The organism is Cryobacterium sp. N21 (genome assembly GCF_002929575.1).
GTDB lineage: Bacteria > Actinomycetota > Actinomycetes > Actinomycetales > Microbacteriaceae > Cryobacterium > Cryobacterium flavum.
Genome location: NZ_PJJQ01000031.1, coordinates 57774 through 115444 on the forward strand (window position 1 = coordinate 57774; position 57671 = coordinate 115444).

Sequence of the window (57671 nt, forward strand, 5' to 3'; positions counted from 1 at the left end):
TGGTGAACGGCCACGAGCAGATTTGGGTGGAACGCTTCGGCCGGCTGTCCCGCAGCGATACCCACTTCACGAGCGAGGCCCAGCTTCGCCGGGTGATCGAGCGCATCGTGTCCAAGGTCGGTCGCCGCATCGACGAATCGTCTCCGCTCGTCGATGCCCGCCTGGCCGACGGTTCCCGGGTGAACGCCATCATCCCGCCGCTCGCTGTGGACGGCTCCTCCCTGACCATCCGCAAATTCGCCCGGGAACCGTTCACGGTGACCGACCTCATCCGCTTGGGAACGATGAGCATCGAAATGGCACAGGTGCTCGACGCCTGCGTCAAGGCACAACTGAACATCATCGTGTCGGGTGGAACGGGGACTGGTAAAACGACCCTGCTCAACGTACTGTCCGGGTTCATTCCAGAGCGAGAGCGCATCGTGACCATCGAGGATGCGGTCGAGCTGCAACTGCAGCAGGAACACGTCATCCGCCTCGAATCCCGCCCAGCCAACATCGAGGGCAAGGGCGAGGTCACCATTCGTGACCTTGTGCGCAACTCCCTGCGCATGCGGCCCGACCGCATCGTCATCGGTGAGTGCCGTGGTGGCGAGACCCTTGACATGCTTCAGGCCATGAACACCGGGCATGAGGGGTCGATTTCCACGGTGCACTCCAATTCGCCGCGCGATGCGATCGCGCGCATGGAGACACTCGTGCTGATGGCGGGCATGGACCTGCCGGTGCGGGCGATCCGCGAGCAGATCTCTTCCGCCATCGACGTGATCGTGCAGATCAGCCGTATGAAAGACGGCTCTCGGCGCATTACCCATGTCACCGAGGTGCAGACCATGGAGGGGGAGATCGTCACCCTTCAGGAGGTGTTCGTGTTCGATCACCACGCCGGGGTCGATCCTGCGGGAAACCTGCTCGGTCGCGCGATAGCCACTGGCGTTCGGCCACGTTTCGCCGATCGCTTCGCCGACCTCGGTATCGTTTTGGACCCGAGTGTGTTCCAGGCCGACCTGCTGACCCGCAGCGCGAAGGCACTGCGATGAGTACCGCGATCTTTGCGTTCGGTGTGCTGTGCGTTGTTGCCGCACTGCTCGTGGTCGTGCTTCTTGTCATTGCGCCGCCGATGCTTCGCGTGCCGCTGGATCGTCGCCGCGCTCCCGGCGCGGTAGAGGTGTCCGGGCTGACCCGGCTCACCGACCGCACCGTCGGAGCAATCGACCGAGTGATCCGGCGACGCAACGTGGTGCCGTTCACCGCAGCCGAGCTGGAGCAGGCTGGGATCCGAATGCAGCCATCCGCTTTTGTGCTCATGGTGATTTCCGCAGCGGCGGTGGCAGCCCTGCTCGGCCTGCTTCTCGGTGACGGCACCGTTTGGATGGTGCCCCTCATGATTTTGTTCGCGGCACTCGCCGTCGTCGGCGCCAAGGTCTGGCTCCGGTTGCGCACAGGGCACCGCCGCGCCAAATTCGCCGATCAGCTTGACGAATCACTCGGGCTGCTGGCCGGCGGACTGCGCGCCGGGCACAGCCTGATGCGGGCAGTGGATGCCGTCAGCCACGAAACCGAACAGCCCACGTCCGATGAATTTGCGCGCATCGTGAACGAAACACGCATCGGCCGTGACCTGAGCGACTCGCTCGAGAGTACGGCAGTGCGCATGCGCAGTGAGGATTTTCAGTGGGTCGCCCAGGCCATCTCGATTAACCGCGAGGCTGGTGGCAACCTCTCAGAGGTGCTCGACCAGGTGGGTCACACCATTCGGGAACGCAATCAGGTTCGGCGTCAGGTCAAATCCCTCGCCGCTGAGGGAAAGCTCTCGGCTTGGGTGCTCGTGCTCCTGCCGATCGGAGTGTTCGCGTTCCTGCTCATCAGCCAGCCCAATTATTTCAACGGGTTCCTCGGCAACATCATCGGAATCATCGCGATCATCGTGGCCGCCGTTCTGCTCATTGTCGGTTCGCTCTGGATGATGGCCGTCGTCAAAGTGAAATTCTAAGGAGAAGCGGATGCCCCCGATACTCACCTTTTTCGCCGCCCTTGCTGTGGCCGGCGGCCTCGCCGCTGTCGTAGCCATTCTGGTCGGAGCCCGCCGAACCGACCCGGTCGCCGACGCGGTCATTGTGCTGCCCGGATTGGGTCGGCCGGGCCTGCTGCCTCATCGCTCGGGACTGCTCGCGGCCAGTTGTGAGTTGGCACCAAAGGGGTACGTGGGCTTTCTTGACCACCGCCTCGCCCTGGCCGGCCGCCCCGCCGCCTGGACCATCGATAAGATCTTCATCGCCAAACCAGCCCTGGCCGGAGCCGGCCTGCTGCTCGCGGTGCTGTGGATCACCAACGACCCCGTTCCGCTGCGCATCCTGGTCGGAAGCCTGCTCGTGGTGATCTGCTTCTTCGTGCCCGACCTGCTGCTGTACAGCCGTGGTCAGGAACGCCAGGCAGCCATGCAGAACGCGCTCGCCGACACGCTTGACCAGATGACCATTTCGGTCGAGGCCGGCCTCGGCTTTGAGGCGGCGATGAGCAAGGCCGGAACCAATGGGTCCGGGCCGCTGGCTGAGGAGCTCATCCGCACTCTGCAGGACATGAGCATCGGCCGCAGCCGCAAGGATGCCTACCTCGCGCTCGCCGATCGCACCGATTCCGCCGATCTGCGCCGCTTCACACGGTCGGTCATCCAGGCCGACACCTACGGCATCGCAATCGCCGACGTCCTACGGGTGCAGGCAGGGGAGATGCGTCTGCGCCGCCGTCAGCGTGCGGAGGAGCAGGCGATGAAGGTGCCGGTCAAGGTCATCTTCCCGCTCGTGTTCTGCATCCTGCCGGTGCTGTTCATCGTGCTGCTGACGCCCGCGGTGATCAACATCATGAAGGTCTTCTCGCTCTGAGCCCGGGGAGATCGTGACCAGGCGTGGACAGAACCGCCTCCGCTGCAGCAGGGGAGGCGGTTCTGTGTGGGTGGGCCCTGGATCAGGCGAGGTTGCAGGTCACCTTACTGTTGCCGGGGTTGACCGTGGCGAGATAAGTTGCCGCCGGTGCCGTCCAGTTGGTGAAGTGCCGAGCGGCCACGACGATTGTGAAGCCGACGCCACGTAGCCGTCGTCGGTGAACAGCGCAAAAGTCATTACGGCGCTCAGCCCGAGAACGGCGCCAGCCGTGAGAACGGCTTGGGCACGTACCGGGGACTTCTTGGGTAGAAAACTACGGTGCTAATCACGGGTTGCGCCTCACCTTGCGGGAGACACGCAGAACCGAAGCCATCTGGCTTCGGTCCCTTCAATTGGGAGGGGTCGACGGGAATCGAACCCGCGTCATAAGTTTGGAAAACTCAGGCTCTACCATTGAGCTACGACCCCACGCCCAACATTCGGGCACTGGAATAGCGTAGTACAAGAAACCGGGCACCGGATGCCAGTGCGGGCGTATCCGCTCGAATGCCGTGCATTAGACTGACTGAGGTCAATCCGGCTGTCGCAAGCTTCTGCCTGCGCCGACAGATTGATTCCCCAACAAAAGTAGTACCAGCGGATCGAACGATCCGGGGCGTAGCTCAGCTTGGTAGAGCGCTCGTTTTGGGGGCGAGAAGTCGCAGGTTCAACTCCTGTCGCCCCGACATTACCCGCAGCACACCGTTTCAATACACAGGAGAGTCTCGAGTGAAGTCCACGGTCGAAAAACTGAGCCCCACGCGCGCCAAGCTCACCATCACGGTGAGCCCCGACGAGCTGAAGCCAGCCATCACCCACGCCTACGGCCACATTGCCGAAGACATCAACATCCCCGGTTTTCGTAAGGGAAAGATCCCGCCCGCGATCATCGACCAGCGCGTCGGCAAGGCTGCCGTTCTGGAACACGCCGTCAACGAGGGCCTCGACGGTTTCTACCGCGCCGCCGTCGAAGAGAACAAGCTGCGCCCGCTGGGTCGCCCCGAAGCCGACATCGTCGAATGGCCGAGCAACACCGACTTCTCCGGTGATCTGCTTCTCGCCATCGAGGTTGACGTGCGCCCCGAGATCGACCTGCCCGACTACGCCGGCCTCAAGCTCACCGTCGATGCTGTCTCGGTCTCCGACGAAGAAGTCGCGGAAGAACTCGACAAGCTGCGCAGCCGTTTCGGCACGCTTATCACCGTTGACCGCCCCGCCAAGACCGGCGACTTCGCCCAGATCGACCTGAACGCCGCGATCGACGGCGACGAGGTTGACACCGCCAGCGGAATTTCCTACGAGGTCGGCTCCGGCGACCTCATCGACGGCATCGACGAGGCGCTCGATTCGCTCAGCGCCGGCGAGACCACCACCTTCAACTCCGACCTCATGGGCGGAGACCACGAGGGTGAGACGGCCGAGATCACGATTACGGTCATCGCTGTCAAGGAGCGCGAACTGCCAGAGGCCAACGACGACTTCGCTCAGATCTCGAGCGAGTTCGACACGATCGCCGAGTTGACCGAGAGCCTCAAGGTTCAGGTCGAGAATTCCAAGGCCTTCGGCCAGGGCAGCCAGGCCCGCGAGCGTCTCATTGAGACGCTGCTTGGTTCGGTCGACGTTCCGATCCCCGCCGCGATCATCCTCGACGAGGTGAACCGTCACCTCGAGGGCGAAAGCCGACTCGAAGACGACACCCACCGCGCCGAGGTCACCGAGGCTAGCGAGAAGACGTTCCGTCAGCAGATTCTGCTCGACACGATCGCCGAAGCGGAGCAGGTCAAGGTCAGCCAGGACGAGCTGACCCAGTACCTCATCCAGGGCGCCAGCCAGTACGGCATGGACCCGAGCGAGTTCGTACAGACGCTCAACACCAACGGTCAGATTCCGTCGATGGTCGCCGAGGTTGCCCGTAACAAGGCCCTCGCCATCGCCCTGGGCAAGGCCGAGGTCGTTGACTCCAACGGCAAGCCGGTCGACCTGAGCGAATTCACCGGCCCGGTCGCTGATGATTCCGCCGACGACGCCGCTGTCGAAGCGGATGCCGCCACCAGCGACGACGACGCCCCCGTCGTCGAAGCCGACGCCGAGGTTGAAGAGAAGCCCAAGAAGAAGAAGGCCGCTGCCAAGAAGTAGCGGTTGTTTGCGTGAAAGGGCCGGCTGGAATCTTCCCAGTCGGCCTTTTGCATGCTGAGGGAGCCGTGTGCGCGGCCCGGTAATCTGCCGAGGGCGAACAGAGCCGTTTTCGCTCGCGCGCTCCGATAGATTCATTGAGAAGCGACAACTGAAACGGAGCACGACATGGCCGACCCGACACCCACCAACGGTGTATTTGACCGACTGCTGAAGGACCGCATCATCTGGCTCGGCTCAGAGGTCCGTGACGAAAATGCCAACGAGATCTGCGCCAAGATCCTGTTGCTGGCAGCCGAAGACTCGAAGCGAGACATCTACCTCTACATCAACTCACCCGGTGGTTCGATCACCGCCGGAATGGCAATCTACGACACGATGCAGTTCGTACCCAACGATATTGTCACCGTCGGTATCGGCATGGCCGCCTCGATGGGGCAGTTCCTGCTGACCAGTGGAACCAAGGGCAAGCGGTACATCACCCCGAACGCCCGGGTGCTGCTGCACCAGCCGTCCGGAGGATTCGGCGGCACGGCTGCCGACATCCAGACCCAGGCGCGCCTCATTCTCGACATGAAGCAGCGACTGTCGGAGATCACGGCCGCGCAGACCGGCAAGACGCCAGAGCAGATCAACGCCGACGGTGACCGCGACAACTGGTTCAGCGCTCAGGAAGCCCTCGAATATGGTTTCGTCGATCACCTCCGCGCATCCGCTTCGGATGTCATCGGCGGCGGCGGCACTGACCCCGACGCGGCAGTCACCAAGTAGTCCACCGAAACTGAACAGGAAGAAATCATGACTATCCCCACATTCGGTGGAACGGCCTACAGCTCGATGGGCGGCTCGACCAAGAACGCTCCTGAATCTCGCTACATTCTCCCCACCTTCGAAGAGCGCACCGCCTACGGCTACAAGCGCCAGGACCCTTACGCCAAGCTGTTCGAAGACCGCATCATCTTTCTCGGTGTGCAGGTCGACGACGCCTCGGCCGATGACGTCATGGCCCAGCTCCTCGTGCTCGAGAGTCAGGACCCCGACCGCGACATCACCATGTACATCAACTCGCCCGGCGGTTCGTTCACCGCTATGACGGCGATCTACGACACCATGCAGTACATTCGTCCGCACGTGATGACCGTGTGCCTCGGCCAGGCGGCATCCGCTGCCGCAGTGCTGCTTGCCGGTGGTACAGCGGGCAAGCGTCTCGCCCTGCCGAACGCGCGCATCCTCATTCACCAGCCCTCGGTTGGTGGCCAGGGCGGCGGCCAGGCCTCGGACATCGAGATTCAGGCAGCCGAGATTCTGCGCATGCGCGTTTGGCTTGAAGAGACCCTCGCTCACCACTCCAACCGGAGCGTGGAGCAAGTCAACAAGGACATTGACCGCGACAAGATCATGAGCGCGGCCGAGGCCCTCGAATACGGCCTGATCGACCAGGTTCTGACCAGCCGCAAAAACCTTCCGATGCTGGTCAAATAGCCTGTGACCTGAACCGGTACGACCGGCGCGTCGCCTGCGGGCGGCGCGCCATTTCGGTTTATGGCGTGCTGCACGTAACTGTCACACGCACAGGCTAGGCTCAATTGCAGCGAGACCAATGGAGGAGGCTGACATGGCCCGAATCGGTGAAAGTGCCGACCTGCTCAAATGTTCCTTCTGCGGAAAGAGCCAGAAGCAGGTGCAACAGCTCATCGCCGGCCCCGGCGTGTACATCTGCGACGAATGCGTCGAGCTGTGCAACGAAATCATCGAAGAGCGACTGGCTGAAGCCGGCTCTGAAGCCATCGCCGGCGAGTTCGACCTCCCCAAGCCCAAAGAAATCTTCGGCTTCCTCGAGGAATACGTCATCGGGCAAGAACCCGCCAAGCGTGCCCTCGCCGTCGCCGTGTACAACCACTACAAGCGCGTGCGGTCACGAGCCACGCTCACCGCCGCTGAGGCCATTCACGACGACGTTGAGATCGCCAAGTCCAACATCCTGCTGATCGGCCCCACCGGCTGCGGCAAAACCTATCTCGCCCAGACTCTGGCCAAGCGCCTCAACGTCCCCTTCGCCGTAGCGGATGCGACGGCCCTCACCGAAGCCGGCTACGTCGGTGAAGACGTCGAGAACATTCTGCTGAAGCTCATTCAGGCCGCCGACTACGACGTCAAGCGGGCCGAGACCGGCATCATCTACATCGACGAGATCGACAAGATCGCGCGCAAGGCCGAGAACCCGTCCATCACCCGCGACGTGTCGGGCGAGGGCGTGCAGCAGGCGCTGCTGAAGATTCTCGAGGGCACCATCGCGTCGGTCCCCCCGCAGGGCGGGCGCAAGCATCCGCATCAAGAGTTCATTCAAATCGACACCACGAACGTGCTGTTCATCGTGGCCGGTGCGTTCGCCGGGCTCGAAGACATCATCTCGTCCCGCGCCGGCAAGAAGGGCATCGGCTTCGGGGCACCCCTGCACATCAAGGGCGACGACATCAACCTGTTCAGCGAAGTGCTGCCCGAAGACCTGCACAAATTCGGGCTGATCCCCGAGTTCATCGGCCGACTTCCCGTCGTCACGACCGTCACCCAGCTCGACCAGGTGGCCCTCATGCAGATTCTGACCGTTCCCAAGAACGCCCTGGTGCGTCAGTACCAGCGCATGTTCGAACTCGACGGGGTGGAGCTCGAGTTCGAGCAGCCGGCCCTCGAGGCCATCGCCGACCTCGCCGTGCTGCGCAAGACCGGTGCCCGTGGGCTGCGAGCCATCCTCGAAGAGGTACTCGGCCCGGTCATGTTCGAGGTGCCGTCCAGCACCGACGTGGAGCGGGTCATCATCACCCGCGACACCGTGCTGAACAACGCTCCGGCGGAGATGGTGCTGCACAAGACCCGCCAGGTCAAGTCCGCCTAGCAGCGTACGCGTTCAGGTGCGTCAACCTCCGGGTTGAGCGAGGCCGGCACTGTCCTGCCGCCGCGGTGGGCAGGGCATAGTGCATTCGGTGTGTGTGCCGTAGTCTGCGGGGGTGCTCAGTCGACATGTGAGGTGTTGCGGCGTATCTGGCTGACCTCGAATCGGGTACGCACGACGATGCCGGCCGTGGTGCGTTCGATACTGAGCGCGGCAAGAGTTGCGGCGAGGGCCAGCAGCGCTCCGGCTGCCTCAAGACTCTCCTCAACGCCCAGCAGGACGTGGTATTCGAGGCTCGCACGAGCGAGGTCATCCTGGCGCCCGCCAACGATGTACCCGCTGAGTGCTTCGATTCCGACCGCGCCGAGCAGGTAGATCGTGCCCGCGACGATGAGCCGCCGCCGAAGACGGCGGTCAAGTCGTCGAGCAATCCACAACACCACCAAGCCAGCGGCAATGGCGAGCGGCACCCCGAGGGTGAGCCACGCGAACGTGAACGACGAACCGAGATTGAACCGGGCCAGCTTCTCATGCAGCTGGGCGATCTCATCGGCAGACATCTCAAGTGCGACAGCGCCGAGGAGGAAGTACGGCAGCGCGGCCCTGCCCTCGTGTCGTGCGGTGAATCCGACGACGCCGAGGGCGACGCCGACGCCCGCCAGGAGAAGGCCGGAAATCCAGGCCCACAGGTTGGCTTCACCATCGGCGTAGAGCAGAATCGCCGTTCCGCTCAGAAGAGCCCAGCCCGGTGCGGAGCTGTCGATATTCTCGCGGATGAAATGCAGCACCAGTCCGGCCAGCAGTATCCCGGCCAAAACGATGGCGGCGATCCACAAGAAGCGCCGCCGGCCCGCGCCCTGGCGTGACGGTTCCGGAGTGTCCATGGTCATGGAGCTTACGGCCAGACCGAGCCGGGCACATCCTCAATCCTGAGGGTGCAGGGTTCACCTGCAGGCCCTAGTTGAGGCCGCGGCGGTCGAGCAGCGGCTGCAGCTCGGCATCGCGGCCGCGCCAGTGCCGGTAGGCCTCCAGCGGGTCCTTGGTGCCGCCGACTCCGAGCAGTCGGTCCCGAAAACGATCACCATTGGCACGAGTGAGGCCGCCGTTCTCCTTGAACCATTCCACGGTGTCGGCGTCGAGGACTTCACTCCAGATGTAGGAGTAGTACCCGGCGTCGTACCCGCCCGAGAAGGTGTGGGCGAAGTAGGTGCTGGCGTAGCGGGTGGGAACTGCGGGGTTGTCGAGACCGACGGAAGCGAGGGCATCCGCTTCGAACCTGGCAACGTCAGTGACGGTCGTGTCGGCATCGATCCGGTGCCAGGCCTGGTCGAGCAGCGCTGCGGCCAGGTATTCACTGGTGAGGAAGCCCTCATTGAAAGCCGACGACGCCTGGATGCGGTCAACGAGCTGCTGCGGCATCGCCTCACCGGTCTGGTAGTGGCGAGCGTAGTTGGCCAGCACCTCGGGCCAGAGCATCCACATTTCGTTGACCTGGCTGGGAAACTCGACGAAGTCGCGGTACACATTGGTGCCGGAGAACTTGGGGTAGGTGGCCCGGGCGAGCAGGCCGTGCAGGGCATGGCCGAATTCGTGGAATAGGGTCGTGACCTGGTCGTAGGTGAGCAGGGTCGGCTGCCCGGCGGCAGGCTTGGAAACATTGAGGTTGTTACAGACCACGGTCGTCTCGGTGCCGAGCAGGGTGGACTGCGCGACCAGGGCGTTCATCCAGGCCCCGCCACGCTTGGAATCGCGGGTGTAGAAATCGCCGATGTACAGCCCGAGGGCCGAGCCATCTTCGGTCGTGACCTCGAACACCCGCGATTCGGGGTGCCAGCCGACCAGATCGGGCCGAGCGGTGAAGGTGAGGCCATAGAGCTGGTGGGCCGCGTAGAAGACCCCGTTGGCCAGCACGCTCTCGAGCTCGAAATAGGGACGCATGGCGGCAGTGTCGACGTCGTACTTGGCCCGGCGTACCTTCTCGGTGTAGAACGCCCAATCCCAGGCGGCCAGCTCGAAACCGCCGCCCTCGGCGTCGATCACGGCTTGCAGGTCGGCCTGCTCCACGCTGGCATTGCGGGCAGCGGCCGGCGCGAGACGCCCGAGCAGATCCCAGACCGCGCCGGGAGTCTTGGCGGTCTCATCGGCGGTCACGTAGGCGGCGTGGCTGTCGAACCCGAGCAGGCGGGCGCGCTGGGCCCGCAGGTGGGTGATCTCGATCACGAGCGGCCGGTTGTCGCTCGCAGTTCCCGCATCATCTGAGCGGATGCCGCGGGCCCGGCTCGCTGCCAGCAGCCGTTCGCGCACCCCGCGGTTGGTGAGGCTCGCCAGGTAGGGGTGCGAGGTGGGCAGCACGAGGCTGATCAGGTACTTACCGTCGAGCTGGCGTTCCCGCGCAGCCTCCGCGGCGGCCGAGATCTCGCCATCGCTGAGCCCGTCGAGCTCGGCCAGGTCGGCAATGACGAGGGCGAGCTCGTTGGTGTCGGCCAGCAGGTTCTTTTCAAACCGGGTGGTGAGGGTCGACAGCCGCGAGTTGAGATCACGCAGAGACTGCTTATCGTCGTCGCTCAGGCCGGCCCCGGCCAGTGTGAACTCGGTGAAGTACCGGTCGAGCAGGTAGAGCGACTCGGCATCGAGTTCGAGATCGGAGCGCTGGGCATGCAGAGCGGCGATGCGGGCATACAGGGCGGGGTCGAGCCTCATGGCATCGGCGTGGGCGGCCAGCAGCGGCGCAAGTTCTTCTTCGAGGTCGTTGGTGAAGTCGCTGGAGTCGGAGGAGCTCTTGTTGAAGAAGACCTCGGCCACCCGCGACAGCGTCTGCCCGCTGCGCTCGAGCGCGACAAGCGTGTTTTCGGAGGTGGGGGCATCCGCTGTGTGGGTGATTGCCCCGACCTCCGCGAGCTGCTCGGTCATGCCCTGCAGAAAAGCCGGGCGGTAGTGCTCGTCACTGATCGACGCGAACGGCGGCAGCTGGTAGGGCAGAGTACTGCGGGCGAAAAAGGGATTGTTCACGGTGGAAGCCATGCCTCCACCCTAGCCAAACCCGCCGGCCCGGCCCGGTCACCGGCTGCGCGTAGGATCTCACCATGACCCACCTGACCGGCAGTTCAGAGTCCGCTCCACGTGACGAATACACCCACGGGCACCATGAGAGCGTGCTGCGCTCGCATACCTGGCGCACGGTCGCGAACTCGGCGGCCTACCTCATTCCAGAATTGCAGGCCGGGAGCGTGCTGCTCGATGTGGGCTGCGGCCCCGGCACGATCACGGTCGATCTGGCTTATCGGCTCGCTCCGGGCCGCGTGGTCGGCATCGACGCGTCGAGCGATATCGTCGCGCGCGCGACCGGCCTGGCCGCCGATGAGGGGGTACACAACGCGAGTTTCCAGGTCGGGGACGTCTACGTACTCGCCTGGCCCGATGCGACGTTCGATATCGTGCACGCCCACCAGGTGCTGCAGCACCTGGCCGACCCGGTCGCGGCGATGGCCGAGATTCGCCGGGTGCTCAAGCCGGGCGGCGTGTTCGCCGCCCGCGACGTCGACTACGGCGGAGTCATGATCGCACCGAACATCGACGGCCTGGTCGACTGGATGCGGGTCTACCGCGAGGTGCACTCCTGGAACGGCGGTGACCCCGATGCCGGTAGGTCGCTGAAGGCCTGGGCCCGGCGGGCCGGATTCACCGCGGTGACCAGCAGCGCATCCATCTGGTGCTTCGCGTCGGATGCGGAGCGCGAGTGGTGGGGCGAATCGTGGGCGGTGCGAGTGACCGAATCAAGTTTTGCAGCGCACGCTATCGAGTCGGGGGTGGTGGACCTCGCCGATCTCAAACGGATGGCCGTGGGCTGGCGCGAGTGGGTACGCGACCCCAACGGCTGGTTCGGCATGCCGCACGGCGAGATTCTGGCCCGAGCCTGACGCGAGGCCGCGAATCAGGGGAGGCGGGGCCACTCGGCGCGCACCGCACTCAGCGCGTCGTCGAGACTGACCCCGCGCCGCTGCAGGGCGTGCACGAAGCGTCGAGCGCTGGCCCGGGATTCGTCGTCGAGGCCCTGATCGGCGCGAACCCGGGTGCCGCTGCCACGGCTGGTTGAGATAAGCCCGGCCGCTTCCAGCGCCGCGTAAGCGCGCGCGATGGTGCCGGTCGCCACGCGCAGATCGGCCGCGAGCTGGCGCACCGACGGCAGGCGCTGGTCGGCCGCAAGTGTTCCGGCCCGGATCTGATCCGCCAGCTGCGTGCGAATCTGTTCGAACGGAGGTGTGGGGTGCTCGTCGTCGAGGGTGATCATGCGCGGGCGGTCATGACTCGCGAGCGGATGCCGCATCCACTGCCGGGGTGCCGACGGCGGCAACCCGGCCGAGTGGCTGCCTGGTCGCATCAAGAATAGACAGGATGACCAGAACCCCGCCGAGCAGAGCGACCACCAGCCCGGCGATGACCTCGGTGAGGCCGATGGCGGCGGCCGGCTGCACGGAGGAGAGAGCAACCCCGCCCGGGGCGAAGACGGTCGCGGCGTTGCTGGTGGTCCAGCCGGCGAACAGCAGAACGCCCCCGAAGTACAGAAACAGCGCTCCGGAACTGAGCTGCATGACCACCCGCGTGGCCAGAATGCGCACGGCACGATCGAGGTCGCTGAATTGTTCGGAGCGTGCGGCCGAGGCGATGCGGCCGAGCGCGAACAGAGTCGCTGCGGCGAGCAGCACAGTCAGGCCGATCAGCGGCAGACCGTAGTACCAGCCCGGGTACGGGCCCGCGGTGCTGGACCCGATAGTGATCGAACGAAAGGCGCCGTCCGGCTGTGGGCTGGAGGCCAGGCCGGCGATGATCGCGAAGGCGACCACGGTGGCTGCGGCAGTCAGCGGCAGCAGGAAGCCCCAGGCCGGGCCGTAGCTCCACACGCGTCGCGGCATCAGGTCGGCCGAGCGGCGGCTGGCGCGGTCGGTGACGATCCTGGTGGGGCAGAGCGCGAAGACCAGCAGTCCGAGTGTCGCGGCGAGGCCGGGTGCAATCATCAGCGGCAGGCCGTACCAGCCGCGGTGGGCCTGGTTGACCAGGTCGAGCGCCCAGAGCACCACGCCGCCGGCCGCGAGGGCGCTGATGTTGCGCACTATGATCGAGCGGGCGAACCGGCGCGCTCTGACCGTGCCAATGTCGTCAACCGTCACGACCAGGCCAGCCAGGCGCTTGCGGCTGCCCACCCGAACAACCCCGACAACGATGAAGACGAGGACGAAGTAAAGGAGAAAGAGCACGCTGGCCACCTTTCGTGTATCACTAGGATAATACACAGACGGTAGCATGTGTATCACCGAGAGGCTACACGGGCGAAGCTAGATCCATTCCTCGTCGTCGTCATCGACGGTGGTCGACGGCTGCGTGATGGTGGCGCTGTCGTCCACCGGGTTGTAGCGGATGATGGTGCCATCGTCGAGCTCGATCACCGGCTTGGACTCCAGCCAGGTCAGCGTCCAACGCCAGGTGCTGGTGTCGACGGCGAGAGCTGTGGAGTCTTCCTCGACGGCGCGCACGGCGATTTCGACAACGTGCGGAAGACCGGTCGGCAGGGTGCCGCCGAGGGTCCACCGGGTACCCAGTTGCATGGTCTAGACGTCGATTTCGTAGGTGACCCAGTCGGTACGCGTGCCAAGCTGGTCATAGAGCACCTGCGCGGTCGCGTTGTCGGCCGCGGTCAGCAGCTGAACCTGGGCGAGTTTGTGCTGTCGGGCGTAGTCCTTGGTGAACTCCATCAACTGGGTGCCGACGCCTTGGCCGCGAGCGTCCTCGGCGACGTAGAGGTCGTCCAGGAACAGTGCGAGGTCACCGCTGAGCGTGCGCGGCACGCTGCGGTAGTGCGCGAAGCCCACGAAGTCACCGTCGTCGTTGACCGCGACGGCGCCGTCGAGCTCGTTGTTCGCGTCGATGATCCAGCTCCAGACCTGCAGGGCTTTCTGATCGGTTAGTTCGATCTCGTAGAACGCGCTGTAGCCCTCGAACAGGCCCAGCCAGGCGAAAAAGTCTTTATCGCCCAGCGGGCGCACGGTTACGGACATCTGGTCTCCTAGCTTTCCAACACGGTGGCGAACACGATATCGGTCACAGCGAGTTCGCTGCCGTCGACAAAGGTTAGTTCTTGAATCCGACCGACCGCTTTGAGATCAGCGGCGGCCAGGGTGAGCAGTGCGATCTCGGCGGGTGCACCGCATATTACTGCGGAATCCACCTCGGACTTCTGCGACGCTTTCGCATCAGTCTTGGCACGACGGATACCGGTCAGCGCCCGGCTGGCCAAATCAAGCAGGGCGATGTTGCCGGTGGCGACCTCGTCGCTGCCGAGCAGGTCGGCCGCGATCGGCCACGGAGCGGTGTGCACCGAGCCCGCGTTCGACCACGACCACGCCTCTTCGGTCGCGAACGGAACAAACGGTGCGAACAGGCGCAGCAGGGTGGCCAGCGCGGTGCGCAGCGCGGCAACAGCGGATGCCTGCGCCGGGCCGGGCTCGCCGTAGGCGCGTTCCTTCACCAGTTCGAGGTAGTCGTCGCAGAAGGTCCAGAAGAAGCTTTCCGTGGTTTCCAGGGCGCGCGCGTGGTCGTAGTTCTCGAACGCGGTCGTGGCCTGGGCGACTACGGCGGTGAGACCGGCGAGCATGCTCTGGTCGACCGGCTCGGTGATCGGGGCATCGATGCTGCCGGCAGACATGAAGACGAACTTGCTCGCGTTGAGAATCTTGATGGCCAGGCGTCGGCCGATCTTGATCTGCGTCGGGTTCTGCGGGTCGAAGGCCGCGTCGGTGCCTAGGCGAGAGGATGCGGCCCAATAGCGCACCGCGTCGGAGCCGTGCTTTTCGAGCATGTCGGCCGGGGTGACCACGTTGCCCTTCGACTTCGACATCTTCTTGCGGTCGGGGTCCACGATGAAGCCGCTGAGCGCGGCGTGCTGCCATGGGGACGTGCCGTGCTGCTGCTCGGCGCGCAGCAGGGTGGAGAACAACCAGGTGCGAATGATGTCCTGGCCCTGCGGGCGAAGCGAGTACGGGAAGACCAGCTTGAACAGCTCCGGGTCGCGTTCCCAGCCGCCGGCGAGCTGCGGGGTGAGCGAGGAGGTGGCCCAGGTGTCCATGACGTCGACCTCACCGACGAAGCCGCCGGCCTGGCCGCGCTGGCTTTCGGTGTAGCCGGGTGCGGCATCCGATGACGGGTCCACCGGCAGCAGGTCGCGGGTGGCGACGATCGGCTGGTCGAAGACGGGGTTGGCGCCCTCGTCGAGCGGGTACCAGACCGGCAGCGGCACGCCGAAGAAACGCTGGCGGGAGACGAGCCAGTCGCCGGTGAGACCGTTGACCCAGTTCTCGTAGCGCACCTTCATGAATTCGGGGTGCCAGGCCAGCTCGGTGCCGTGCTCGAGCAGGCGCGAGCGCAGCTTCTCGTCGCGAGCACCGTTGCGGATGTACCACTGCCGGGTGGAAACGATTTCGAGCGGCTTGTCGCCCTTTTCGAAGAACTTCACCGCGTGCACGATCGGTTTCGGGTCACCGATCAGGTCGCCACTGGCTTTCAACAGCTCGACCACGGCGGCCTTCGCGCCGAACACGGTCTTGCCAGCGAGTTGCGCATACGCTGCACGCCCGGCTTCGGAGGTGATCGCCTCTGGCACGTCGGCAATGATTCGGCCGTCGAAGCCCATGATCGCACGATTGGGCAGGTCGAGCTCGCGCCACCAGACCACGTCGGTCACATCGCCGAAGGTGCAGATCATGGCGATGCCTGACCCCTTGTCCTTCTGGGCGAGGTGGTGGGCGAGTACCGGAACCTCGACACCGAACACGGGGGTCGTCACCGTGGTGCCGAACAGGTGCTTGTAGCGTTCGTCATCCGGATGCGCCACCAGGGCCACGCAGGCCGGCATCAGTTCGGGACGGGTCGTCTCGATCTCGATCGTCGTTCCGTCGGGCTTTGCGAACGACACCCGGTGGTATGCGGCCGGCATGTCTTTGTCTTCGAGTTCGGCCTGGGCCACCGCGGTGCGAAAGGTGACGTCCCAGAGGGTGGGCGCCATGGCCTGGTAGGCCTCGCCTCGTTCGACGTTGCCGAGAAAGGCGAGCTGTGAGGTGAACAGGGCTTCCGGGCCGATGGTGCGGTATGTCTGGGTCCAGTCGACACTCAGACCGAGGGTGCGCCAGAGGGCTTCGAACTGCTTCTCATCTTCTTTGGTGAGGGTTTCGCACAGCTCGATGAAGTTGCGGCGGCTGATGGGCAGCTGATCGGCAGCCTTGGTGCTCTTGCCGTCGCCACCCTCGAACGGCGGCACGAAGTTCTCGGTGTAGCCAAGCGATGGGTCGCAGCGCACGCCGTAGTAGTTCTGCACGCGCCTCTCGGTGGGCAGGCCGTTGTCGTCCCAGCCCATCGGGTAGAAGACGTTCTTGCCGCGCATCCGCTGAAACCGGGCGACGACGTCGGTGTGGGTGTAGGAGAACACGTGCCCGATGTGCAGCGAACCGGAGGCGGTCGGCGGGGGAGTGTCGATCGAGTAGATCGTTTCGCGGGTGGCGTTCTCCCGGGCGAAGCGGTAGGTTCCATCGGTGTCCCAGCGGGATTCCCACTTGGCTTCGAGCCCTTCGAGGGCGGGCTTTTCGGGAACGTTGGATGCGGGGGCGCGATCGGTGTTGGTCATACTTCTCCGGTTCGGTATTCGGCACCGTGTCGATGGTGAGGTGCCTCGTGTGCCCATCTAATCTACCTGATCGGTTCTTTTCCCCCGAACGGGGGCTTCCGGTACGGCTTGTCGGCGTGGGCTCAGGCCGACAAACGGGGCACGGCGGCGAGCAGCTGTGCTGAATACGGATGCTGCGGCTCGGCAAACACGCGCAGCGCTGGACCGAGCTCCACGATGCGGCCCGCACGCATGACCGCGATCTGATCGCTGACGTGCGCCACGACACCGAGGTCGTGTGAGATGAAGACGAGGCTGAGCCCGCGTTCCCGCTGGACGTCGTCGAGCAGGTCGAGCACCTGGGCCTGCACGGTCACGTCGAGCGAGGAGACCGGTTCGTCGCAGATGAGAATCTGGGGCTTCCCGGCCAGGGCACGGGCGATACCGACCCGCTGCCGCTGCCCGCCGGAGAGCTCGAGCGGACGTCGGAGCAGCACCGTGGCGGCGAGGCCGACCTCGTCGAGCAGGGTCGCGAGCCGCGCCGTCGTCTGCGGCGTGCGGCGCTGTCGGCCAAGGCTCAGGGCGTCACTGAGGATCTCGGCGACGCTCCAGCGCGGATCGAACGAGCCGAGGGCATCTTGATAGATCGCCCCAACGCCGGGGCGCAGAGCACGCCGCGTCTTCTCGCGGGCCGTGCTCCAGGGCTGGCCGAACACCCGAACCTCGCCGTGCTCCGGCGTGAGGAGCGCGAGCAGAAGTCGCGCCGTCGTGGTCTTGCCGGAGCCGGATTCGCCCACAATTCCGAGGGTGCTGCCGCGGGGCAGGGCGAACGAGACCGTATCCACGGCGAGCTGCCGGGTACCGTCGGGGTGTCGAAAACTCTTGGACAGGCCGATGGCTTCGAGCACGATGGTGTTGTCGGCGGGAGTCTTTCGAACAGAGTCGATCGCGGTATCGGGAATGTTCGGGGTGTCGGCCTCGCTCAGCCTCGTGCCGCGCGGCTTGTCGGCGGGGATCGCGGCGACCATGCGCCGGGTCTGTTCCTGCTCGGGCCACCCCAAAACCCGCTCGGTACGGCCGGTCTCCACCAGCACGCCATCGTGCAGGACTGCCACCCGGTGCGCGATGCGGCTGACCACAGCGAGGTCATGACTGATCAGCAGCACAGCGGTACCGGCACCGGTGATCTGCTCGAGCAGCGCCAGGATCTGGGCCTGAACGGTCACATCGAGGGCCGTCGTCGGTTCGTCGGCAATGAGCAGCGGCGGGCTCAGCGCTATCGCCGCGGCAATCAGGGCGCGTTGGCGTTCCCCGCCGGAAAGCTGCCCGGAGAGCTTCTGCACCTGCAACTCGGGGTCTGGCAGACCGACGGCGTCGAGCAACTCGAGCACCCGCTCTGCCCGCGCGGAGGCGCCGAGACCGGTGTGCAGACGGAGGGAGTCGGCGATCTCCCGGCCGATCGGTCGCAGCGGGTCGAGCGAGACCAGGGCATCCTGCAGCACCAGTCCGACGTCCTTGCCGCGGCGGGCCTGCCAGGCAGGCTCGGTCAGGCCGAGCACGCTGTGGCCGCCGAGCTCGAGCCGGTCGGCGCTGACCCGGGCGTTCGCACCGGCCAGACCGAGCAGGCTGCGGGCGGTCACGCTCTTTCCCGAGCCGGATTCGCCGACGATGGCGAGGCACTCGCCCGGCGCGATATCGAAGGATACGCCCCGGACAACCGGTGCGGCTGCGCCGAATCCCACCCGCAGATTACGTACGGACAACGCGGCAGCGCGCTCACTCCGAGATGTGTCGCCGTTCCAGCGTGCCGCGCTCGTGTCTGCCTCGCTCATGCGTGCCTCATTCGACGGTCGATGCTGCGGCCGAGCACAGTGGCGGTGACGGCGGTCAGCACGATGAACAGACCGGGAAAGAAGCTCATCCACCAGGCCGACGTGATGTAGGTGCGTCCGGCCGAGAGCATGGCGCCCCATTCCGCGGTCGGCGGTTCGGCTCCGAGCCCGAGGTAGCTGAGAGTGGCAGCCCAGACGATGGCCTGGCCGATGCCGAGGGTCGCGAGCACGAACAGGGGAGCAAGGGTGTTCGGCAGGATGTGGCGCAGCAGAATCTGCCAGCGGGTGCGTCCGAGCACGGTCGCGGCCTCGACGAAGGCAGCGGAGCGCACCGAGATCAGCTGGGCCCGAATAATGCGGGCATACCCGGGCGCGGTCGACAGCCCGACGGCGATCGTGGCGGTCGCCACGCCGGGGCCGAAGATCAGGATGAACAGCAGGGCCAGGAGCAGTCCGGGAAAAGCGAACAGCACCTCGAGAACTCGGTTCACGGTGAAGTCAACGACGCGGCCGAGCATTCCGGCCAGGGTGCCCAGCACGATGCCGAGCCCCAATCCGATCGCGGTGGCGGCGGCGCCGATCAGGAGCGAGTACTGGGTGCCGTGAACGACCCGGGTGTAGATGTCTCGACCCGATTCATCGGTGCCGAAGCCGTGCGCGCCGGAAGGCGGCTGAAAGGCCGAAAGTGGGTCGATGCCGAGCGGGTCGCCCGGGGCGAGCAGCTGCGGCACCACGGCCGATGCCAGCAGGAACAGGGCGAGCACTGCGGCCGCTGTCTCGGCGACGCCGAAGCGTCGTCGTCGACCAGACTGTGCCGCCCGGTCGGGCTGGCCGGCCTGCGCGGCCAGCCCGACCTGCACCTCCAGGTCGCTCATGAGAGGCGCAATCGGGGATCGACCAAGCGACTGACGGCATCCGTCAGCAGGGTCATGAGAATGTAGGCGACCGCGACGATCATCACGACGCCGATCACCACGGGAACGTCACGCAGGGTGACCGCGTTCAGCAGGGTGCGGCCGAGGCCGGGGCGAGCGAAAATGGTTTCGACCACGACCGCGCCGCTGATCAACGAGCCGAAGGCCCAGCCGGACAGGCTGATCGCGGGCAGGGAGGCGTGGCGTAGCGCGTGGATCCAGCGCACGCCGCTCTCGCTTTCGCCGCGGGCACGGGCCGAGAGCACGAACGGGCTCTCCAGGGCGCGGAGCAGGGATTCGCGCATGATCTGGCCGAGAAATCCGGCCAGCGGTATGGCCAGGGTGAGTACCGGCAGCACCAGGCCGAGGGCGCCGCCGGTGCTGATCGGCGGCAGCACGCCGAGCCAGATGCTGAACACGACGATGAGCGAGGTGGCCAGCCAGAAATGCGGCAGCGCTGCCGCGACGAATTCGAGCGCCGACCCCACCCGGGAGGCGATCCGGCCGCTCTGGGTAGACCAGGTCGCCAGGGCGAGGGCGAGCAGCCAGGCCAGGGCCAGAGCGAGCACGGCCAGCAGCAGGGTGCCGCCGAGCTGGCTCAGCATGAGCGACCCGACGTCCTGGTTGAGGGCGTAGGACCGGCCCAGGTCGCCGGTTGCGAGCCGGCCGAGCTGGGCGAAATACTGCACGATCACGGGCTGGTCAAAGCCGTACTCGGCGTTGACCGCGGCGAGGGCTTCCGGGGAAGCCTGCGATCCGGGGCCGCCGAGCACGGCCTGGGCCGGGTCGCCCGGAATGAGGCGCACCGCGAAGAAGGTGACGGATGCCACCGCCCACAGCACGAAGACCGCTCCGCCCAGGCGGGCGAGCACGCGTCTCAGCAGGCGCAGCACAGGCATCCGCAGCACGGCCCGGCGTCGACCGAGAGCGCTGCCAGAGGCCGGTCGAACCGACCCCGCCCCGGGCCGATCGGGCGGCGCTACCGGTTCAGCCACGTGTCGTAGAGCGTGGGCACGGCCACGGTCGGCAGGGTGCGCGAGCCTATGACATCGCTGCGCAGCAGGTAGTGGTTCTGCTGGTCGTAGAGCGGCAAGATGTAGAAACCCTCCAGAATGCGGTTCTGGGCGTCGGCGTAGAGCGAGGCGCGCTCGGCGACATCCGTGGTGCGCGCCGCGGTCGTCAGCAGCTCGTCGATGGCGGGGTCATTGACCTGGGCCAAGTTGGCGAAGTACCCGCTCGGCGCTGGCACGATACTGGCGGAGTGGTACAGAATGCGCAGCACGTCGGGGCCGACCTTGGTGTACGGCGCGCTCACCGCGTCATAGTCGTTACTGGCGAGGGCGGCGTACCAGCTCGAGAGGTCCATCGGGGCCAGCTTGACCTCGAAGCCGGTCTCCTTCGCCGTGGCCTGAATCTGTTCGAACACGCTCTGCTCGGCCGGGATCGACTGGTTCGTGCTCACCGGAAACTCCACGCTCAGCCGCACGCCGTCTTTGATGCGGTAGCCGTCGGCATCCGTTTGGCCCCAGCCGGCCGCCTGGAGCAGCGTAACGGCGGCGGCCGGGTCGTAGTCGAACAATGCGGGGTTCGAGACGGCGGTGCTCTCTGCGCTCGACAGGGCCGAATACGACCGGGTGGCGGTGCCCTGGAAGAGGCTCGAGACGGCGTCGTCGACGTTGGCTGAGCGGATGAACGCCTCACGAACGCGCACATCGTTGAAGGGGGCCTGACCCGAGTTCAGTTCAATGCGGTTGGAGGCACCGGGTCGCGGAGAGTCGAGCTGCTCGATCGAATCGCTCTGCTTCGCCTGCACGATGGTGTCGGGCTGGGCGTTGTCGATCACGTCGACCTCACCGGACTGCAGGGCGGCGTAGCGGGAGGCGGAGTCGGGGATGAACCGCCAGATGACCTTGTCGAGGTAGGCGGGGCCGGCGTGGGCGGCATCCGCTGGTGGGGAGACGTAGTCGTCATTGCGCACGAGGGTGATCGCGTTCTGCTTCACCCAGCTGTCCACGAGGAACGGGCCGGTGCCGACCGGGCTCGCGCAGTTCTCGTCCTGGCTGCGCTCGAGTGCGGTCGGCGATTCCATGGCGAGCCAGGTCTGGGAGAGCGATTCCAGCAGGGCGCTGTCCGGTTCGCTGAGGGTGAAGCGCACCACGGTGGGGGAGACCGCTTCGGTGCCGGTGACCTTACCGAGCCCGAGATAGCCGGTCGACGACAGGGTTGTCGGGTCTTGCAGGTGGGCGATATTGGCCTGCACGGCCGCCGCGTCGAACACGGTGCCGTCGGTGAAGGTCACGTCAGAGCGCAGGGTGAAGTCCCAGGTCAGGCCGTCCTCGCTCGGGATCCAGGACTCGGCCAGCCAGGGGATGATCGTGCCGGCGGTGTCCCGGGAAACGAGGGATTCCAGGTATTGGGCGCTGACCAGCGCCTGAGGAAAGTTGCCGCCGACGTGCGGGTCGAGGCAGGTCGGTTCGGCGTCGCCCGAGGCATAGGTGAGCGTGCCGCCGGTTTTCGGTTCCCCGACCGGTTCGTTCGAGCCGGCCGGGGTGCAGCCGGCGACGAGCAAGCCCAGGGCAATGATGCCGGTGGTGGCGGCGAGCAGACGACGGGTGCGCCAGGGGTGCCGAAAGGGCATGAAGAATCTCTTTTCCCGGCGGATGCGCGCCGAGTTTGCGTTCACAGGTATGCCTTGCGGGGCACCCCTCAACGTTAGGCTACGTCGGGCCAACGGGGGACAGTCATTACGCGCATCCGTTCTTCTGCCGACATATCAGTCACGAGCATTCATCCGGTACGATTAAAACTAATGACAGTGACCCGGCCATCACCGGGAAGTCTTCGGAAGAACAGCTGGAAGCCCTCGGGCAGCCAGCTCAGTAGAACCGAACGAGTCGGGCCCGTTACAGCCTGTGAACAAGCGGTCATCCGGCAGTTTCGGGTGGCAAGCGAGGTGGTACCGCGGCGATTTCTCCAGAATCGTTCGTCCTCGTGGAGCAGGGCCCAGTGACCCGTCCCGGTAGGAGAAGCATTTTGTACCCCAAGAGCCGCAATACCCAAAACGGTGCCACACCCGGCGAAGCCATCGTTCCGTCGCCGAATTTTCCGGCCGTCGAGACCGAGGTGCTGGAATTCTGGAAGAACGACGACACCTTCCAGGCCTCCATCGACCAACGCGCCGGCGCCGAGGAATGGACCTTCTACGACGGCCCGCCGTTCGCCAACGGTCTGCCGCACTACGGCCACCTGCTCACCGGCTACGCCAAGGACCTGTTCCCCCGTTTTCAGACCATGCGCGGCAAGCAGGTGCACCGCCGGTTCGGCTGGGACACCCACGGTCTTCCCGCTGAGCTGGAGGCGGAGCGCAAACTCGGCATCACGGACAAAAGCCAGATCGAAGAGATGGGCCTCGCCGCGTTCAACGCGGTCGCCCGCGAGTCGGTGCTGGAATACACCAAAGACTGGGAAGAGTACGTCACCCGCCAGGCCCGCTGGGTTGACTTCGAGAACGACTACAAGACCCTCGACATCACCTTCATGGAATCGGTAATCTGGGCGTTCAAACAGCTGCACACCAAGGGCCTCGCCTACGAGGGCTACCGAGTGCTGCCGTACTGCTGGCGCGACCAGACCCCGCTGTCCAACCACGAACTGCGCATGGACGACGACGTCTATAAGATGCGCCAGGACCAGACCGTCACCGTGACCTTCCCGCTGATCGGCGCCAAGGCGGAGACGCTCGGCCTCACCGCCGTGCGCGCCCTGGCCTGGACCACGACCCCGTGGACCCTGCCGACGAACTTCGCGCTCGCCGTTGGCCCCGAGATTGTCTACGCCGTCGTTCCGGCCGGCCCGAACGGCACGCCCGACGCCGAGGTGCTGCGCGAAGGCACCGATACCGCAGCGACTGTGCTCGGTGCCGAATACCTCATCGCCATCGATCTGGTCGGCAACTACGCGAAGGACCTGGGCTACGAGAGTGCCGCCGAGGCATCCGCTGCCGTGTCGCGCACAATTATCGGCAGCGAGCTCGAGGGCGTCAGCTACGACCGCCTGTTCGATTATTACGCCGACGAGTCGGTCTGGGGCACGCAGAATGCGTGGCGCATCCTCGTGGCCGATTACGTCACCACGAGCGACGGTACCGGCATCGTGCACCAGGCTCCCGCTTACGGCGAGGAGGACCAGAAGATCGGTGAGGCCGCCGGCATCCCGGTGATCCTCTCGCTCGACGACGGCGGCAAGTTCCTCAGCGACGTTCCCGACGTCGCCGGAGCGCTCTGGAGCGACGCCAACAAGCCGCTCACCGCGCTGCTCAAGGCCAACGGCCGGCTGCTGCGCCAGGCCAGCTACGAGCACTCCTACCCGCACTGCTGGCGCTGCCGCAACCCGCTCATCTATAAGGCCGTCTCGAGCTGGTTCGTGCGCGTCACCGACTTTCGCCCGCGCATGGTCGAGCTCAACCAACAGGTGAACTGGGTACCCGAGAACGTGAAGGACGGCCAGTTCGGCAAGTGGATTGGCAACGCCCGCGACTGGTCGATCAGCCGCAACCGTTACTGGGGCTCACCGATCCCGGTCTGGAAGAGCGACAACCCCGATTACCCCCGAACGGATGTCTACGGCTCGCTCGACGAGTTGGCCGCCGATTTCGGGGTGCGCCCCACCGACCTGCACCGCCCTTACATCGACGAACTGACCCGTCCGAACCCGGACGACCCCACCGGCCAGTCGACGATGCGCCGCATCACGGACGTGCTCGACGTCTGGTTCGACTCCGGATCGATGCCGTTCGCCCAGGTGCACTACCCGTTCGAGAATCGGGAATGGTTCGAAGCGCACAACCCGGCCGACTTCATCGTGGAGTACATCGGACAGACTCGCGGCTGGTTCTACCTGCTGCACGTGCTCTCCACCGCCCTGTTCGACCGGCCGGCCTTCAAGAACGTGGTCAGCCACGGCATCGTGCTCGGCAACGACGGCCAGAAGATGTCGAAGTCGCTGCGCAACTATCCCGACGTCAATGAGGTCTTCGATCGCGACGGCGCCGACGCCATGCGCTGGTTCCTGATGAGCTCGCCGGTACTGCGCGGTGGCAACCTGGTCGTCACCGAGGAAGGCATTCGAGAGGGTGCTCGCCAGGTCATGCTGCCGCTCTGGAGCACGTACTACTTCTTCACCCTGTACGCGAACGCTTCGGGTACTGACGGTGCCACCGGCTATGAGGCCACCTGGCGCACCGATTCGACCGACGTGCTCGACCGCTACCTTCTGGCCAAGACCCGGGACCTGATCGTCGGCGTCACGGCCGACCTCGAAGCACTCGACAGCACGGTCGCCGCGGCGCGCCTGCGCGACTTCGCCGACGTGCTCACCAACTGGTACGTGCGCCGGTCGCGCGACCGGTTCTGGGGTGGCGCGGCTTTCGGTGCCACCGAGCACGAAGCCTTCGACACCCTGTACACCGTGCTCGAAACCGTCTGCCGGGTGACCGCGCCGCTGCTGCCCCTCGTCACCGAGCGCATCTGGCAGGGCCTCACCGGCGGTCGCAGCGTGCACCTCGAAGACTGGCCGGACGCCACCCTGTTTCCCGCCGACGAGACCCTCGTCACGGCGATGGACCAGGTGCGCCTGATCAGCAGCACCGTGCTCTCGCTGCGCAAGCAGGCCGGCCTGCGCGTGCGCCTGCCGTTGACCAACCTCACCGTCGTCACCGGCAACACCGCGGCGCTCGGAGCCTTCAGCGGCATCCTGCGCGACGAACTCAACGTGAAGACGGTCACCCTGATCGAGCTCGAAGACGACAGTGCCGCCGCATACGGAGTCACGAGCAAGCTCGTCGTGAACGCCCGCGCCGCCGGTCCGCGCCTCGGCAAGCAGGTGCAGCAGGTCATCAAGGCCGCCCGCGCCGGCGACTGGAGCGAGACCGACGGCCGTGTCACGGCCGGCGGCATCGCCCTGGAACCGAGCGAGTACGAGCTGACCCTCGAGGCGAACAGTGACGCCGACGACGGCGGAGCCGCACTCGCCCTGCTGCCCGGCGGCGGATTCACGCTGCTCGCCACGAATACCACGTCTGAACTCGAGGCTGAGGGGTTCGCCCGTGACCTGATTCGCGCCGTGCAGGACACCCGCAAGTCGGCCGGTTTTCAGGTGAGCGACCGCATCCGTCTCGATCTGGTCTTTCAGAGCGAAGCGGATGCCGATTCGTTCGACCTCGCCCTCGGCGTCGACGTCGCGGCGGAAACTCTCGCCACGAGTTTCACAACGCACCGCCCGTCAACCGGCGAATTCTCGGCCGAGCTGCCGTCGGAGTGGCTGGAAGCCCGGGTCGGCGCGCCCGTCGAGCACTACGTCCGCTTTGAAGCCGACCACTATGTCAATCTGGGCGCCGTCATCGTGGCCGTCGCACGCGTGAATGGAGCAATACTTGTCTGACAACGACAATCCCACTGACGACACCGCTGACTGGAAGAACATCACCGGTCGCGGCGACGACGAGGAGCCGATGAATCAGCCTGCCCCGCTCGACGCTTTCCGCGAAGCCGGAGACGCCGTCTTCGCCGAGCTTCTGCAGCGGGTGGGGGAGGCCCAGCCGCAGCCGCGCCTGGCGCCCACCCGGCGTGCCCTCGACTTTCTCGGCGACCCGCAGGGCTCGTATCCGATCATTCACGTGGCCGGCACCAACGGTAAAACCAGCACGAGCCGCCTGGTCGAGAGCATCGTGCGGGCGTACGGGCTGCGCACCGGCCTGCTGACCAGCCCGCACCTGGTGCGTCTGAACGAGCGCATCGTCATTGACGGCGAACCGATCAGTGACCAGATCCTGGCCGCGAACTGGGCCGATATCAAGCCCTACCTGCAACTCGTCGACACAGAACTCGAAGCTGCCGGGGATGTCCCGCTGACCTTCTTCGAAGCGCTGACCGTGCTGGCCTTCGCCTGCTTCGCCGACGCACCGGTCGACGTGGCCGTGATCGAGGTCGGCATGGGCGGTGAGTGGGATTCCACCAACGTCGCCGACGGCCAGGTCGCGGTGTTTACCCCGATCGCGCTCGACCACACGCTGCGCCTTGGCAACACCGTCGCCGAGATCGCCCGCACCAAGAGCCGCATCATCAAGCCGGCGGCATCCGTTGTCTCCGCGGCGCAAAGCGCCGACGTGCGGGCCGAGCTGGATCGTGCGGCAAAACTGAGCGAGTCGACCCTGGCCCACGAGAATGAAGGCTTTGAACTGCTTTCGAGCACCGTGGCCGTTGGCGGCCAGGTCATCTCGGTGCGCGGTCTGGCCGGCACCTACACCGAATTGTTCCTGCCGCTCTACGGTACCCATCAGGCGCAGAACGCCGCGGTGGCCATCGCCGCCGTCGAATCGTTCCTCGGCGCTGGCAGCCAGGCCCTGGTCGGTGACCTGCTCGCCGAGGGCCTCGCCACGGCGACCTCGCCCGGCCGCCTGCAACTCGTCGGCATTGAACCGACGGTGCTCGTGGATGCCGCGCACAACCCGCACGGAGCGATGGCCCTCGCCGCCGCGCTCGAGGCCTACTTCGACTTTGACGAGATCGCCGTGGTCGTTGGAGTCCTCGCCGACAAGGACGCCGAGGGCATCGTCGCGGCGCTCGCCCCTCAGGTCGACCGCTTCTACGTCACGGAGCCGCACTCCGAGCGGGCCGTGCGCATGGACGACCTGGCCGACAACATCGCCGAGTGGACCAGCGACGAGGTCACCTTCCGCTTCGACGATCTGGCCGCTGCGCTCGAGAGCGCCCGCGAGTGGGCGGCCGAGGCGCCCAAACGCGCAGTGCTGGTCACCGGCTCGATCGTGCTCGTCGGCGAAGCGATCACGCTCGCCGCCGCCGGGGAATGGATGGAGAAGTGAGCCTCGTGGCCGACGGCGCTGACGAGTCTGGCGCAGGCAGGTCCGGCGCAGGCCGGCCTCGCCGGTCGTCGGGGCCGCGCTCGGTGAAACGGTCGCTCGCCACGATTTTGCTCGGCTTCGAGACGATCGTTGTCTTCCTCGGTGCCGTCGTCACCCTGGGTCTCGTGTCGGTGGCGACCGAACCCACACCGGTCTCGCCGCTGGCCGTCATCATCGGAGGCGTGTTGCTCGTGCTGGCCATGGTCGGCCTGATCGGACTGCTCCGCTACAGCTGGTCCTACCCGATCGGCTGGGCGCTGCAGGCGATCATCATCGCCACCGGGTTCGTCACCCCGGCCATGTTTTTTGTCGGCGCCCTCTTTGCCGCCATGTGGGCCTACTGCATGATCACCGGCTCTCGAATAGATCACACGAATCCAGATCAACCCAAGGAGATTGCATGAACACCCCGATCGAAGAAACCCTCGTCTTGGTCAAGCCCGACGGCGTTGCGCGCAACCTGACCGGCGAGATTTTGCGCCGCATCGAGGCCAAGGGCTATTCCCTGGTTGACCTGAAGCTGGTTGAACCCGACCGCTCGCTGCTGGCCGCGCACTACGCCGAGCACGAGGGCAAGCCGTTCTTCGAACCCCTCGTCGAATTCATGGAAAGCGGCCCCATCGTCGCCTTCCGCATTGCAGGCAACCGCGTCATCGAGGGTTTCCGAGCCCTGGCCGGTACCACCGACCCGACAACTGCAGCTCCCGGCACCATTCGCGGTGACCTCGGTCGTGACTGGGGTTCGAAGGTTCAGCAGAACCTCGTGCATGGCTCCGATTCGCCCGAATCCGCCGCTCGCGAGCTCGCGCTCTGGTTCGACTAACCAGAGCGTCACGAAAGGCCCCGTCTCGTTTTCGAGGCGGGGCCATTCTGGTTTTGCAACTAAAGGCGGTTGAGCACGTCCATGTTGACCTGCGCCACGATGAAGAACACGATGTAGCAGACGATCGTGATGACGAAGATCCAGGAATACGCGGCTCCGGCGAACCGGCGAACGGATGCCCCGCCCGGCAGATTCCCGACCTTGAAGTTGTAGAGGGTCACGGCCAGAAAAGCCGGAATGGTCACCGCCCAGGTCACCATGCACCATGGGCACAGCACATCGAGCACGAAAATGCTCTGGCCGATCAACCAGATCACGAATATGATCGCGGCGAGCATACCGATGTTGAAGCCCACCCAGAACCAGCGGGCGAATCGGGCCCCGGCCAGAATGGCCACGCCGATCGTGATGACCACGCTCCAGGCGGCGAGTCCGATCAGCGGGTTCGGAAAGCCGAGGATGGCGCCCTGTGGGGAGGCGAGATTGGTCGCGCAGCCGATGAGAACGCTGAAGCTGCAGCTCAGTTGAGCGTTCTTGTCTTCCAGCAGGTGGAGCTTGTCGAGCGTGAGCGCGAATGCCGCTGTTAACGCGATGATCCCGGCGATGATCAGGAAAATAGCCAGGCCGGTTGGACGCTGAGAACGCTCTGTCGTTGGCACTCTTGTGATTATGCCACTCGCGCTGCACGGCTTTGTGCGATTACATGCGATAATCGTGGGTAGTCGTTGAGCCGCGCTCAAGCAGACGCCACTGAGCTTAATGAGTCTTAATGAGTACAGAGCTTGCCTGGGCAACAGTCGCCCGGAATTAGGGTCCCACGATCCGAAGTATTTGCAGCCAGAGCACAGTCCCCGAGCACAGTTTCGACCAAGACCGGGGGGCAAAGCCGGTTGCCGCAGTAAAAAATTCGCGGGGTTTTCACGAAGGTGACAACCTCGCACGAGAGAGTAACCGGTGGGTGGCGCGGTCATCCACAGCGGTCAAGGAGCGCACCAGTGATGGTGGAAGACAACGAAAACAAGAAACGCAAGAGCCTGTTCGGCACTCGCAAATCAACCCGGAAGGCGCCGGTCACCCGGTCGACCGCCGCCCCAGCAGCCGAGGCACCCGCAACGCCGGTTGTCGCCGAGCCAGAGCCCGCCAGGGTCACCATCGCGGAGTACAACAACGTCACCGGAGCGCAGCAGATGACCGACGTCACGCCCGATCTCGCCGCCGACGACAAGGCGACAGCACCCGTGCGCCGGTCGTTCTCCCTGCTGTTCCAGGCGCCGGAGATCCTGCCGATGCCGGCGCGCACCGGCATCCGCCAGTCGCATCAGGACGATGACGACGACGAAGAAGAAACCACGACGGTTCGTCGTCGTGCCCGTCGTCGCACCGGCGACGAGAGCCGCTCAGGCACCGACGACCCGGCCAACACCGTCGTCAAGGTGCGCGCCCCGCGCGAACCCGAGCTCATCACCGAACCCCAGCGCATCAAGGGATCCACACGGCTTGAAGCCAAGAAGCAGCGCCGCCGCGACGGCCGTGATGCCGGGCGCCGTCGCCCGGTCATTACCGAGGCCGAGTTCCTCGCCCGCCGCGAGTCCGTCGACCGTCTCATGGTCGTGCGCGCCAAGCACAACAAGATCCAGATCGGCGTCCTCGAAGACGGCGTGCTGGTCGAGCACTACGTGGCCAAGAATCAGGACGCCTCGCTCATCGGCAACGTCTACCTCGGCCGGGTGCAGAACGTGCTCCCGAGCATGGAAGCCGCGTTCGTCGACATCGGACGCGGCCGCAACGCCGTGCTCTACTCCGGTGAGGTCGACTGGGACGCTGCCGCCGAGAACTCCGGCAGCAGCAACCAGGCCCGCCGCATCGAGCTGGCCCTCAAGCCCGGCGACAAGGTCCTTGTGCAGGTCACGAAGGACCCGATCGGTCACAAGGGCGCCCGCCTCACCAGCCAGGTGTCCCTGCCTGGCCGCTACCTCGTTTACGTGCCCAACGGTTCGATGAACGGCATCAGCCGTAAGCTCCCCGACACCGAGCGTGCGCGCCTGAAGAAGATCCTCAAGGAGGTTCTGCCCGACAATGTCGGAGTCATCGTGCGCACCGCCGCCGAGGGCGCCACCGACGAGCAGCTCACCGTCGACGTCAACCGACTGCGCGAACAGTGGGCGCACATCGCGGAGCAGGTCGAATCGGCCCAGGCCCCCGCCGAGCTGCACAGCGAGCCCGACCTGCTGGTCAAGATCGTGCGCGATGTTTTCAACGAAGATTTCCAGCGGATGGTCGTGGCCGGCCCCGACGTGCGCGCCACTATTGAGGCCTACCTCAGCCAGGTAGCTCCCGACCTGCTCGAGCGCGTTGAAACCTACGAGGGCGAGGTCGACGCGTTCGACGAGTTCCGCATCTCGGAGCAGATCGAGAAGGCTCTCGACCGCAAGGTCTGGCTGCCGTCCGGCGGATCCCTCGTGATCGACCGCACCGAGGCCATGACCGTCGTCGACGTCAACACCGGCAAGTTCGTCGGCAGCGGCGGCAACCTCGAAGAGACCGTCACCAAAAACAACCTCGAAGCGGCCGAGGAGATCGTGCGCCAGCTGCGCCTGCGCGACATTGGCGGCATCATTGTGGTCGACTTCATCGACATGGTGCTCGAATCGAACCGCGACCTCGTGTCGCGTCGGCTGATCGAATGCCTCAGCCGCGACCGCACCAAGCACCAGGTGGCCGAGGTCACCTCGCTCGGACTCGTGCAGATGACCCGTAAGAAGCTCGGCCTCGGACTGCTGGAGTCGTTCAGTGAAAACTGCGAGGCCTGCGCAGGTCGCGGCATCATCGTGCACCACGACCCGGTGATCAAGCACCGCCAGACCGCGCAGCCGCCGCAGGAGCGCCGACCGCGCGCCAAGGCCGGCAGCTCCGCCCCCAATAACAGTGGCGGCAGCAACGCCTCCAGCACTGGCGGCTCCGGCAGCAACCGGGACAACGGGCACAACTCGGGTCAGCGCGACAGCGCTTTTGACGCGCCGAAGAGCGGCCAGGGCACCCACGGCATCACCGAGGACGCCAAGCAGGCTCTCGCGCTGATCGCCGCGCGCACCATCACCCGCACCGGCTCGATCTCGATCATTCCGCTCGAAAGCAGGGAAGCGGACGCTGACGCAGCGACCTTAGCGCCGGTCACGACCGAATCTGCCCACACCGATTCAGCCGGTACTGAGCAGGTCGGTACCGAGCAGGTCGGCACCGTGCAGGTCGGCACCGAGCAGGCCGACGCCGAGCACGCCGAGCACGCCGACACGGCGAACGTCGAGCAGGCCGGACCGGCAGGCGCCGGACCGGCAGGCGCCGAACCGGCAGGCGCCGAACCGGTGAGCACCGAGCGTTCACGCGGTCGGCAGTCGCGGTCGCGCGGCCAGAACGGGCGCACCCAGCAGTCGCGGTCCGAGCAGGCCCGCGCCCGCCAGGCCAGCACGGAACTGGCCAACGCGCAGCAGGCCAACACGCAGCAGGCCGGCACGGAACCGTCGAGCACGCAGCAGGCCGAGCCCGAGGCATCCGCTGCCCCCGTCACTGAGCAGTTCGTCGCGACGAAAGCAACGGATACCGCACCCCGCACCCGCGGTGGGCGCAGCACCCTCGCAGCCGGAGCGCCGACCGTTTCAACACCGATCGTGCCGACCCCCGCCCCCGACACATCGGAGTCTGTTGACATCCTCGACATTCCGGTGAAGAAGTCCACACGCACCACCCGGCGCCCCAGCAAGCAGGTCACCGACCAGCTGCTGGATTCGGTGCTCGACTCGCTGCCGGAACCGAAACTTCCCGGTCAGGGACGCGCGCGCAGCCGTCGCGTCACGACCGCCGGCGGTTCCGCCGGCCAGGCCATTTTGACCGCGACCGGTTCGGCGACCTCCGCGACGACGTCCAGCCAGCCGCCGCACGGCGACTAGGCCCAAACAGAAGTTAGACGGTAACGCAATCGGCGGGCAGCTCCCTCTCCTGCGGCGATGGCCTCTCGGCCTCACCGCGGGGGTGTTGGTGGTGCTCGCCGTTTTCGTCGTGCGGGCGCTTTCGCCCGCCTTCGTCGACGAGCAGCTGAGCGATTTCCAACTGCCCGACCGGGTGCAGGACACCCTGACCCTGGCGATCAGCGTCATCATCGAGTCGGTGCCGTTCGTATTTCTGGGCATCCTACTCTCGGCGGTCGTGCAGGTCTGGCTGCCGCACGGCGTTCTGGCCCGGCATCTGCCACGCAACCCCATTCTGCGGCGCGCCACGATCTCGCTGCTCGGCATGTTTTTTCCGGTCTGCGAGTGCGGCAACGTGCCGCTCGCCCGCGGATTCATGGTCGGTGGGTTCACCGTCTCCGAATCGATCACCTTTCTGCTCGCCGCGCCGATTCTCAACCCGATCACCATAATCACCACGCACCAGGCCTTCGGCTGGGACGGCCACATTCTGGTCGCGCGGCTGGTCGGCGGATTCCTCATCGCCAACGTCGTAGGCTGGCTGTTCAGCAAGCACCCCGACCCGCAGAGCCTGCTGACGACCAGGTTCGCGGCCGCCTGCGCGGTCGGGTCCACGAGCGGGCACGATCATGCACACCACAGGGAGAGCCGGTTCAGCCAGACCACCGAGATCTTCATTCGCGAAACGTCGGTCATCATGCCGGCCCTGTTCATCGGCTCCGCCGTAGCCGCCCTCACTCAGGTGTTCGTGCCGCGGTCGGTGCTGCTCGCGCTCGGCAGCAACCCGGTCTGGTCGGTGCTCGCCATGATGGCACTGGCTTTCATCGTGGCGGTCTGCTCCAACGTTGACGCGTTCTTCGTGCTGTCGTTTGGCAGTACCTTTCTGCCCGGCGGAATCGTGGCGTTCCTCGTGTTCGGTGCCCTGATCGACGTCAAGATGCTCGCCCTCATGCGCACGACCTTCACCAGTCGCACCCTGGTGCAGATCACGGTCGTGGTGGGCCTCATGAGCGCCGCGCTCGGATTGCTGGTGAACTATGTTGCCTGACCGAAAGCTGTCCGGGGCCCTCCGCTATTGGGCTGAGCGCTGGCAGGGTGTGCTGCTCAGCCTCGTGGTCGTTGTCGCGACCCTGTGGCTGGCCCTGAGCGGCCAGCTCGGCCTCTATATCCACCCTCGCTATTTCGTTTTCACGATCGCCATGGCCGTGGTCGGGCTTGTGCTCGTCGCCGCCGGGTTCGCCCGTCGACGCGGTTTTGAGGTCGAACGCAGCGGTCGGGTCCAAACGACTCTGACCGGGGTCGGAGTCGGGCTGCTGCTGATCATGGGCGTCGCCATGGTCGTGGTCCCGCCGACCACCCTGACCAGCGCCACGGCAACCCAGCGCGAGGTCAATTCCGGCGGGCTCGGCACCGACGACGACGCCGACCAGGCCGCGGCGCTCATCGGCACCGGCGACTTTGAGCAGCTCAGCGTGCGCGAGTGGGTCTCTCTGCTCGCGCAATCCTCTGATCCGGCCTTCTACGCCGACAAAACCGCTCAGGTCACCGGGTTCGTCACGCCTGACGCCAAAGACCCCGATAACGTGTTCTATCTGGCCCGGTTCGTCGTCACCTGTTGCGCGGTCGACGCCCAGCCGATCGGCGTTCCGGTCTACCTGCCGGGCTGGCAGGCCGAGTACGAGGTCGATGACTGGGTGCAGGTCACCGGCCGGTTCGAGCTGAGCGTGAGCGCATCAGCGAGCGATCCACTCGCGATCACCCCGGTCGAGATCCTTCCCGTCGACCAGCCGAATGACCCCTATGTCTACTGACCCCTCTGCTGACCTGTTGACCGGGCAACCGCTCCCGGCACGGTCGACCCGCCCATTCCGCCGTACCCTCTGGATACTCGTCGGCGGCCTGGTCGCGGCCTGCGTTGCCCTGGTCGCCGTCAACCTGCTGACCGGCCCCCGGCTCACCGGCGTCGACGTCGACAGCACCGCCGTGGTCTCTTCCGCGAACGCGCGCCTCGTGCTCGCGACGAACCGTCAGTTGACCGACATCACCCCGGAGCAGGTGAGTATCGAGCCGTCCGCAGCCTTTCAGGTCACCACGAGCGCGAATTCCGTCGTGATCTCCTTCCCGCAGCCACTCGCCTACAACACCGACTACGCGGTCTCCGTGCGGGGCATTACCGGCACGGCCGTCGACCGAGAATCGACAGTCAGGGCAGCCTTCAGCACGAGCGAACCCTCGCTGTACTACCTCAGTCGCGCGGCGTCGGCCGCCGAAGCCGGCACGCGCGGCACGGACCGCATCCTGCGTACCACGACCGGCAGGGCTGACACCGAGGTAGCCTTCGAGTCGGCGAACATCCAGCAGTTCGTGCCGATGGGCAGCGAACTCGCCGTGGTCACGGTGAACCCCGATCTGGCCAACGCGCTCTATCGCGTTGATGCCGACGGTACCGCCGAAGCTCTCAACCTGCCCGGTGTCGGCCTCGTGCAGGATCTGCAAGCCGCGCCCGGCCAGTCCCTGCTCGGTTTTCGTTTCACCAGCGCAGCGGATGCCGCAGGCCCGCACTACGACAACGTGCTGTTCGTGCTCGACCTGCGCACCAACAATGCCACTGCGGTCCCTGCCCTCGAGGGTGGCCCGCTGAGTGTTACGACCTGGGGATTCATGGCCAATCGCGCCGACATCGTTGCACAGCAATACGATTCGACCTTGCTGCTGATCAATCCGCTAAACCAGTCCGGCGGCAACCCGCTCGAGAATGAACCCGAATTCGACCCGCCGGTACCGCTCGGGCAATTCGCGAACCTCACCGCGTTCGCGCCCGACGGCGTGCGCATCGCCGTGTCGGACCGCGACGGCCAGTACGTGCTTGATCTGTCGCAGGGCACAGAGTCCGCCATCGTGCCGCAGAGCGTGGAAGGCACCACCCAGTACACCGCCGAGCTGCGCTTCCTTGCCGGGGGAGCCGGCACGGACTCCGACAGCTACGTGCAGCGCGTCGCCGAGTTCGACGCCGCTACCGGTTCGGTCAGGCAATATCTCTCGCTGGTGCAGGGTGGTGAGGCGCGCACCGTCTATGCGCCGGCATCCGCTGACGAAACCATTGTTGGATTCGAGCTCTCGCCGAACGACCAGTTCCTGGCCGTGCAGATCGTGCCGAACCGTGAGACCGAGCGCTCTGACGGATACCCGGTCAATGCTCAGGCAACGGATGCAACGACCCTGTTCGTGAACGTGGCTACCGGCGCGGTGCGCCGCAGCGTGCTCGGCTTCGATGCCACCTGGCAGTAGCCGAGGCTACAGTCCGCGCCGCTCCCGGGCGGTCACACGCAGCCCGCTGGAGCGCAGCCGCACGATCATCTCCCGAAAGCTCACCGGCACGGCCCCGGCGGCCACCAGGTCCGCGTAGCGGCCTTCAGGCACGTCGTAGTGGTCGAGGTCGAAGCCACGCCGGGGAATACCGGCCTGAGCGGCGAAAGCGTGCAATTCGTGCAGATTCGAGTCGCTCACGAGGTGTGCCCACACCGTTCCGTGCGCCGGCCAGCTAGGCTGGTCGATAAGTATTGCCATGATCGAAGTCTACGAGCCGCCCTGTGTTTCAGAAGTGGTTCAGACACGCCGTGCCGTTGGTTTGACCACGGGTAGCGGATCAGGTAAAGTCAACCCTTGGTGTGCGTTAGATAAATAAGCGCGAATACCAAGGTTTTCTGAGTGCGCTGGGCCAACCGGTCCGTGTACTGCAGTGAATGCAGCAGTCAAGTTTGAGCAGTGAGTTTCCGCAAATTGGAGCCTCAGGCTCCCCAGAGATTGGTACGTAAAGTGGTTTACGCAGTTGTGCGCGCCGGAGGGCGGCAGGAGAAGGTAGAGGTCGGTACCATCGTGACGATGGACCGAATCAAGGCTGACAAGGACGGCAACGTCGAGCTGGCCGCTGTGCTCCTCGTCGACGGCGACAAGATCACCTCTGACGGGGCGTCACTGGCCAAGGTCAAGGTCACTGCTGAGGTTTTGAACAACCTTCGCGGTCCGAAGATCGTCATCCAGAAGTTCAAGAACAAGACCGGGTACAAGAAGCGTCAGGGGCACCGTCAGGAGCTCACTCGCGTTCAGGTTACCGGCATCGCCTAGGCCAGAGGAGATAGACAGATGGCACATAAAAAAGGTGCGAGTTCCACTCGCAACGGTCGTGACTCGAACGCTCAGCGCCTCGGCGTGAAGCGCTTCGGTGGTCAGGTTGTCGGCGCGGGCGAGATCATCGTTCGGCAGCGCGGCACGCACTTCCACCCCGGCGTCAACGTCGGCCGTGGCGGCGACGACACCCTCTTCGCTCTCGAAGCCGGCTCCGTGCAGTTCGGCGCCAAGGGTGGCCGCAAGGTCATCAACATCGTGGTTGCAGCCGAGTAGGTTTTTACAGCACAGTATTTTTCGTACACAACGTCAGGGCGGGCTTCGGTCCGCCCTGACGTGTTTGTTCAGCACTTTTTGTAGCACATCGTTCCACGCACGGGTTTCATAGCACCTCGTTTTGAAGCATTTCTTGCGCCACCTGAAAGGGGCACTCCATGGCCACATTCGTTGACCACGTGACGCTGCATTTACGAGCGGGCAATGGAGGAAACGGATGCGTTTCGGTCAAGCGCGAGAAGTTCAAACCTCTCGCCGGTCCCGACGGCGGTAACGGCGGCAGCGGCGGAGACCTCGTGCTCGTGGCCGATCCCAGCACGACCACCCTGCTCGGCTTCCACCGGTCACCGCACCGCAGCTCCGACAACGGCGGCCCCGGCATGGGCGACCACCGCAATGGCCACAACGGCGAGATGCGCGAGCTCATGGTTCCCATCGGCACCGTGGTCAAGGACATCGAGGGCAACCAGCTCCTCGACATGGACGAACCAGGCCTGCGCCTCATCGTCGCGCCCGGCGGCCAGGGCGGGCTCGGCAACGCCGCCCTCGCCTCGACCAAGCGCAAGGCCCCCGGCTTTGCCCTGCTCGGCACGCTCGGCTGGGAAGGCGACGTCTACCTCGAGCTCAAGACCGTAGCGGATGTCGCGCTCGTCGGGTACCCTTCGGCTGGTAAGTCCAGCCTGATCGCCGCCATGAGTGCGGCTCGCCCCAAAATCGCCGACTACCCCTTCACCACGCTGCACCCCAACCTCGGCGTCGTCGAATCGGGTGAGTCGCGCTACACCATTGCCGACGTGCCCGGCCTGATCGAGGGCGCGAGCGAGGGCAAGGGGCTCGGCCTCGAGTTCCTTCGCCACGTTGAACGCTGCACCGCCCTGCTGCATGTGCTGGACTGTGCCACGCTCGAGCCCGGTCGCGACCCGATCAGTGACCTCGACGTCATTCTCGGCGAACTCGACGCCTACCCGGTGCCCGACGGCCAAAAGCCGCTGCTGCAGCGCTCCCAGCTCATCGCCCTGAACAAGATCGACGTGCCGGAAGGCCGCGAACTGGCCGCCTTCGTCAAGGCCGACCTCGAAGCCCGTGGCTACCGCGTATTCGAAATTTCCAGCGTCACCCACGAGGGTCTCAAACAGCTCAACTACGCCCTCGCCGAGGTCGTCGAACAGGGCCGCGCCGAGGCTGCCGCAGCCGAAGCGAAGAAGCCGCGCATCATCATCCGTCCCAAAGCCGTCGATGAGGGCGGCTTCGTCATCAAGGTCGAGGGTGGCACCTTCGGCAACATTTACCGCATTCTCGGTACCAAGCCGGAACGCTGGATTCAGCAGACCGACTTCACGAACGATGAGGCCGTCGGCTTCCTCGCCGACCGACTCGCCAAGCTCGGCATCGAGAATGAGCTGTACAAGTCGGGAGCCATCGCCGGCTCGACCGTCATCATCGGCCCCGGCCACGGTGTCGTCTTCGACTGGGAGCCCACGCTCACCTCCACCGCCGAACTCATCACGGCTCCCCGAGGCACCGACGCCCGCCTTGACGAGCCTAAACGTCGCACCAGCAACGAACGCCGCGAGGAGTACTTCGGCCGAATGGACGCCAAGTCCTCGGCCCGCGCCGAACTCATTCGTGAGCGCGAAGCCGGCATGTGGCAGACCGGCGAGGAGGAACACAACGAAGACGTTCGCCTCGCCGACGTGGAATTGAACTTCTCCACGCCGGCCGACGCCGCTGAGCCCGAAACCGCGCCAGACACCGGCATCGAAACGGATGCCAATGCTGACGAGACTGAGACAGACCCAACGGAAGAAGTACAGAAGTGAGTGGCTTAGCCAGGGACAACGTAGCGGGCGCGAAACGCGTCGTGGTGAAGGTCGGGTCTTCGTCGATCAGCGGCGAGAACTCCGACCAGATCACACCACTCGTTGACGCCCTGGCCGAGGCCTACGGTCGCGGCACCGAGGTGGTACTCATCTCCTCGGGCGCGGTCGCCACCGGCATGCCCTTCCTGAACCTTGATGAACGCCCCAGCGACGTAGCCACCCAGCAGGCCGCCGCCGCTGTCGGGCAGAATGTGCTCATCTTTCGGTACCAGGAAAGCCTCGACAGGTACGGCATCGCTGCCGGTACCGTGCTGCTGACCGAGGGCGACGCTCTCAAGGAACCGCACCGAAGCAACACCCGGCGCGCACTGGAACGACTGCTCGACCTGCGCATTCTGCCGGTCGTCAACGAGAACGACACCGTGGCTGTCTATGGCTTGCGGTTCGGCAGCAATGATCGCCTCGCCGCCCTGGTCGCAACCCTCATCCAAGCCGACCTGCTGATCATGCTCAGCGACGTCGACGCGCTCTACACCAAGCCGCCGCACCTGCCGGGCGCTGAGAAGCTCGACTTCATCGCCGCGGACGACCCGCTCGACGGGTTCGAGTTCAGTTCGAGCGGAGCAACCGGAGTGGGCACCGGGGGAGCGAGCACGAAGGTGGTCGCCGCCCGCCTCGCCACCAAGGCTGGCACCGCCGTTTTGGTCACCTCGACCGAACTGGCCGCTGCAGCCCTGCGTGGCGAGCACGTCGGCACCTGGTTCGAGCCGACGGCAAGCGAAGAGCGTCGCGCGCTGCTCTGACCGCACCAGCTGCGCTAAACTGCCGGTGGTCGCACGGCGCGTCCATTATTCTTGCCGGAGGGCCAGATTCATGTGGGGTTGCACGTCCTTATTGGGGTCAGCGTGAATGGCTTCAGCGTTAATGTAGCCAACCGAAATATCACCCGATGAGGGCGCACTCGCAGCAGGTTGTTCGATCCGCCGCGCGTATCGTGGTCAAGGTGGGCTCCTCGTCGATCAGTGGCGAAAACTCCGGGCAGATCGCGCCCTTGGTCGATGCCCTGGCTGAAGCGCATGCCCGGGGCACCGAGGTGGTTCTGGTCTCGTCCGGTGCCATTGCCATCGGCATGCCGTACCTCCAGCTGCAGGAACGGCCGACCGACCTGGCGACCCAGCAGGCGGCGGCATCCGTTGGTCAGAATCTGTTGATCTTTCGGTACCAGGACAGCCTCGACCGCTACGACATCGTGGCCGGTCAGGTGCTGCTGACGGCGAGTGACCTCGACAACGCCACCCACCGCGGCAACGCCCAGCGCGCCATGGAGCGCCTGATGGCGCTGCGTATTCTTCCGATCGTCAACGAGAATGACACCGTAGCCACCCACGAGATTCGATTCGGCGACAACGACCGACTGGCCGCCCTCGTCGCCACCCTGATCGGTGCCGACCTGCTCGTGCTCCTCAGCGATGTGGATTCCCTCTACACGTGCCCGCCGGACCTGCCCGGTGCTGAGCGCATCAGCCACGTGGCATTCGGTGACCCGTTGGTGGGGATGGAATTCGGCGCGACTGCCGTCAACGGGGTCGGCACCGGGGGAGCGAGCACCAAGGTGACGGCGGCGCGCATCGCGGCCCAGGCCGGAACCGCCGTGCTGGTCACGGCGACCGGGTTGGTGGCCGAGGCGCTGCGCGGGGATCCGGTGGGAACCTGGTTCGAACCGTCGCCAGCACCGTCAGCACTGCGTATTTCCTGAGAGCCGAGAATAGTCTCATGGTTCGCCTCCCGTAAACTAGGTTCATGTTGCAGTCTCTGAACGATGTAGCCCAGCTCACGCCCACCCTCGAGGCCGCTCGCGCCGCCTCCCTGCCGCTCGCTTCAGCGCCGACAGAGCTAAAGAATAAAGCGCTGAAATTGATTGCGCAATCGCTGCGCGACCACGCCGCGCAGATCGTGACGGCCAACCAGGTCGACCTCGCTGCCGGCGCCACCAACGGCCTCAGTGCCGGACTGCTCGACCGGCTCAAGCTCGACCCGCCGCGCATTATGGCCCTCGCCGACTCCGTCGACCAGATCGCGCTGCTGACCGACCCGGTCGGCCAGGTCGTGCGCGGCAGCAGCCTGCCCAACGGCATCAAAATCAGCCAGGTGCGTGTTCCCTTCGGCGTCATCGGAGTCATCTACGAAGCTCGCCCGAACGTCACCGTCGATCTGGCCGCCCTCGCCTTGAAGAGTGGCAACGCCGTCGTGCTCCGCGGTGGTTCCGCTGCCGAGAACAGCAACCGAATACTCATTGACCTGGTGCAGGCGGCGATCACCGACGCCGGACTCAACCCTGATTCGGTGCAGACCATCGACCCCTTTGGCCGGGCCGGCGCGACCGAGCTCATGAAGGCTCGCGGCTACGTCGACGTGCTCATTCCCCGTGGCAGCGCCAACCTGATCCAGACCGTGGTTCGTGAGTCCCAGGTGCCGGTCATCGAGACCGGTGCCGGCGTCGTGCACGTCTTCCTCGATGAGACGGCTACCAAGCAGTGGGCGATCGATATCGTGCACAACTCCAAGACGCACCGTCCGAGCGTCTGCAATGCCCTGGAAACCCTGCTCGTACACCGCAGCGCAGCTGAACGCTTGCTTCCCGATGTGTTGGACAAGCTCACGGCGTCCGGTGTCACCATCCATGCGGATGCCCGCACCCGCGCGCTCTATCCGGCCGCTGTCCCGGCGACCGACGATGACTGGGGCACCGAATACATGAGCCTCGACATTTCGGTGGCGATTGTCGACTCCCTCGATGAGGCCATGGACCACATTCGTCGCTATTCAACCGGGCACACCGAGTCGATCATCACCAACGATCTGCAGAACGCTGAGCGCTTTCTGAACGAGGTCGATTCGGCCTCGGTCATGGTCAACGCCTCCACTCGCTTCACCGACGGCGGAGAATTCGGCTTCGGTGCCGAGGTGGGTATCTCCACCCAGAAGCTGCACGCTCGTGGGCCGATGGGTTTGCCAGAGCTGACCAGCACAAAGTGGATCGTGCGCGGCACCGGCCAGGTACGCGCGTAGGTTCACACGCGGGTGCCGGTCAAGTGCGCCGGTCAAGCTAGAATGAGTCGACGGCGTGAGCCGTCAGGCGCGCGACCCGTCGCGGCCAACTGGGGCCGCGCCCGACTGCGCGGCGCGTGAATGGAGAACCGATGTCTTTTGTGAGTGCCGTGCTAACCGAGGTCGAGCACATCGCCTTGCCGTTGCCGCTCATCATCTACCCGATGGTGGCCGCCGTGTTGTTCCTGGCCCTCGGCGTCGTGCTGTGGAGCTTTCGTGATGTGTCCAACCGCCACAGCGGCAAGGCTGACGCCTACGCAGCCGCGCATGGCGGACACGGTGGTACCACCGGCACCGGTGGCCACTAGAAGCCTGATTTTAACGTGACAGTTCGTCGCCTTCGCATCGGCGTGATGGGCGGAACGTTCGACCCCATTCACCATGGGCACCTCGTCGCCGCCAGCGAGGTGGCACAGAGCTTCGACCTCGACGAGGTGATCTTCGTGCCCACCGGGCAGCCGTGGCAGAAAAGCGGCGTCACCCGCGGCGAACATCGCTACCTGATGACGGTGATTGCGACCGCGTCCAATCCGCGGTTCACAGTGAGTCGGGTGGATATTGACCGGGTCGGCCCGACTTACACCATTGATACGCTGCGTGATCTGCACGAAGAACGTCCGGATGCCGAATTGTTCTTCATTACCGGAGCGGATGCGATCACCCAGATTCTCGGCTGGAAAGACGTGCGTGAACTGTGGCAGCTGGCACATTTCGTGGCTGTGAGTCGCCCGGGCCATGAGCTGAGCGTTTCGGGATTACCGAACCAAGACGTAAGCTTGTTGGAAGTTCCGGCACTGGCTATTTCGTCCACTGACTGCCGGGCACGGGTCAATCGGGGATTCCCGGTCTGGTATCTGGTCCCCGACGGGGTCGTCCAGTACATCTCAAAGCATCATCTGTATCGGAGTGTGGCATGACGTCGGGAGACCCTCAGCCGCTCAGCCGACGTCAGGCGCGCGAACTCGCCCGCGAACAGGGTGACGAAGCCGCCGCGGTGTACGACGCCATCCCGGCCCTCGACGTTCCGGTGCTGGTCCCGGCCGCGCTTCGCCCGGCACCGTTTGCTTCATCGGCACAGACCTCGACATCACGGCGAACGAGCCGGCACCACACGGCTCCCGATCCGAAAGAGCCTCAGGACACCGTCGATCCAGTTCCAACCCCGGGTGCAGCCGAGCCCGACCCGTCGGTTCCGGCACCGCACACCCTGAGTCGCCGGGAATTGCGCGCACTGCACGCACGTGAAGATGAGGAACGGGCTCTCAATACTGGGGACCTCACGACCCCCGCCGATCAGCCCGCCGACGCTGAAACTACTGATGCTGGGCCGGTTGACCCTGAACTGGTCGAGGCCGAGCTGGTCGAGGCCGAGCTGATCGAGCCCGAGCCCACCACGCCGGTCGCCGTCGACCCGGTCGAATCCGAGCAGATGTACGCCGAGCCGATCGTGGCCGAGCCGATCGTGGCCGAGCCGATCGTGGCCGAGCCGATCGAGGCCGAGCCGATCGAGGCGCCGGATCCGACCATCAGTGACAAGACCGGATGGATGCCGCCGATCGGACACTGGTCGGTCGATGCGGATGCTCCGCGCGTCGACGTATCGCAGCCTGACCAGTCGCTCGACGAACTGATCAACCGTGGTATCGGGGCCGGGGGCATTCCCACCACCACGAACGCGCTCATCCTGCCGTCGATTCCCCACCAGCCGAGCAGCGTGAGTCCCATCTCCAATACGGGCGAGATCATGATCACGGGGTCATTCGACCTGCCGCGCAGTCTTGGCTCGACCGGCGCCCATCCGAATCTGTTCGATTCGTCCGAGATGGACCACCTGATGGACCAGCTCGACGCCGATCAGCTAGGCGGGGACTCGGCCCCGGTCAGTGCGAGTCGCGCCGTGAGCACGCACGCGTCTACCCGCGGGATGTTGACCCCGCCGAAGAATCAGCGTGCCTCACTTCCCACCGTTTTGGTCATCGCCACGGCCGCACTGGCCGTGAGTGTTCTGGCACTCTTCGTGACCGGCTACCTGCTTGGTCTCTTCTAGTGCCCCGCGCCATGCATCCGTGTCCTTCCTTCCTCGCGGGCCTCTTCGGCTCGCTCGTTTCCCCCATCATCGCCACAAGCGCATTCGCGCCTCGCGGCACAATCTCAAGGATTCATTCATGACCACGTCACCCCACGCCCTCGAGCTGCTTGCCATCGCCGTCGCCGCCGCCGACTCCAAGGGAGGCGAAGACCTCGTTGCCCTCGACGTCTCCAACCCGCTTCCCCTCGCCGACATCTTCTTCATCGTCACTGGTCGGTCGGAGCGCAACGTTGTAGCCATTGCCGGCGAGATTGAAGACAAGCTGATCGAGGCCGGCCACAAGCCGCTGCGGCGCGAGGGACGCGCTGCCGGCCGCTGGGTGCTCGTTGACTTCGGTGACCTGGTCGTGCACGTTTTTCACGAAGAAGAGCGCCAGTACTACTCCCTGGAGCGATTGTGGAAGGACTGCCCGGTGATTCCGACCGGGATTCCCGCCAAAGTGACGTCAAACGAGGCCGCCGATGAGGCTGCCGACGAGGTCGCGGAGTAGCTTCGGTTTCGCAGATCACAATCTGTGTTGTAAGCTAACAAAGTTGTTTCGGAGCAATTCGAAACAACAATCTGGGTCCGTGGCGCAGCTGGTAGCGCACCTGCATGGCATGCAGGGGGTCAGGGGTTCGAATCCCCTCGGATCCACCAAATATGAAGTAGCCCCGACATTGTCGGGGCTACTTTTTTGTGATCCATCGTGTAAAAGTTGTGAATGCAAAAGAAATACCGCGTGGCGGGTATCGGAAAAAGAGTTCGGCAGCCATAATTCGTTAGTGGTTATCGCCACACGCGAATGTATCCATCCCGAATGTATTCGACACCTCATTGGAGAATCTCAGAATGAAGAAGACCACGGTTCAGCTGCTGGATGACCTTGACGGCACCGTTATTGAAAATGGGTCCGGAGCAACCGTTTCCTATGCTTTCGAAGGGGAATCGTACGAGATCGATCTGTCCGCCGAAAACCTCGCTGAATTTCGCGCCGCGATCAAGCCATACACAAATGTTTCCCGACGCGTTGGCTATGTGCCCGCTAAGTCACGCGGCACCAGTTCGGCCGGTTCGGACCGGGCCGAGCTCCAGGCCATTCGTGCCTGGGCTGCCGCCAACGGCGTTGCCGTATCCGACCGTGGGCGCATTGCCGGCACCGTGCGCGAGGCCTATGCCAGGGCGCAGGCCTAGCAGAGCCCGAACAGACCATTGCTCCGGATCAGCGGTCCCTGCCTGAGCGAGGGCACCTATGCCGTCTGTTGCGGCCGATTTCACAGCGGTGCTGCGCTGCCGCCGACGGCCGAATGGCTCATGCGATCTCGGTATAGCGCCTTCTGCCGGGATGACGCGCAGTATCTGCTTCAGACGTGGCATCCGTTGACCCGACCGGAATCACTCGAACTGGACCCGGCGATAACTTGGCGACGGCTCGATATCGTGCGTACAGAGCGCGGTGGTTTACTCGATAGTGAGGGCGTCGTGCAATTCACAGCGCACTATCGTGAAAACGGCATAGCGGGTCAGCAGAAAGAAGTGAGCCGCTTTCTCAAGGTTGACCGCCAATGGTATTACCTCGATGCCGTTCCAGACAGACTGAACTCCAGATAGCCACTTCCAGCCGCATGGCCGGGATGGAATCTCAGAGGGCGCGTCACCGCGGTCGATATCGGGCGGCCACCTCCCAGAAATCTGGCTTAGATTGGGTAAATGTCTGAGCATCTCTCCCGCGATATCGCCAGTGGCAGTGACCCGCGGCATCCGGCGCGGCGGGCCCTGCGACGAGCTCGCGCGTGGGTTGACGGGCACCCCTATCTACTCTTCGCCTATCGCCTCGGGGTCGGGCTGCTCGGCACAGTGATTGTTGTTATCGGCATCATTCTGATTCCCCTGCCTGGACCGGGGTGGCTGATCGTCTTCTTGGGACTCGCCGTGCTCGGAACGGAATTCGCTTCAGCGCGTCGGCTCGGCGGGGTACTCAAACAGATTGTCACGCGGGTCTGGGCCTGGTGGCGTTCGCGTCGCGACCGTCCGGTGGCCGGCTGATCTGACCGCCGGCGCGCTCAGCGAGCGGTCAGAAACAGCGCGGCCAGCAGCGCGATGTAGACGATGACGAAAATTGCCGGCGTGACAAATCGCACGACATTGACCCAGGGAGCCATGGCCACGATGCTCCGGGTGAGCGCGCTGGGCGTCTCCAGGCCACGCAGGTCGGTGATGACGGCGAGGCCTTCATTGGCCGCGGCAATCTGGGCCAAAGCTCCGAAAATGCCCGAGGCCAGCAGAATGCCCGCCGCGGCGATGCGCACGGAGAGCTCTGTCGTGCCGAGGCCCAGGGCGAGAAAGCCCACGATGGCCGTGAGCAGGAAGGTCGGCGCGGCTTGGGACGCGATGATGTGTCCGCGGGCTTTCACCCAGGCAGTGATGAGCTCGGATTCGGTCATGGCTGGCTCCATTCTTCGGGTGCCGCACGGCACCTGGATCTATTCTGGCCGCTCCGGCAGATCGTACGGCTCTTTCAACCGTGCGAGTCTGGGTGAAACGGAATAACAGCGGCCGGGCCAAGGTTCCACCGGTGTATGCATGTGCATAGAAAAGACTCGTTCTGAGAGGCTGTACCCGCGTGACGCACAAACTTGAACTGGGACTCGATACCTTCGGCGACGTTACCTTCGACGCCGATGGGCGGCCGCTGGCTCAGCCACAGGTGCTGCGCAACGTCGTGGCCGAAGCCGTGCTGGCCGACCAGGTCGGCCTGGATTTCTTCGGCATCGGCGAGCACCACCGCGCCGATTTCGCCGTGTCAGCACCCGAAGTGGTGCTTGCCGCGATCGCCGGCCAGACCAGCCGGATTCGACTGGGCTCAGCCGTGACCGTACTCAGCTCCGACGACCCGGTGCGGGTCTACCAGCGCTTCGCCACGCTCGACGCCGTGTCGTCTGGACGCGCGGAGATCATTCTCGGGCGCGGTTCGTTCACCGAATCCTTTCCGCTGTTCGGCCTGGATCTCGGTGACTATGAGCAATTGTTCGAGGAGAAGCTCGAATTGTTCACCGAACTGCTCAAGGAACAGCCGGTGACCTGGTCCGGTCAGACCCGGGCAGCCCTGAACGACCAGACCGTGTTTCCGCCGACCGAGTCCGGAGCGATCAAGACCTGGATCGGTGTGGGCGGCAGCCCTGAGTCGGTCATTCGCGCCGCGCACTACGGTCTGCCGCTCATGCTCGCCATCATCGGCGGTGCGCCGCTCGCCTTCGCGCCTCTCGTCGACCTCTACCAGCGCGCCCTGGCGCAGTTCGAGAAGCCCACGCTGCCGATCGGTGAGCACTCGCCCGGCTATATCGCCGAGACGGATGCTCAGGCTCGCGACGAAATGTGGCCGCACTACGAGGCGATGCAGAACCGCATCGGTCGGGAACGCGGCTGGGGCCCGGCCACTCGGGAACGTTTCGAGCAGGATGCCGGCCCCGACGGCGCCGTGTTCGTGGGTTCACCCGAGACCGTGGCCACGAAGATCGCCACGGTGGTGCAGGGACTCGGGCTCAGCCGGTTCGACCTGAAGTACAGCATCGGCACGCTCCCGCACGAGAAATTGATGAACAGCATCGAGCTCTTTGGTACCCGGGTCGCACCGCTCGTGCGCGAAGAACTCGGCTAAGCCTGCCCGGAGCGGCTCGGATGACCGGATATGTCGGCGGATGCCTGTAGCGTGTTCTCCAAGCGCGATTCGGTCATCCGTCGGCGCTGTCTTGTCGCCTCTGTCACACCTGACCGTGTCCCGTCTTCATCCCGAGGAGTCTCATGGAAACCTGGCCCGGAACCGCCTACCCCCTTGGCGCAACGTTCGACGGGAGCGGTACCAACTTCGCACTGTTCAGCGAAGCCGCTCAACGCGTTGAACTCTGTCTCATCGATGAAGATGGAGGTGAGACGCGAGTTGAGGTGCGCGAGTCATCCGCTTATATCTGGCATTGCTACCTGCCGCTGGTGCAGCCGGGGCAGCGCTACGGGTATCGGGTGTACGGCGACTACAACCCGGCGGCCGGTAACCGGACCAACCCGAGCAAGCTGCTGCTCGACCCATACGCCAAGGCCACCACGGGGGCCATCGACTGGGACCCGTCGCTGTTCTCCTACGATTTCGACGACCCGGATTCGGCGAACGACGAGGATTCCGCCTCGCACATGATGCTCGGCGTCGTCGTCAACCCGTTCTTCGACTGGACCGGTGATCGATCCCTCCGCACGCCCTACAGCGAGTCCTTCATCTACGAGGCACACGTGAAGGGCCTGACCAAGCTGCAGGAGTCCGTGCCTGAAACCCAGCGCGGCACCTACGCGGGCCTGGCGCATCCGTCGGTGATCGACCACCTGCAAAAGCTCGGTGTGACTGCCATCGAACTGATGCCGGTGCACCAGTTTGTCAATGACGGCACCCTCGTGGAGCAGGGCCTGGGCAACTATTGGGGCTACAACACGATCGGATTCTTTGCGCCGCACAACGCGTATTCCTCGACCGGTGATCTCGGCCAGCAGGTGCAGGAATTCAAGGGAATGGTGCGCAGCCTGCACGCCGCCGGCATCGAGGTCATTCTCGACGTGGTCTACAACCACACCGCCGAGGGCAACCACATGGGTCCGACCCTGTCGTTCAAGGGCATCGACAACGAGGCCTATTACCGCCTGATGGACGACGACAAGCGCTACTACATGGACTACACCGGGACCGGCAACACCCTCAACGTGCGGCACCCGCACGTGCTGCAGCTCATCATGGACTCGCTGCGCTACTGGGTGCTCGAGATGCACGTCGACGGCTTTCGGTTCGACCTGGCCAGCGCCCTGGCCCGCGACCTCTACGAGGTCGACAAGCTCTCCACCTTCTTCGAGCTCGTGCAGCAAGACCCGATCGTCTCGCAGGTCAAGCTCATCGCCGAGCCGTGGGACGTCGGCCCCGGCGGCTATCAGGTCGGCAATTTTCCCTCCCAGTGGTCGGAATGGAACGGCAAGTACCGCGATACCGTGCGTGATTTCTGGCGGGGGGAGCCATCCACTCTCGGCGAATTCGCCTCCCGCGTCGCCGGATCGGCCGACTTGTACGAGCACTCCGGGCGCCGTCCGATGGCGTCGATCAACTTCGTCACCGCGCATGACGGCTTCACCATCGCCGATCTCGTGTCGTACAACGAGAAGCACAATGACGCCAACGGCGAAGACAACAAAGACGGCGAGTCGCACAACCGCTCCTGGAACTCCGGCGTCGAAGGTCTCAGCGATGATCCGGAGATTCGTGGGTTGCGCGCGCGGCAGGCACGCAACTTCATCGCGACGCTGCTTTTGTCGCAGGGGGTTCCGATGCTGCTGCACGGCGATGAGCTCGGGCGAACCCAGCAGGGTAACAACAACACCTACGCGCAGGATTCCGAGCTGACCTGGGTGCACTGGGACGAAGCGGATGTGCCGCTGATCGAATTCACGGCGGCCGTTTCCCGCCTCCGCCGCGAGCACCCGACGTTTCGGCGCAGTCGCTTCTTCGACGGTCGCCCCGGTAACCGCGTCGCGGGCGAATCGCTGCCCGATATCGTGTGGCTGGGCACCGATGGTGAACCGATGGCGTCGGAAGACTGGGACGAAAACCTCGCTCGCACGGTCGCCAAATTCCTCAACGGCAACGGAATCCGTGAACGAGACGTGCGCGGTCAGGACGTCACCGACGACAACTTTCTGCTGTTGTTCAACGCCGACGCCGAAGACGTCGAATTCACGCTGCCACCCAACGAATATGCCCCGGCCTGGGAAATTGTGGTCGACACCGCCGGTGAGGGGGCCGATTCCATCGCCCGTCCGGCCGGAGCCATCCAGACCGTGGCCGGTCGTTCCCTCGTGGTCCTGCGCGCCTATCACGAACCCGAAGTTGCACCGGATCACTCCGTCGCCGCGTCACTGGCCGGTGCCACCGGTCTGATCACGCTGCCGGGCCACAGCTGAGGGCCGTTCGGTGACCCTTGACGCAGATCTTTTCGTGACGGTGCCCGTCGTCGCGCCGTTGTCGACCTACCGCCTGCAGATCACTGCGGGTTTCGACCTTGACGCGGCCGCAGGGATCGTCGATTACCTTCGCGATCTCGGTGCCGACTGGGTCTACCTGTCGCCGCTGTTGAAGGCCGAAGACGGATCGGATCACGGCTACGACGTCGTCGACCACTGCCTGGTCGACCCAGCACGCGGCGGGGCGGATGCCTTGGGTCGCCTGGCCACTGCCGCGCATCGGGTCGGGCAGGGCGTGCTCGTGGACATCGTGCCCAACCACGTGGGCGTGGCCACGCCGCGGCAGAATCCTTGGTGGTGGGACCTGCTGCAGAACGGCGAACAGTCACGGTACGCCGAGGCCTTCGATGTGGACTGGGAGTTCGGTAGCGGCAGAATCCGCATTCCGGTGCTCGGTGATGATCAGGGCGGCGACGTTCAGCGCGGTGACGATCAGGGCCGCGGCGAGCTCGACCGGCTTGAGCTGGTCGACGGCGAACTGCGCTACTTCGACAACCGGTATCCGCTGGCGTCCGGAACCGCCGACGACGGTGCCAGCCCGGCCGACGTGCATGACCGCCAACACTATGAGCTCGTGAACTGGCGCCGCGCTGACGCGGAGCTCAACTATCGGCGCTTCTTCGCCGTGAACAGTTTGGCCGGCATTCGCGTCGACGTGCCGTGGGTGTTCGAAGAGTCGCACCGCGAGATCGTGCGCTGGGTCAAGGACGGCCTGGTTCAGGGCCTCCGGGTGGACCACCCCGACGGCCTCGCCGACCCGGCCGGCTACCTCGAAGCCCTGCGCCGCGCCACCGACGGGGCGTACGTGCTGGTCGAGAAGATTCTCGAGGGTCCGGAACAACTTCCGTCGAGCTGGGCGACGGCCGGGACGACCGGGTATGACGCCCTCGCCGACGTGGACCGGGTGCTCGTCGATCCGGCCGGTCAGCCTGCCCTTGACGCCCTGGAATCACGGCTGCAGGGCGACACCGTCGCTTGGAACGATCTGGTCTTTCGCAACAAGCGTGCGGTGGCCGACGGCATCCTTCGCTCGGAAGTGCTGCGCATCGCCCGTCTGGTACCGAACGACGAGGAGGCCGACACCACCGCCGACGCCGTGGCCGAACTGCTGGCCTGGTTTCCGGTCTACCGCTCCTACCTGCCCCTCGGCCAGGGCGACCTGCAGGTGGCGGCGGGGCGGTCGATCACGCACCGCCCGCACCTGGAGGCCGAGATCGACCGGCTGCTGCCGCTGCTGGGAGACCCGGGGCATCCGGCGGCCGTACGTTTTCAACAGACTTCGGGCATGGTGATGGCCAAGGGGGTCGAGGACCGGGCCTACTACCGGTTCGGTCGGCTGACCTCGCTCAACGAGGTGGGAGCCGACCCCGACGAGTTTGCGGTGACGGTGGCCGAGTTTCACGACCGGCAGCGCGCGCGCCAGGCCAGCTTTCCGCGGTCGATGACGACGCTGTCCACCCACGACACCAAACGTGGCGAAGACGTGCGCGCCCGTATCTCGGTGCTCGCCGAGATTCCCGCCGAGTGGGAGGCTGCCCTGGACCAGCTGCGGGAGGCGCATCCGCTCGGGGACGCACCGTTTGAGAACCTGCTCTGGCAGGCAATCGTCGGCTCCTGGCCGGCCAGCCGGGAGCGCCTCGCCGTCTACGCGCTCAAGGCGGCGCGCGAGGCCGGAACCATCACCACGTGGACAGAGCAGAACGCCGAATTCGAAGCGAAACTGGGGGACCTCGTCGCTCTCGCTACCAGCCCGGGGTCTACCCACGATCTGATTGCTGCGCTGGTCGAGCGGATGCAGCAGGCAGGCTGGAGCAACTCGCTCGCGCTCAAACTGCTGCAGCTGACCATGCCGGGCGTTCCCGACGTGTACCAGGGCAGTGAACTGTGGGAGACCTCACTCGTCGACCCCGACAACCGTCGCACGGTCGACTACACGCTGCGCCGTCAGTTGCTGACCCGCATCGACAGCGGATGGCTTCCCGAGGTAGACGAGACAGGTGCCGCCAAGCTGCTGATCACCGCCCGGGCCCTGCGGCTGCGCCGCGACCGGCCGGACCTGTTCACTCGCTACGCCCCGGTTCCGGTTTTCGGGTCGGGCGCGAGCTATCTCGTGGCGTTTGATCGCGGGGGAGCGATCACGCTGGCCACCCGATTGCCGATCGGGCTGCAGGAGGCGGGCGGTTGGGGAGACACGACGATTGCTGTGGCGGGGCGCGCCTATATCGATCTGGTCACGCAGGAGCGCTTCGAGGGCCCGAACCTCGACGTCGTCCAGGTGCTCGCGCACTACCCGGTGGCGCTTCTGGTGGCCGTCGATGACCGAAATCCGGTCTCTACCCACACAGGACGACACGCATGAACGATCAGAAATTTGCCGTCTGGGCTCCTGACGCGCGCGTCGTGCAGGTGCAACTCGGCCTCCGCCAGCTCGAGCTCACGGCGCGCGACGACGGGTGGTGGGAGCTGCCGGCATCCGCTCAACCCCCGGTCACCGGACCGATCGACTACGGATTCATCGTGGACGGGCGCGGACCGTTCGCCGACCCCCGGTCGCGGCACCAGCCGGCCGGGGTGCACGCCCTCTCGCGCACCTTCGACGCCTCGGCCCACGTCTGGCAGGACGCCGACTGGACCGGTCGCCAGCTCGCCGGAGCCATCATCTACGAGCTGCACGTGGGAACCTTCACACGGGAGGGCACCTTTGACGCGGCCGCGAGCCGGCTCGATCACCTGCATTCGATCGGCGTCGATTTCATCGAGCTGCTGCCGGTGAACGCGTTCAGCGGCACGCGCAACTGGGGCTACGACGGCGTGCTCTGGTACGCCGTGCACGAGGGCTACGGCGGCCCGGCCGGGTACCAGAACTTCGTCGACGCCTGCCACCAGCGCGGCATCGGCGTCATCCAGGACGTCGTCTACAACCACCTGGGGCCGAGCGGCAACTACCTGCCCCAGTTCGGCCCGTACCTCAGTGAGGCGGCCGGTAACACCTGGGGCTCGTCCCTCAATCTCGACGGTCCGCACTCCGACCCGGTGCGGCGCTACATTCTCGACAATGCACTGATGTGGCTCGGCGAATACCACGTCGATGGGCTGCGCCTCGACGCGGTGCACGCCCTGCGCGATACCAGCGCCACCCACTTGCTCGAGCAGCTCGCCGTCGAGGTCGCAGTGCTCAGCGCCGAAACCGGCCGGCCGCGCACCCTGATCGCCGAATCCGACCTCAACGACCCCCGGCTCGTGACGCCGCGCGAGGCCAACGGCTACGGTCTCGACGCACAATGGAGCGACGACTTTCATCACGCCGTGCACGTCGCCCTGACCGGCGAAACGACCGGCTACTACGCCGATTTCGAACCCCTCGACGCCCTCGCCAAGGTGCTCACCCACGGGTTCTTCCACGACGGCACCTACTCGAGCTTTCGCGAGCGCACGCACGGCCGCCGCATCGACCTCGAGCGCATGCCCACCTGGCGGCTGGTCGTCGCCTCCCAGAACCATGACCAGATCGGCAACCGTGCCGTCGGCGACCGGTTGAGCGAGCAGCTCGATACCGGCCAGCTGGCCATTGCCGCCGCGTTGACCCTGCTCGGGCCGTACACACCGATGTTGTTCATGGGCGAAGAATGGGGAGCCAGGACACCGTGGCAGTTCTTCACCTCGCATCCCGAACCGGAGCTCGGCGCCGCCACGGCCCGTGGTCGCATCAACGAATTCGCCCGCATGGGCTGGGATCCGGCGCTGGTTCCCGATCCCCAGGACGAGCAGACCTTCGAGCGCTCAAAGCTCAACTGGAACGAAGCCGCCGAACCACAGCATGCTCGCCTGCTCGGGTTCTACCGCGACCTGGCCGCTGTGCGCCGCACCCGCCCGGACTTCACCGATCCCCGCTTCGACCAGATCGCCGTGGAATTCGATGCGGCAGCCGGCTGGCTGCGGCTGCACCGCGGCAGCACCAAGATCCTGTTCAATCTCGGCACCCAGCCGGTGCGGGTTCCGGCGGGGGGCGGTGACATCGTGCTGTCCTTTGCGGCCGCGGGCGACGCCGTGCAGGGTCGGCTGCCCAACGCCCTGCAGCTGGCACCGCACTCCGTGGTCGTTCTGGCCTGATCGCGTCTGGCAAGATGGGGCTGACTGCTGCACGACCAGGCAGCAGAGAGGACCAGGCATGGGATCGTTTCTGTCGCCGACAACAGCCACTGCGCTCGAGCACCTGCTCAACCTGCAACCGGATGCCGCGCCCCTGGAACGGTTGCGCGCCATCCGCTCGCTGCAAGCAGCGCTCGACCACGACCCCGCCACGCTCGCCGCCGTGCGAGATGCTGTCGCGGCAGATACGTCGTGGGACGAGATCGCCGACGCGACCGGTCTCAAGGTGCCAGCGGCCAAATGGCGCTGGGGCGGTACCGACGACGAGATCAGTGCCCGCCTGGAAGCCGGCCGCAAACGATCAGTGCGGCCCAGCAGCGTACCCACCGAACTTCCCGGCCTGTCCGTCGCTGAGGCGGCAGCCGCGCGCGGAGTGAGCGCCCAGGCCATCTATCTGCAGGTGCGCCGCGGAACCCTGGTCAGTCGCACCGTGACCCTGCCCGACGGTCGCAGCTACAAACGCGTGTTCCCGGCCGGCACGCCCGACCTCGAATCCAGTCCCGATTCCCGCCCCGACATCAATGGAGACGTCCCACTATGACGAGTACCCCGACCACCCTCACGATTGAACGCCGCGCCGACCGGCTGCACGTCGAACTCAACCGACCCGACGTGCGCAACGCCATCGACCAGACCATGATCGACGAGCTGCACGCGGTCTGCGCCGAGCTCGAGCAGCAGCCTCGCATCCTGATCATCAGTGGCGCGAACGGTGTCTTCGCCTCGGGCGCCGACATCGCCCAGCTGCGCGAACGGCGTCGCGATGACGCGCTGCTCGGCATCAACTCCGGGCTGTTCTCCCGCATCGCGAAGCTGCCGATGCCGGTCATCGCGGCAATCGACGGCTGGGCGCTCGGCGGCGGCGCCGAACTAGCCTACGCGGCCGACTTTCGGATCGCGTCGACGAGCGCCAGGCTCGGCAACCCCGAGACGGCACTCGGCATCCTGCCGGCCGCCGGCGCACTGTGGCGCCTGGCCGAGCTGGTCGGGGAGCCGGTGGCCAAGGAGATCATCCTGGCCGGGCGCATCCTCGGCGCCGCGGAGTGCCTTGCTGTGCACCTGGTCACCGAGGTTCACGACCCCGACGACCTGCTGGCCGCCGCGCACGCGCTGGCCGACCGTATTGCGGCGCAGGATCCCCTCGCGACCCGGCTGGCCAAAGAGGTGTTCCACGCTCCCCGCGCGGCGCATCCGCTCGTCGATAACACGGCCCAGGCCATTCTGTTCGAATCGGAGGCCAAATTCACCCGAATGGATGCCTTCCTCGCCCGTCGCAAGCGTTGACCGCCCAGCCCGCCTGGGCCGCCGGAGTTCTCACGACGAATCTCGGTGGCGAATTCAGGAAATCCGGAGGCTCGGCCGGCGCGGCGCGGCGCTGGTCCGGGCGATTCTGGTCTGTGCCGGTTCGTTTTCCTGAATTCGCCACGGGAAAGGCCTGTGCTTGGATGGAAGGAGTGCGAGGGCGGACTGGTCAGCCCGCACTCGATCGGGGGACCTCATGACACTGGTGAACAGTTCGGCACCGACCCGCCCGCGGGATATCGCTGCAGCGCTGACTCTGTGGCTCCCTTTCATGGCGGTCGTCGTCACCTGGCTGCTGTGGATCGATCGCCTGCCGGGCGTGCTGCCACGGCAGTGGGGGCGCGACGGCGCGGTGAGCTCGACGATGCCCACCTGGGGAATGGCCGTGATTGCGCTCGTGGTGAGCCTGGGTGCTGCCAGTCTGGCCACCTACTGGCTCCGCGAGCGGGGTGCGCCCAATCGCCGCCAGGTCTACCTCGGGCTCGGCCTCGCTGCGGGGCTGTCGTCGAGCCTGTGGCTGACCACGGCCGGCATCACCGTTGCTGCCGGAGCCGCGGAACCGAAAATGAGCGCCTGGGTGCTGCTCACCTTCGCCGCCTGCGGGTATGGTCTGCTGCCGTTTCTGATTGCCCAGAAATGGGTGACGCCAGCGACCGTAACGGAACTCCCGGAGACGACCGCCGAGACAACGACCGCCGCGACAGCGACAGCCGATCCCGCCGCCACCTGGACCAAGGTCGTGACGAGCCCGGTCATGGCTGCGATCGGCGGGCTCATCGTGCTCGGTGGGGCCATCGGAATCGTGGCCCAACTGCGCGACGAGGGGCTGACCGGTGCAGCCGCGGCCAGCGCCATGGCGGTGGCGATCGTCGTTCTCATCCTCACGGCCACGCTGCTCTTCGTGCAGGTTCGGGTGAGCGTGGACCAACGCGGGCTGCGCGTGGTGTCGCGGTTGCTGGGCATCCGTTTGAAGCAGGTGCCGCTCGACCAGGTGGAGTCCGCGTTCGCCGAGACCGTGAGCCCGTTTCACTCCGGTGGCTGGGGATACCGACTGACCGGCGGACGCTCGGCCGTGGTCATGCGTGGCGGGCCAGCCCTCGTGGTGAATCTGCGGCGCGGTAACCAGTTTGCCGTGACCGTCGACGACCCGCAGGCCGCCGCGGCCCTGTTGACCGGCCTCAGTGCCGCGAACCCGACGGCGCACTAGCGCCCGGGCCCACCTTATGGCCCGGGGCCCAGTTTCTAAACTGGCACCGTGGACGGGCCCCGGGCCCCGTCCACGGTGCCGGGGGTCGCGAAGTACAGCGTGGAAAATGGACGCAAGGGGATCAGGGCGCATTGGCGTCGCGGCGCGCCACCTCGTACCCGCCGGCGGCATAGATCGTGGTGAATTCCACTCCGGGGTGCAGCGCCTCGCCCACCACCTGCGCCGACGTCCACTCGGCGGGCAGACCGCCGGCGGCAAGATCGATCACGAGGTAATCCGGCAGCGGATTCTTATTGCCGAGCCAGTAGACATCCGTTCGTTCCACGAGATAGTTCATCAGCCCGATGTCTGATTCGACCAGCGCCCCGTCGGGCACAACCCGCAGCGCTGCGGTCGCAGCGGCGGCGCGATGCGTCGAAAAATGGGCCGGGACATCCACCAGTTTGAACAGCGGCAGCGTCGTGGCGAGCACGAGCGCTGCGACAATCGAAACGGATGCCGCCAGCCGCCCGTATCCGCGCAGCCAGCCCCGCAGGCTGCCGCGAGCGAGCGCGATTCCATCGAGCGCGGCAGCAAACAGGATGGGCATCAGCACGGCGCTGTACTGCCAGGTCGGACCCCAGTAGCCCGAATTCTCCGACAGGAACCGCCAGGCCAGAGTGGGCAGCAGCACGAGCGCCAGCGGCGACCGCACCGCGATGAGCCCGCCCGCCACAATCAGCAGCAGCACGGTCACGCTCTTCTGCGGCTGAAATAGTGCGGCCGGGTCCTGCAGAATGCCGAGCAGGTCGATGCTGCTCGAATAGGCCCAGGCGCCGTTCGGGTTGAGCAGCGGCAGAATGACCAGGCTGGCCAGGGCGAACCAGGCCACGCCCCAGACGGCCAGCCACACGCCGAGCGGATGCCGGCTGCGCACGGCCAGCACGATGCCCAAGGCGGCCACGGTGAGTCCGAGGTCTTCCTTCACGAACACGAGCGGCATCGCCCAGAGCAGGCAGGCCACCCACTGGCGCCCCAGAAAGGCGCACAGCGACAGCGCCAGTAGCGGAACGGCGAAGGCAATCTCGTGGAACTGCGCCTCGACCGCCCCCTGAAGTCCCCAGCTGAACGCGAACGCCAACCCGAACAGCGTGCCCGTGAACGCACCGATCAGCCGAATGGCGGCAAAAGTGAGGGCGGCGGCGGCAAGGCCGAACAGCGCGTTCTGCACCACCAGCAGGGTGAACGCGTGCGGGAAGACTACGAAAATGGGGCCGAGCAACACCAGGAGCGGATGAAAATGATCACCGAGCAGGTTGAAGCCCTCGCCCTTGATCGTGACAATGGGCGCCTCGAGCGCCGCGTAATGCCGGGCCAGCTGGGTGAAGATTCCCAGGTCCCAGGACGGTGCGGCGAAACTGCGCCACTGCAGGGCCGAGAACACAGTGAACAGCGCGGTCGTCACCAGCCCGACAGCGGCCGGAAGCACGAACGGAGCCAGCGCGGGTCCGAACTGGCCGCGGCGGATTCCCCTCATCCGACCACGCTA

General features: G+C 65.5%; 51 protein-coding genes and 3 tRNA genes (1 of these 54 only partly in view). 38 read left to right on the forward strand and 16 right to left on the reverse strand.

Going from position 1 to position 57671, the window contains the following annotated elements:
- The 3 genes in view from CXY77_RS07625 to CXY77_RS07635 are tightly spaced (at most 10 nt apart) and all read left to right on the forward strand, a layout consistent with a single transcriptional unit that may run on beyond the window.
- Window positions 1-1040, forward strand: the 3' portion of a protein-coding gene (locus tag CXY77_RS07625) for a CpaF family protein (protein WP_198412807.1). It extends 415 nt beyond the left edge of the window; only the last 1040 of its 1455 coding nucleotides appear in the window; its start codon lies off the left edge, out of view; the stop codon is at window positions 1038-1040.
- Window positions 1037-1993: a type II secretion system F family protein gene (locus tag CXY77_RS07630; RefSeq protein WP_092339943.1), complete on the forward strand. Its 957-nt coding sequence runs from the start codon at window positions 1037-1039 to the stop codon at window positions 1991-1993. The genes CXY77_RS07625 and CXY77_RS07630 overlap by 4 nt, the downstream gene beginning before the upstream one ends.
- A 10-nt stretch (window positions 1994-2003) precedes the next feature.
- On the forward strand, window positions 2004-2882 hold the full coding sequence (locus CXY77_RS07635) for a type II secretion system F family protein (protein WP_104129897.1): 879 nt from the start codon (window positions 2004-2006) through the stop codon (window positions 2880-2882).
- A gap of 397 nt (window positions 2883-3279) precedes the next feature.
- On the opposite strand, the gene CXY77_RS07640 is transcribed toward CXY77_RS07635, so the two are convergent.
- A tRNA-Gly gene (locus tag CXY77_RS07640) sits at window positions 3280-3350 on the reverse strand.
- 183 nt (window positions 3351-3533) lie between these two features.
- Between CXY77_RS07640 and CXY77_RS07645 the strand changes: the two genes are divergently transcribed.
- From CXY77_RS07645 to clpX, 5 genes are all read left to right on the forward strand, one after another.
- A tRNA-Pro gene (locus CXY77_RS07645) sits at window positions 3534-3607 on the forward strand.
- A gap of 43 nt (window positions 3608-3650) precedes the next feature.
- Window positions 3651-5057 (forward strand): trigger factor, encoded by a 1407-nt coding sequence (tig, locus tag CXY77_RS07650; RefSeq protein ID WP_158252797.1) that lies wholly within the window; start codon window positions 3651-3653, stop codon window positions 5055-5057.
- Window positions 5058-5222: 165 nt separating this feature from the next.
- Complete coding sequence (locus tag CXY77_RS07655) at window positions 5223-5825, forward strand: ATP-dependent Clp protease proteolytic subunit (protein WP_092339946.1); 603 nt, start codon at window positions 5223-5225, stop codon at window positions 5823-5825.
- Window positions 5826-5852: 27 nt separating this feature from the next.
- Window positions 5853-6536, forward strand: a complete 684-nt coding sequence (locus CXY77_RS07660; RefSeq protein ID WP_092339947.1) for an ATP-dependent Clp protease proteolytic subunit — start codon at window positions 5853-5855, stop codon at window positions 6534-6536.
- A gap of 133 nt (window positions 6537-6669) precedes the next feature.
- On the forward strand, window positions 6670-7947 hold the full coding sequence (gene clpX, locus CXY77_RS07665; protein WP_092340195.1) for an ATP-dependent Clp protease ATP-binding subunit ClpX: 1278 nt from the start codon (window positions 6670-6672) through the stop codon (window positions 7945-7947).
- 116 nt (window positions 7948-8063) lie between these two features.
- Here clpX and CXY77_RS07670 read toward each other — a convergent pair whose 3' ends face one another.
- Window positions 8064-8828, reverse strand: coding sequence for a hypothetical protein (locus tag CXY77_RS07670; RefSeq protein WP_134505306.1), 765 nt, complete (start codon window positions 8826-8828; stop codon window positions 8064-8066).
- A gap of 73 nt (window positions 8829-8901) precedes the next feature.
- Window positions 8902-10965: a M3 family metallopeptidase gene (locus CXY77_RS07675; RefSeq protein ID WP_092339949.1), complete on the reverse strand. Its 2064-nt coding sequence runs from the start codon at window positions 10963-10965 to the stop codon at window positions 8902-8904.
- 62 nt (window positions 10966-11027) lie between these two features.
- Here CXY77_RS07675 and CXY77_RS07680 point away from each other — a divergent pair, with 62 nt between their 5' ends.
- On the forward strand, window positions 11028-11861 hold the full coding sequence (locus CXY77_RS07680) for a methyltransferase domain-containing protein (protein ID WP_092339950.1): 834 nt from the start codon (window positions 11028-11030) through the stop codon (window positions 11859-11861).
- Between the two features lie 14 nt (window positions 11862-11875).
- Here the strand turns inward: CXY77_RS07680 and CXY77_RS07685 are convergent, their stop codons facing one another.
- The 9 genes from CXY77_RS07685 to CXY77_RS07725 form a co-directional block, all read right to left on the reverse strand.
- Window positions 11876-12268, reverse strand: coding sequence for a GntR family transcriptional regulator (locus tag CXY77_RS07685; RefSeq protein ID WP_233197303.1), 393 nt, complete (start codon window positions 12266-12268; stop codon window positions 11876-11878).
- Window positions 12243-13196 carry a hypothetical protein gene (locus CXY77_RS07690; RefSeq protein WP_134505307.1) on the reverse strand — a complete coding sequence of 318 codons (954 nt, stop codon included), beginning with the start codon at window positions 13194-13196 and terminating at the stop codon, window positions 12243-12245. Before CXY77_RS07690 ends, CXY77_RS07685 begins: the two co-directional genes overlap by 26 nt.
- Window positions 13197-13274: 78 nt before the next feature.
- Window positions 13275-13544 carry a hypothetical protein gene (locus tag CXY77_RS07695; protein WP_092339953.1) on the reverse strand — a complete coding sequence of 90 codons (270 nt, stop codon included), beginning with the start codon at window positions 13542-13544 and terminating at the stop codon, window positions 13275-13277.
- A 3-nt stretch (window positions 13545-13547) separates the two neighbouring features.
- Window positions 13548-13994 carry a GNAT family N-acetyltransferase gene (locus CXY77_RS07700; protein ID WP_092339954.1) on the reverse strand — a complete coding sequence of 149 codons (447 nt, stop codon included), beginning with the start codon at window positions 13992-13994 and terminating at the stop codon, window positions 13548-13550.
- Window positions 13995-14002: 8 nt separating this feature from the next.
- Window positions 14003-16612 carry a valine--tRNA ligase gene (gene valS, locus CXY77_RS07705; protein ID WP_104129898.1) on the reverse strand — a complete coding sequence of 870 codons (2610 nt, stop codon included), beginning with the start codon at window positions 16610-16612 and terminating at the stop codon, window positions 14003-14005.
- Between the two features lie 122 nt (window positions 16613-16734).
- Window positions 16735-18423, reverse strand: coding sequence for an ABC transporter ATP-binding protein (locus CXY77_RS07710; protein ID WP_104129899.1), 1689 nt, complete (start codon window positions 18421-18423; stop codon window positions 16735-16737).
- Window positions 18420-19298, reverse strand: coding sequence for an ABC transporter permease (locus CXY77_RS07715; protein WP_092339957.1), 879 nt, complete (start codon window positions 19296-19298; stop codon window positions 18420-18422). The genes CXY77_RS07710 and CXY77_RS07715 overlap by 4 nt, the downstream gene beginning before the upstream one ends.
- Window positions 19295-20236, reverse strand: a complete 942-nt coding sequence (locus CXY77_RS07720; protein ID WP_104129900.1) for an ABC transporter permease — start codon at window positions 20234-20236, stop codon at window positions 19295-19297. The genes CXY77_RS07715 and CXY77_RS07720 overlap by 4 nt, the downstream gene beginning before the upstream one ends.
- A gap of 80 nt (window positions 20237-20316) precedes the next feature.
- A complete protein-coding gene (locus CXY77_RS07725) occupies window positions 20317-21975 on the reverse strand; it encodes an ABC transporter substrate-binding protein (RefSeq protein ID WP_104129901.1) in 1659 nt (552 codons plus the stop codon).
- Window positions 21976-22367: 392 nt separating this feature from the next.
- On the opposite strand from CXY77_RS07725, the gene ileS reads away from it, so the two are divergent.
- The 4 genes from ileS (at window position 22368) to ndk (ending at window position 28078) form a co-directional block, all read left to right on the forward strand.
- Complete coding sequence (gene ileS / locus CXY77_RS07730; protein ID WP_104129942.1) at window positions 22368-25775, forward strand: isoleucine--tRNA ligase; 3408 nt, start codon at window positions 22368-22370, stop codon at window positions 25773-25775.
- A 70-nt stretch (window positions 25776-25845) separates the two neighbouring features.
- Window positions 25846-27216 (forward strand): folylpolyglutamate synthase/dihydrofolate synthase family protein, encoded by a 1371-nt coding sequence (locus CXY77_RS07735; protein ID WP_104129943.1) that lies wholly within the window; start codon window positions 25846-25848, stop codon window positions 27214-27216.
- Window positions 27213-27659 carry a DUF4233 domain-containing protein gene (locus tag CXY77_RS07740; RefSeq protein ID WP_233197305.1) on the forward strand — a complete coding sequence of 149 codons (447 nt, stop codon included), beginning with the start codon at window positions 27213-27215 and terminating at the stop codon, window positions 27657-27659. The genes CXY77_RS07735 and CXY77_RS07740 overlap by 4 nt, the downstream gene beginning before the upstream one ends.
- A complete protein-coding gene (gene ndk / locus CXY77_RS07745; RefSeq protein WP_092339961.1) occupies window positions 27656-28078 on the forward strand; it encodes a nucleoside-diphosphate kinase in 423 nt (140 codons plus the stop codon). The genes CXY77_RS07740 and ndk overlap by 4 nt, the downstream gene beginning before the upstream one ends.
- 59 nt (window positions 28079-28137) lie before the next feature.
- Here the strand turns inward: ndk and CXY77_RS07750 are convergent, their stop codons facing one another.
- Window positions 28138-28737, reverse strand: a complete 600-nt coding sequence (locus CXY77_RS07750) for a vitamin K epoxide reductase family protein (RefSeq protein WP_233197306.1) — start codon at window positions 28735-28737, stop codon at window positions 28138-28140.
- A 339-nt stretch (window positions 28738-29076) separates the two neighbouring features.
- Here CXY77_RS07750 and CXY77_RS07755 point away from each other — a divergent pair, with 339 nt between their 5' ends.
- The 4 genes from CXY77_RS07755 (at window position 29077) to CXY77_RS07770 (ending at window position 35328) form a co-directional block, all read left to right on the forward strand.
- A complete protein-coding gene (locus tag CXY77_RS07755; RefSeq protein WP_233197317.1) occupies window positions 29077-32022 on the forward strand; it encodes an Rne/Rng family ribonuclease in 2946 nt (981 codons plus the stop codon).
- A 91-nt stretch (window positions 32023-32113) separates the two neighbouring features.
- Window positions 32114-33088, forward strand: coding sequence for a permease (locus CXY77_RS07760; RefSeq protein WP_233197307.1), 975 nt, complete (start codon window positions 32114-32116; stop codon window positions 33086-33088).
- Window positions 33078-33851 carry a TIGR03943 family protein gene (locus CXY77_RS07765; RefSeq protein ID WP_104090454.1) on the forward strand — a complete coding sequence of 258 codons (774 nt, stop codon included), beginning with the start codon at window positions 33078-33080 and terminating at the stop codon, window positions 33849-33851. Before CXY77_RS07760 ends, CXY77_RS07765 begins: the two co-directional genes overlap by 11 nt.
- Complete coding sequence (locus tag CXY77_RS07770; protein ID WP_140425494.1) at window positions 33841-35328, forward strand: hypothetical protein; 1488 nt, start codon at window positions 33841-33843, stop codon at window positions 35326-35328. Before CXY77_RS07765 ends, CXY77_RS07770 begins: the two co-directional genes overlap by 11 nt.
- A 6-nt stretch (window positions 35329-35334) precedes the next feature.
- On the opposite strand, the gene CXY77_RS07775 is transcribed toward CXY77_RS07770, so the two are convergent.
- Window positions 35335-35607 carry a DUF4031 domain-containing protein gene (locus CXY77_RS07775; RefSeq protein WP_092339966.1) on the reverse strand — a complete coding sequence of 91 codons (273 nt, stop codon included), beginning with the start codon at window positions 35605-35607 and terminating at the stop codon, window positions 35335-35337.
- A 249-nt stretch (window positions 35608-35856) separates the two neighbouring features.
- Between CXY77_RS07775 and rplU the strand changes: the two genes are divergently transcribed.
- The 14 genes from rplU (at window position 35857) to CXY77_RS07845 (ending at window position 45483) form a co-directional block, all read left to right on the forward strand.
- Complete coding sequence (rplU, locus tag CXY77_RS07780; protein WP_092339967.1) at window positions 35857-36165, forward strand: 50S ribosomal protein L21; 309 nt, start codon at window positions 35857-35859, stop codon at window positions 36163-36165.
- An 18-nt stretch (window positions 36166-36183) separates the two neighbouring features.
- Entirely contained in the window at window positions 36184-36441 is a 258-nt protein-coding gene (gene rpmA / locus CXY77_RS07785; protein ID WP_035836705.1) for a 50S ribosomal protein L27, read from the forward strand.
- A gap of 158 nt (window positions 36442-36599) precedes the next feature.
- Window positions 36600-38261 (forward strand): GTPase ObgE, encoded by a 1662-nt coding sequence (obgE, locus tag CXY77_RS07790; RefSeq protein ID WP_104129904.1) that lies wholly within the window; start codon window positions 36600-36602, stop codon window positions 38259-38261.
- Window positions 38258-39064: a glutamate 5-kinase gene (gene proB, locus CXY77_RS07795; protein WP_092339969.1), complete on the forward strand. Its 807-nt coding sequence runs from the start codon at window positions 38258-38260 to the stop codon at window positions 39062-39064. Before obgE ends, proB (CXY77_RS07795) begins: the two co-directional genes overlap by 4 nt.
- Before the next feature lie 146 nt (window positions 39065-39210).
- Window positions 39211-40017, forward strand: coding sequence for a glutamate 5-kinase (proB, locus tag CXY77_RS07800; RefSeq protein ID WP_104129905.1), 807 nt, complete (start codon window positions 39211-39213; stop codon window positions 40015-40017).
- A 44-nt stretch (window positions 40018-40061) separates the two neighbouring features.
- Window positions 40062-41330 (forward strand): glutamate-5-semialdehyde dehydrogenase, encoded by a 1269-nt coding sequence (locus CXY77_RS07805; RefSeq protein WP_092339971.1) that lies wholly within the window; start codon window positions 40062-40064, stop codon window positions 41328-41330.
- A 131-nt stretch (window positions 41331-41461) separates the two neighbouring features.
- Window positions 41462-41677, forward strand: a complete 216-nt coding sequence (locus CXY77_RS07810) for a hypothetical protein (RefSeq protein WP_092339972.1) — start codon at window positions 41462-41464, stop codon at window positions 41675-41677.
- 15 nt (window positions 41678-41692) lie between these two features.
- Window positions 41693-42286, forward strand: a complete 594-nt coding sequence (gene nadD / locus CXY77_RS07815) for a nicotinate-nucleotide adenylyltransferase (protein ID WP_255409998.1) — start codon at window positions 41693-41695, stop codon at window positions 42284-42286.
- Complete coding sequence (locus CXY77_RS07820) at window positions 42283-43416, forward strand: hypothetical protein (protein ID WP_104129906.1); 1134 nt, start codon at window positions 42283-42285, stop codon at window positions 43414-43416. The genes nadD and CXY77_RS07820 overlap by 4 nt, the downstream gene beginning before the upstream one ends.
- A gap of 118 nt (window positions 43417-43534) precedes the next feature.
- On the forward strand, window positions 43535-43948 hold the full coding sequence (gene rsfS / locus CXY77_RS07825; protein ID WP_092339974.1) for a ribosome silencing factor: 414 nt from the start codon (window positions 43535-43537) through the stop codon (window positions 43946-43948).
- A gap of 73 nt (window positions 43949-44021) precedes the next feature.
- Window positions 44022-44097 (forward strand) — tRNA-Ala (locus tag CXY77_RS07830).
- Window positions 44098-44289: 192 nt separating this feature from the next.
- Window positions 44290-44631, forward strand: coding sequence for an Lsr2 family protein (locus tag CXY77_RS07835; RefSeq protein WP_092339975.1), 342 nt, complete (start codon window positions 44290-44292; stop codon window positions 44629-44631).
- Between the two features lie 18 nt (window positions 44632-44649).
- Window positions 44650-45048 (forward strand): YchJ family metal-binding protein, encoded by a 399-nt coding sequence (locus tag CXY77_RS07840; RefSeq protein WP_104129907.1) that lies wholly within the window; start codon window positions 44650-44652, stop codon window positions 45046-45048.
- Between the two features lie 99 nt (window positions 45049-45147).
- Window positions 45148-45483 carry a TIGR02611 family protein gene (locus tag CXY77_RS07845; protein WP_092339976.1) on the forward strand — a complete coding sequence of 112 codons (336 nt, stop codon included), beginning with the start codon at window positions 45148-45150 and terminating at the stop codon, window positions 45481-45483.
- 17 nt (window positions 45484-45500) lie between these two features.
- Here the strand turns inward: CXY77_RS07845 and CXY77_RS07850 are convergent, their stop codons facing one another.
- Window positions 45501-45881 carry a hypothetical protein gene (locus CXY77_RS07850; protein ID WP_104090451.1) on the reverse strand — a complete coding sequence of 127 codons (381 nt, stop codon included), beginning with the start codon at window positions 45879-45881 and terminating at the stop codon, window positions 45501-45503.
- A 179-nt stretch (window positions 45882-46060) separates the two neighbouring features.
- Here CXY77_RS07850 and CXY77_RS07855 point away from each other — a divergent pair, with 179 nt between their 5' ends.
- The 7 genes from CXY77_RS07855 (at window position 46061) to CXY77_RS07885 (ending at window position 56143) form a co-directional block, all read left to right on the forward strand.
- Window positions 46061-47095, forward strand: coding sequence for an LLM class flavin-dependent oxidoreductase (locus CXY77_RS07855; protein WP_104090450.1), 1035 nt, complete (start codon window positions 46061-46063; stop codon window positions 47093-47095).
- Between the two features lie 143 nt (window positions 47096-47238).
- Window positions 47239-49425 carry a glycogen debranching protein GlgX gene (gene glgX / locus CXY77_RS07860; RefSeq protein WP_092339979.1) on the forward strand — a complete coding sequence of 729 codons (2187 nt, stop codon included), beginning with the start codon at window positions 47239-47241 and terminating at the stop codon, window positions 49423-49425.
- Window positions 49426-49435: 10 nt separating this feature from the next.
- Window positions 49436-51844, forward strand: coding sequence for a malto-oligosyltrehalose synthase (gene treY / locus CXY77_RS07865; protein WP_233197308.1), 2409 nt, complete (start codon window positions 49436-49438; stop codon window positions 51842-51844).
- Window positions 51841-53595: a malto-oligosyltrehalose trehalohydrolase gene (treZ, locus tag CXY77_RS07870; protein ID WP_104129908.1), complete on the forward strand. Its 1755-nt coding sequence runs from the start codon at window positions 51841-51843 to the stop codon at window positions 53593-53595. The genes treY and treZ overlap by 4 nt, the downstream gene beginning before the upstream one ends.
- 58 nt (window positions 53596-53653) lie before the next feature.
- A complete protein-coding gene (locus CXY77_RS07875) occupies window positions 53654-54175 on the forward strand; it encodes a hypothetical protein (protein WP_104129909.1) in 522 nt (173 codons plus the stop codon).
- Window positions 54172-54918, forward strand: a complete 747-nt coding sequence (locus CXY77_RS07880; protein ID WP_092339982.1) for an enoyl-CoA hydratase/isomerase family protein — start codon at window positions 54172-54174, stop codon at window positions 54916-54918. The genes CXY77_RS07875 and CXY77_RS07880 overlap by 4 nt, the downstream gene beginning before the upstream one ends.
- Before the next feature lie 214 nt (window positions 54919-55132).
- Window positions 55133-56143 (forward strand): hypothetical protein, encoded by a 1011-nt coding sequence (locus tag CXY77_RS07885; RefSeq protein ID WP_104129910.1) that lies wholly within the window; start codon window positions 55133-55135, stop codon window positions 56141-56143.
- A gap of 121 nt (window positions 56144-56264) precedes the next feature.
- Here CXY77_RS07885 and CXY77_RS07890 read toward each other — a convergent pair whose 3' ends face one another.
- Window positions 56265-57659: a DUF2079 domain-containing protein gene (locus CXY77_RS07890; RefSeq protein WP_104129911.1), complete on the reverse strand. Its 1395-nt coding sequence runs from the start codon at window positions 57657-57659 to the stop codon at window positions 56265-56267.
- Window positions 57660-57671 lie beyond the last annotated feature (12 nt).

What these genes read in the sequence shown, in the direction of transcription:
- CXY77_RS07660 (WP_092339947.1), top strand. Translation starts at nt 5,853, where the DNA reads ATGACTATCCCCACATTCGGTGGAACGGCCTACAGCTCGATGGGCGGC.
- CXY77_RS07630 (WP_092339943.1), top strand. Translation starts at nt 1,037, where the DNA reads ATGAGTACCGCGATCTTTGCGTTCGGTGTGCTGTGCGTTGTTGCCGCA.
- CXY77_RS07850 (WP_104090451.1), bottom strand. Translation starts at nt 45,881, where the DNA reads ATGACCGAATCCGAGCTCATCACTGCCTGGGTGAAAGCCCGCGGACAC.
- CXY77_RS07765 (WP_104090454.1), top strand. Translation starts at nt 33,078, where the DNA reads ATGTTGCCTGACCGAAAGCTGTCCGGGGCCCTCCGCTATTGGGCTGAG.
- CXY77_RS07725 (WP_104129901.1), bottom strand. Translation starts at nt 21,975, where the DNA reads ATGCCCTTTCGGCACCCCTGGCGCACCCGTCGTCTGCTCGCCGCCACC.
- CXY77_RS07890 (WP_104129911.1), bottom strand. Translation starts at nt 57,659, where the DNA reads ATGAGGGGAATCCGCCGCGGCCAGTTCGGACCCGCGCTGGCTCCGTTC.
- valS (WP_104129898.1), bottom strand. Translation starts at nt 16,612, where the DNA reads ATGACCAACACCGATCGCGCCCCCGCATCCAACGTTCCCGAAAAGCCC.
- CXY77_RS07720 (WP_104129900.1), bottom strand. Translation starts at nt 20,236, where the DNA reads ATGCCTGTGCTGCGCCTGCTGAGACGCGTGCTCGCCCGCCTGGGCGGA.
- CXY77_RS07680 (WP_092339950.1), top strand. Translation starts at nt 11,028, where the DNA reads ATGACCCACCTGACCGGCAGTTCAGAGTCCGCTCCACGTGACGAATAC.
- CXY77_RS07775 (WP_092339966.1), bottom strand. Translation starts at nt 35,607, where the DNA reads ATGGCAATACTTATCGACCAGCCTAGCTGGCCGGCGCACGGAACGGTG.
- CXY77_RS07810 (WP_092339972.1), top strand. Translation starts at nt 41,462, where the DNA reads ATGTCTTTTGTGAGTGCCGTGCTAACCGAGGTCGAGCACATCGCCTTG.
- CXY77_RS07820 (WP_104129906.1), top strand. Translation starts at nt 42,283, where the DNA reads ATGACGTCGGGAGACCCTCAGCCGCTCAGCCGACGTCAGGCGCGCGAA.
- rpmA (WP_035836705.1), top strand. Translation starts at nt 36,184, where the DNA reads ATGGCACATAAAAAAGGTGCGAGTTCCACTCGCAACGGTCGTGACTCG.
- CXY77_RS07635 (WP_104129897.1), top strand. Translation starts at nt 2,004, where the DNA reads ATGCCCCCGATACTCACCTTTTTCGCCGCCCTTGCTGTGGCCGGCGGC.
- CXY77_RS07710 (WP_104129899.1), bottom strand. Translation starts at nt 18,423, where the DNA reads ATGAGCGAGGCAGACACGAGCGCGGCACGCTGGAACGGCGACACATCT.
- CXY77_RS07670 (WP_134505306.1), bottom strand. Translation starts at nt 8,828, where the DNA reads ATGGACACTCCGGAACCGTCACGCCAGGGCGCGGGCCGGCGGCGCTTC.
- ndk (WP_092339961.1), top strand. Translation starts at nt 27,656, where the DNA reads ATGAACACCCCGATCGAAGAAACCCTCGTCTTGGTCAAGCCCGACGGC.
- CXY77_RS07770 (WP_140425494.1), top strand. Translation starts at nt 33,841, where the DNA reads ATGTCTACTGACCCCTCTGCTGACCTGTTGACCGGGCAACCGCTCCCG.
- CXY77_RS07735 (WP_104129943.1), top strand. Translation starts at nt 25,846, where the DNA reads ATGAATCAGCCTGCCCCGCTCGACGCTTTCCGCGAAGCCGGAGACGCC.
- CXY77_RS07805 (WP_092339971.1), top strand. Translation starts at nt 40,062, where the DNA reads ATGTTGCAGTCTCTGAACGATGTAGCCCAGCTCACGCCCACCCTCGAG.
- CXY77_RS07695 (WP_092339953.1), bottom strand. Translation starts at nt 13,544, where the DNA reads ATGCAACTGGGTACCCGGTGGACCCTCGGCGGCACCCTGCCGACCGGT.
- rsfS (WP_092339974.1), top strand. Translation starts at nt 43,535, where the DNA reads ATGACCACGTCACCCCACGCCCTCGAGCTGCTTGCCATCGCCGTCGCC.
- proB (WP_104129905.1), top strand. Translation starts at nt 39,211, where the DNA reads ATGAGGGCGCACTCGCAGCAGGTTGTTCGATCCGCCGCGCGTATCGTG.
- CXY77_RS07715 (WP_092339957.1), bottom strand. Translation starts at nt 19,298, where the DNA reads ATGAGCGACCTGGAGGTGCAGGTCGGGCTGGCCGCGCAGGCCGGCCAG.
- clpX (WP_092340195.1), top strand. Translation starts at nt 6,670, where the DNA reads ATGGCCCGAATCGGTGAAAGTGCCGACCTGCTCAAATGTTCCTTCTGC.
- glgX (WP_092339979.1), top strand. Translation starts at nt 47,239, where the DNA reads ATGGAAACCTGGCCCGGAACCGCCTACCCCCTTGGCGCAACGTTCGAC.
- CXY77_RS07835 (WP_092339975.1), top strand. Translation starts at nt 44,290, where the DNA reads ATGAAGAAGACCACGGTTCAGCTGCTGGATGACCTTGACGGCACCGTT.
- CXY77_RS07880 (WP_092339982.1), top strand. Translation starts at nt 54,172, where the DNA reads ATGACGAGTACCCCGACCACCCTCACGATTGAACGCCGCGCCGACCGG.
- CXY77_RS07675 (WP_092339949.1), bottom strand. Translation starts at nt 10,965, where the DNA reads ATGGCTTCCACCGTGAACAATCCCTTTTTCGCCCGCAGTACTCTGCCC.
- CXY77_RS07685 (WP_233197303.1), bottom strand. Translation starts at nt 12,268, where the DNA reads ATGCGGCATCCGCTCGCGAGTCATGACCGCCCGCGCATGATCACCCTC.
- CXY77_RS07845 (WP_092339976.1), top strand. Translation starts at nt 45,148, where the DNA reads ATGTCTGAGCATCTCTCCCGCGATATCGCCAGTGGCAGTGACCCGCGG.
- CXY77_RS07875 (WP_104129909.1), top strand. Translation starts at nt 53,654, where the DNA reads ATGGGATCGTTTCTGTCGCCGACAACAGCCACTGCGCTCGAGCACCTG.
- obgE (WP_104129904.1), top strand. Translation starts at nt 36,600, where the DNA reads ATGGCCACATTCGTTGACCACGTGACGCTGCATTTACGAGCGGGCAAT.
- CXY77_RS07755 (WP_233197317.1), top strand. Translation starts at nt 29,077, where the DNA reads ATGGTGGAAGACAACGAAAACAAGAAACGCAAGAGCCTGTTCGGCACT.
- CXY77_RS07885 (WP_104129910.1), top strand. Translation starts at nt 55,133, where the DNA reads ATGACACTGGTGAACAGTTCGGCACCGACCCGCCCGCGGGATATCGCT.
- treZ (WP_104129908.1), top strand. Translation starts at nt 51,841, where the DNA reads ATGAACGATCAGAAATTTGCCGTCTGGGCTCCTGACGCGCGCGTCGTG.
- CXY77_RS07655 (WP_092339946.1), top strand. Translation starts at nt 5,223, where the DNA reads ATGGCCGACCCGACACCCACCAACGGTGTATTTGACCGACTGCTGAAG.
- CXY77_RS07700 (WP_092339954.1), bottom strand. Translation starts at nt 13,994, where the DNA reads ATGTCCGTAACCGTGCGCCCGCTGGGCGATAAAGACTTTTTCGCCTGG.